The organism is Maribellus sp. YY47 (assembly GCF_023111095.1).
Classification (GTDB): domain Bacteria; phylum Bacteroidota; class Bacteroidia; order Bacteroidales; family Prolixibacteraceae; genus Draconibacterium.
Genome location: NZ_JALGYW010000011.1, coordinates 1 through 57,671, shown reverse-complemented (window position 1 = coordinate 57,671; position 57,671 = coordinate 1). Strand labels below are relative to the sequence as shown.

Genomic DNA, 57,671 nt, shown 5'->3' with positions numbered 1-57,671 from the left:
GCTTGCTGGGCTTAATCAACATGTTCTCGGGAGGTGCCTTTGCACAGGCTTCAGTTTTTGCTTTGGGTATTATGCCATATATTTCTGCCTCAATCGTTATCCAGTTACTGGGTATCGCCGTTCCCTATTTCCAGAGGTTGCAGAAAGAGGGAGAGTCAGGAAGGAGGAAAATCAATCAGATTACACGCTATTTAACCGTGTTGATTCTGATTCCTCAGGCATCGGCGTATCTTACCAATCTTCACATGCAGTTGCCCGACACGGCTTTCGCAATGAAAGGGCTTTGGTTTAATGCCCCATCCATTGTGATTCTTACAGCGGGTTCGATGTTTGTTCTTTGGTTAGGCGAACGCATTACCGATAAAGGTATTGGTAATGGTATTTCGCTGATCATTATGATTGGTATTATTGCGCGGTTGCCGATGGCCGTTGTGCAAGAATTTACACAACGTTTTACCGGTGGCGGTTTAGTAATGTTCCTGGTAGAGTTTGTTATCCTGTTTATTGTATTCATGGCATCTATCGCGCTGGTTCAGGGAACCCGCAGGATTCCGGTTCAATACGCTAAACGGATTGTAGGTAACAAACAATACGGTGGTGTACGTCAGTACATTCCATTAAAAGTTAATGCTGCAGGTGTTATGCCTATCATTTTTGCTCAGGCAATCATGATGGTGCCGATCACCATTGTTGGCGTTGCTAACTCTGAAAATCTGCGTGGTGTCGCGGCTGCGTTATCAAACATCACAGGGTTTTGGTACAATTTTATTCAATTTTTATTAGTGGTAGCTTTTACGTATTTTTACACCGCTATTACTATTAACCCTACCCAAATGGCCGAGGATATGAAGAAAAACGGCGGGTTTATTCCGGGTGTTAAACCAGGTAAGAAAACCGTTGAATTCTTGGATACAGTGATGAGTAGGATTACATTGCCGGGATCTATTTTCCTGGGATTTGTAACTATTCTTCCAGCTTTTGCCATGATGATGGGAATCAGCCAGCAGTTCGCCTATTTTTACGGCGGAACTTCGTTGTTGATTTTGGTAGGTGTTGTACTGGATACCTTACAGCAGATTGAAAGTCACCTGTTGATGCGTCACTACGACGGACTGATGAAATCAGGACGTATTAAGGGCCGTCCGGGGATGGGAATGTAAAAACAGTAATGAGAGTTAGAAAAGAACTTTAACCAAAAATTTGTAATTAGGATTTTTTATGGCAAAACAATCTTCCATAGAACAAGATGGAACAATTATAGAAGCATTGTCGAACGCGATGTTTCGCGTTGAACTTGAAAATGGCCACGTAATAACGGGGCATATTTCAGGAAAAATGAGAATGCATTATATTAAAATTTTGCCCGGGGATAAAGTGAAAGTCGAAATGTCTCCTTACGATCTGACAAAAGGCAGAATAACATTCAGATATAAAAATTAGAGTGTATATTAGTTGAAACGAGTCACGTCCGCGTAAAAACGGAGAGGTGAGTTATCCCGTCAGAAATGTGCGGGACATCAGATACCTAAAAATTTAAAACAACAATTAAAATGAAAACTCGTGTTTCAGTAAAAAAACGTAGCGACGACTGCAAAATTATCCGCAGGAAAGGACGTTTGTATGTGATTAATAAAAAGAACCCGAAGTTTAAACAACGTCAAGGGTAAATTAATCTGTAAAAATTAAATTTATGGCACGTATTGTAGGTGTTGATATTCCAAATAATAAAAGAGGTGAGGTTGCCCTTACCTATATTTATGGTATTGGCCGTAGCAGGGCAAGTCTGATTCTTGAAGAAGCCGGAGTGGATAAAGACATGAAGGTACAGGAATGGAACGATGATCAGCTGGCTGCTATTCGTACAGTTATTGGCAATAGCTTCAAAGTAGAGGGAGAATTGCGTTCTGAGATCCAGATGAACATCAAACGTTTGATGGACATCGGTTGTTACCGCGGTATTCGTCACCGTATCGGTTTACCGGTACGCGGACAGAGCACCAAGAACAACGCTCGTACCCGCAAAGGAAAGCGTAAAACTGTTGCGAACAAAAAAATGGCCACTAAATAAGGAATTTGAGTTATGGCAAAAAAAACAGGAACAAGTAGAAAGAGAACGGTGGTGGTTGAAGCCAATGGTATGGCTCATGTCCACTCGTCTTTCAACAATATCATTGTTACGCTGACTAATATGAACGGGGAAGTTATTTCCTGGTCGTCAGCTGGTAAAAAAGGATTCCGTGGTTCTAAAAAGAACACTCCCTATGCAGCTCAGGTTGCTTCTGAAGAGTGTGCAAAAACTGCTTATGACCTTGGACTTCGTAAAGTTAAGGTGTTCGTTAAAGGACCTGGTAACGGTCGTGAATCTGCTATCCGTGCACTGGCTACTATAGGTATCCAGGTAACCGAGATTGTAGATGTTACACCGCTTCCACACAATGGTTGCAGGCCTCCTAAAAGACGTAGAGTTTAATTTTAAAACGAAAAGGAAATGGCAAGATATAGAGGACCAAAATCTAAAATCGCCCGTAAATTCGGCGAACCAATCTTCGGACCGGATAAAGTTTTTGAGCACAAAAACTATCCTCCCGGAATGCATGGTTTGGCTGCAAAAAGAAGAAAAACTTCTGAATACGGCTTACAGTTAAAGGAAAAACAAAAAGCAAAATATACCTATGGTATACTGGAAAGACAGTTCCGCTCTTTGTTCAAAAAAGCACAAGCTTCTAAAGGTGTAACCGGTGAAGTATTGCTGCAGTTACTTGAATCAAGATTGGATAACGTTGTTTTCCGTATGGGTATTGCAAAAACAAGAGCTGCTGCTCGTCAGTTTGTTTCGCACCGACACATAACTGTAAACGGAAACGTAGTAAACATTCCATCTTATTTGGTTAAACCGGGCGACGTTATTGGTGTCCGTGAAAAATCAAAATCGTTGGAAGCAATTACTGACTCATTGCATTCGCGTAGAAGTTCACAATACGAATGGTTGGAGTGGGATGGAGAAAAATTGGCCGGTAAATTTCTGAACCGTCCGGAACGCGAAGAAATTCCAGAAAACATCAAAGAACAACTGATCGTAGAGTTGTATTCAAAATAATAAATTTTACTAAAGTTATTATGGCAATATTAGCATTCCAGAAGCCTGACAAGGTGATAATGTTAGAGTCCGACGACAAAGTCGGCAAATTCGAGTTTCGTCCCTTAGAACCTGGGTACGGTATTACGGTAGGTAATGCGCTGCGTCGAATCCTTTTATCGTCGTTGGAAGGCTATGCAATTACAACTGTTAAAATTGAAGGTGTTGACCATGAGTTTTCTACGATTAAAGGAGTTATTGAAGATGTAACTGAGATTATCCTTAATCTGAAACAGGTTCGTTTTAAAAACGAAGTAGAAGACTTTGACAGTGAAAAAGTTTCTATATCGGTTACCGGACAGGAACAACTTACTGCAGGCGACATCAACAAATTTATGACTGGTTTCCGTGTGTTAAACCCGGGACTTGTAATTTGCAGAATGGAACCTGATGTAAAAATCCAGATGGAGATAACCATTAACAAAGGTCGTGGTTATGTTCCCGGGGTGGAAAACAAACCGGTGGAAGAAGAATTTGGATTGATTCCGATCGATTCAATTTTCACACCGATTAAAAACGTGAAATACGCTGTTGAAAACTACCGTGTTGAACAAAAAACCGACTATGAAAAGCTGGTTTTAGACATCGCTACCGACGGTTCTATCCACCCAAAAGACGCATTAAAAGAAGCAGCTAAAATTCTGATTTATCACTTCATGCTTTTCTCAGACGAAAAGATCACTCTTGACACGGATGAGAAATTTGCAAACGAAGAGTTTGATGAAGAAGTACTGCACATGCGTCAGTTGCTGAAAACTAAACTTGTTGATATGGATCTTTCAGTTCGTGCATTGAACTGTTTGAAAGCTGCCGATGTTGATACATTAGGCGACCTGGTTACCTATAACCGCAACGACTTGTTGAAATTCAGAAACTTCGGAAAGAAATCGTTAACGGAATTGGATGACCTCCTGGATAACATGGGTCTGAACTTTGGAATGGATATTTCCAAGTATAAACTTGATAAGGAGTAACAAGCAATGAGACATAATAAGAAATTTAATCATTTAGGCCGTAAATCAGCACATCGTAAAGCGATGTTGGCAAACATGGCTAGTTCTCTTATCGAGCATAAGAGAATTACAACTACTGTTGCAAAAGCGAAAGCTTTGCGTATGTATGTTGAGCCATTGATTACCAAAGCAAAAGACGACACAACTCATTCTCGCAGGGTAGTATTTAGCTATCTGCAGAGTAAGGAAGCCGTTACTGAATTATTCAGAGAAGTAGCTGCTAAAGTTGCCGATCGTCCTGGAGGTTATACCCGAATCCTGAAAACAGGAAACCGCATAGGTGATAACGCTGAAATGTGTATCATGGAGTTGGTTGATTTCAACGAACTGATGATGGCTGGTAAAGAAGAAGCAGGAAAAGGTAAAAAACGTCGTTCGCGTCGGAGTGGAAGCAAAAAAGCGGAAACTACTGTTCCTGTAGCTGAAACTAAAGTTGAAACACCCAAAGCAAAGGTAGCTGAAACACCAGTTGTTGAGGAACCAAAAGCAGAGGAAAGCGCAGACTCAGCTGAAGAAAAGAAAGAAGAATAGAGTATTTCTTGAACAATACAGAAGACCGGTTTGTCGTTTGACAAGCCGGTTTTTTTTTGTTCTGGATGAACAAAGTCATCGTCATTTTCTTTATTTAACTAAAATGGAAATACAATATATCAACGCTCGTTATATCTTTACACTTAAGTTTTAATACCTCAAAATTGAAATACATATGAAAACAATGAATTATTTCCTGATTTTTTTATTGTGCGGCACGTTAATGTTCGCCGGCTGTTCAGGAACAAAATGGGCAGAGAGAAGTAACACCACAAAAGGCGGAGTTCTGGGCGGAACCGGAGGCGCTGCTTTGGGTGCTGCTATTGGAGCCATTGCCGGAAAAGGAAAGGGTGCTGCGATAGGTGCTGCCGTAGGCGGTGCAGTAGGTGCCGGTGCCGGTGTTCTTATCGGAAAAAAAATGGATAAGCAACAAGCCGAATTGGAAGCCATTGAAGGAGCACAGGTGGAATCAGTAACCGATGCAAATAACCTGCAAGCCATTAAAGTAACCTTTGATAGCGGTATTTTATTTGCAACCGGAAAAAGTTTGCTGAGCGAAACATCGAAACAAGCGCTTACTAAATTTGCCGCTTCTTTGGTGTCGAATCCGCAAACCGATGTAACCATTTACGGTCATACTGACAACACAGGTTCACGCGAGATTAATGAGAAACTATCGAATGAACGTGCAGAATCGGTATCGAAATTCCTGATTGGTAAAGGCGTAAGCGGAAGTCGTTTGACAACCGAAGGAAAAGCCTACGACGAACCCGTTGCCGACAACTCTACAGCAGCAGGCAGAGCCCAAAATCGTCGTGTTGAAATTTATATTACGGCCAACGAACAAATGATTCAGCAGGCAGAACAAGGAAATTTGAACTAGCAGATTGTTATATCAAATACACGAATCCCGGGTGAATCATCCGGGATTTTTTTGTTTCCATTTATTAGACACACGCATCGGGCATTTAAAACTGCATCGTGGGAATTAAGGATGTAAGGGGAGCTTTTCTTTTTGAGCTTTGGCGTAAGAGGATAAATTATTATTCAATGTGAAGGTAACAATGTTCGCGTTTCTCAATTCCAATTAATTCTGTTAATTTTAAATCACTTAAATCAAGTAAACCATAACGTATGACTCAGAAAAATCATTCCATTTCACGGAGGAATTTTATTCGGGCCACTGCTGCCGGAGCTACTGCCCTGGCCTTTGCTCCGCTGGCTGCATGCAGTCCTGTCGATTCGGGATCGACCTTTGGTGGTGTTCACATTGGAGTAATCACCTATAGTTGGCGAAGCATGCCAAGCACTGCGCAGGATATTATCAACTACTGTAAACAGGGCAATATTACTTCGCTGGAGTTAATGGGCCCTGTAGCGGAAGAATTTGCCGGCCTGCCTCCAGGTCCTCCAATCCCGCCGAGGAAAGATGGACAAACCGAAGAAGAAGAGGCCGCTGCTGCGGAAGCTTACCTGCTAGCTCGCCAGGAAGCTGCCGAAAAGCAAAAAGAATGGCGGACATCGTGTGACTTTGAAAAGTACAAAGAGTTGAAGAAGATGTTCGACGAGGCAGGTATTCATATCCATACCGTAAAATTCTCTCCTGCCAATTGGAGCGACGAAGAAACCGATTATGCGTTTAAAGCTGCTAAAGTATTGGGTGCCGGCGCTGTTACCAACGAGATTGGCGACCAAGCTTGCAGAAGATTAGGAAAGTTTGCCGAAAAACACGGTATGGTCGCTGCTTATCACAACCATTCTCAGCCGGGAGAACAACCCGGTTTTAACTTCGAAGATTTTCTGGCGCATTCACCGGCGAATAAATTGAATCTGGACGTGGGCCACTATTTCGGTTCAACCGGGAAACATCCTAACGAGCTTATCGAAAAATTGCACGACCGGATTTACAGCATTCATTTAAAAGATAAAACAGCTAAAAATGCGGAACCTTCGAACACCAATCGTCCGTGGGGAGAAGGCGATACGCCGCTGGCAGATATTCTGGGACTGATCAAAAAGAATAAATGGCCTATTTATGCCGATATTGAGCTGGAATATAAAATTCCGGAGGGCTCTGATGCACAGCAAGAAATTATAAAATGTGTTGAATATTGTAAGAATATTTTGGTTTAAAAGCCATCATCGGTCATTTGTCACTGGTCATTTGGAATTTTCAACTAATGATCAGTGACCGATGGCTAATGACAAAGGACTAAAACCGTTTTCCCCACCATTTTCTTAAACGCTCCAGGATTTTCACTTCCGAGGCATTTTGTTGCGGATGATAAAAACGTTCCGATTTAACTTCTTTGGGCAAAAAGTCCTGCTCTACAAAATTGCCATCGTAGGCATGAGCGTATTTGTAATCTTTCCCGTAACCAATTTCCTTCATCAACTTGGTTGGTGCGTTTCGAATATGTAGCGGCACCGCGAGGTTCCCTGTTCTTCTGACTGTCGCAATAGCCGCATCAATGGCTTCGTAGGCCGAATTGCTTTTGGGCGAAGTAGCCAGGTATATCACGCATTCCGAAAGGATAATCCGGGCCTCCGGATTCCCTATCTTGTGAACCGCATCAAAAGTGCTTTGTGCCAGCAACAGGGCATTGGGATTGGCAAGTCCTACATCTTCAGCTGAAAGTATCAGCAAACGACGGGCGATAAATTTTATGTCCTCGCCACCTTCGAGCATCCGGGCCAGCCAGTACACCGCGGCATCGGGATCGCCTCCCCTGATGCTTTTTATAAAGGCTGAAATAATGTCGTAATGCATTTCTCCCTGCTTGTCGTAAATCGCCAGGTTCTTTTGCAAACGGTCAGTTACTTTTTTATCGGTGATTGTAATATCGTTGCCTTCTTCTCCCATCACCACCAGTTCCAGAACATTCAACAGTTTCCGGGCATCTCCTCCCGAGAAACGCAACATCGCCTGATCTTCTTCCAGCGTGATCTTTTTTTCTTTCAGAACACTGTCTTTTTTTATTGCCTGCGCGATAATATTCAGAAGCGCTTCCTTATCAAGGTGATTCAGAATGTACACCTGACAACGCGAAAGCAGGGGAGAAATGACCTCGAACGAGGGATTTTCGGTGGTTGCACCCACCAGTGTAATGGTTCCGTCTTCAACTGCGCCTAAAAGTGAATCCTGCTGTGACTTGCTAAAACGGTGGATCTCGTCGATAAACAGGATCGGATTAGGGCGGCTAAAAAATTGTTGTTTTTTTGCTTTCTCAATCACCTCCCGAATGTCTTTTACGCCCGAGTTGATCGCACTTAAAGTGAAAAACGGACGATCGAGTGTATTGGCAATAATGCGTGCCAGGGTTGTTTTTCCAACTCCGGGAGGTCCCCACAAAATCAGTGAAGTAATGTTCCCGGATTCAATCATCTTTCGCAAAACCGCACCTTTCCCCACTAAATGCTCCTGCCCGATGTAATCGTCGAGCGTGCGCGGGCGAAGGCGTTCTGCAAGTGGTTGATTGCTCATTGTTCCGGATTTTTTACAGTCGGAAGACTTTGTTGAGGCACAAAAATAAGCAATTTATTCGACGATGATGTCGTACTTGTGTAAAAGCCCGATCACGTTTTGATGAGAGAAACGGGCATTGTAAATTTCATTTTTTTCGGGATCGATCGAAAACTGATAGGCAGTTGATAAATCGGCATATTCAAGATTGGTATTCTCAAAAATAGCACCGATCAGGTCGCAATCAGCAAAGACAGCTTCTGTAAGATCTGCTTCTGAAAAATCTGCTTCTTCGAGTTTACAGGCGGTAAACCTTGTTTTTTTCAGCTTCAGTTTATAAAAAATCGAAAAGCTGAGGTTGCAGTGATCGAATTTCATGTTAAGCAGGAAAGGATTACACTCGTCGAATGCCAGTCCGATCAGCTTGCAATTTTTAAACTCCACATTCTGAAAAGCAGTGTTTCGGATGGTAGCCATGCCCAGATCACAGGTGTCAAAAGTGCAATCCACGAACATTGTTCCTTCGAGGTTGACTTCGGCAAAATTACAATTGATGAATTGGCAGCCTTCAAATTCAGTCCCTTTAACATCCAGATCGCTGAATTTTTCATTTTTAAAGGTTTTTCCTTCGGTAAACTTTCCCATGCTTCATAATTTTCATACAAAATTAACCGAATAGATGAGAAAGCTACTGTACAAGTATTTTTATGGTTTGCTCGTTTTGTTGCGATTTTACCTGTACAAAATATATTCCCGAACGGATCGGCGCCATAAATGTGTTTTCCGGTGCCAAGTCCGGATTGGAATACATTTTTCGCCCGGTAATATCATAGAAGGAAATTTCAGTTGATCCAATGTAATTGTTTAACCTTACCGTCAGTTGTTCACCTCTCAGCACCGGATTGGGGTATACAGAAGCTTCAAATTTATTTTCAACAGGCGCAGGAATATCTGTAACCAGGCTCTTATCTGTTTTGTAGATCTTTTCGTCATATTTTTGGATCATAAAAATTCTTCCGTCTGGGGTTTCTACAAAAAACTGCTCCGTTCTTACGTTTAAAGTATCAGTGCCGAGTCCGTAGTCCAAAATTTTCCAATTTTTTCCATCATTTGAAAAGCAAGTGCCACCGTTAGAAATGTACCCGTTTATTGAACTGTACCAATCGCCATTTTGTGAGATATATCTGTTGTTAATCGGGTCATCTTCCCACCAATGAGCGTGTTCACCCATTTGCATTACGTTCCATGGACTAGTGTTTGAAACATCGTTAATACTTTTACTTAGATTTAAACCTATATAAAAGTTAGTTGAAACTCCATTAAAACTGAGGTAAATGCTGTCATTTTCAAGAACTGATAATCCGGTCGCCTTAACTATTTTGATTGGATTGGGTAGATTATCTACATTGATGGTTATTTTTTGCCACATCAAAGCACTGGTTTCAGAAATATATAGACCACCGGCACCGGTGCTGTTTATGTCTGAAATGATGAGATAAATCCGGTCATTTTTATCAACAGCGACCTTGGTACAACCAGGGTTGGAGTTAAGCCCGTTGTTACGTTTTCCCCAAGAGACTCCATTGTCGCCTGAGAAAAAGATTCCGTCTCCCTTTTCTTCTACTCCGGTAATCGCAAATAATTCTCCGTAACTATTCTCCGCAAATTGAGTTACCGGGTAAATAGAGTTGATCGCAATAGAATCCCAGGTGACTCCGGTGTCATCCGAAAAGAATATTTTACCTTTTCCTCCGGCAAATACTCTTCCGTTGTTTGAGGCGTAAACCGTGAATAGTTCCGAACAGTCCAATCCTTTTTCAAGGCTGTTGCATTCATCGGTACTTCGTAATACCGAATTACGGGTACTTACTATAATCACTGAATCGTTCGAAATGGTTATACCGGTTTTGGGGCCACCCCAAAATTCATTGGTGGTCAGCCAGAACTGTTGCCCTCTTCCTGAATAAAAGAAAATCAGGAGCAGTAGTAATAAAAAGAGTTTAATTGTTTTCATGTGGGTGCTTTGAATTAACGTTTAATGCTAGTGTAGATGCTGTTGAAAATTAAAAGGTTGCGTGCCTTGATAATAATTTTAGAGCGCCTAAAGATCATTTGCGAGAAGACGTTGAAAAGAGGTAAAAGTTACAACCCGTAATTTTTAAAAATCCACGATTCCGCCTGAGAGATTGTTTCACATAGGATAGTTGTGACCTTATTGTTGCTTCGCTTTTTTAATTCGACCGACGAAAATTTGGAAAACATATCGGGCGAAAGGATACTGATATTGTAACGTAATCCAAATTCATAATTAAGCGGGAAAAAGTAGTTGTTAATCCAATCTACCAACCCGGCCCAGGCGCCTTCCAGTTCCTTGGTATCGTGTACATGAAACTTGCAGTTTCTTTTCGAACCTTCTCTTTTTTGCCACTCATACATACGCATCGAAGCTGTTTTAACTTCTTCCTCGGTACATGGCCCCACCCATTTCATCAGCAGGTAGTTCTTTTGAGGCTCGTAACTTATTTTCGCGTACAACTCTCCTGAAGCATTTCTGATAAGGTCAACAACTATCATTTGAAATCATAAATATTTACTGAATAAAAAATACTTAATTTTCCATTACCTCTGGCAATACGAAGTGCACATTATGAGCACGAGCATGTTGAAATGCTTTTGAAACATCCATTTTTGTGAAATCTGGAACTTTGTTTAAGTCAGGAAGAGGAGTATTTTCCTCCACAGTTGTTCCGATTACCCTGAAATAATCCATCAGGTTCCCGGGGCTTAGAATTACAACCATCTTCCCCGGTGTTTGTCCCACATTTTTAAATGTATGAACGGCATTTGACGGAACATGGAGCACACTGCCCTGATGTGCTTTGAAAGGATTCTGAATATCGTTCAGAATAAATTCGAACGAGCCTTCCACAATGTAAAATATTTCTTCGTCGGGGTGGGTGTGTGGTGGTGGCCCTCCAAGCGGCGGAACGTTTTCTTCAAATACGGCATACTCGTTTCCAGTTTCATGGTTGCTCACTAAAACCTTGATAAGATCGGTCAGTACGATCATTTCTTCGTTCTTTTTTTCTGTTTTCATCGTTGTCATTTTTTTGTTTTCTGAATCTTTAGTTTAAATCCGAAGACACATGAATCTTTCGAAAACAAAGAAACGAGGGATAAAGCAGAATCAACTTGATTCAAATCAAGAACGTTAAACCAGGAAACGAGAGCGGTATCGACTGAGGGTTTCGGGAGTGATGTTTAAATAGCTCGCCACGTACTGAAGCGGGATGCGTTTAAAGATTTTCGGATGTTCTTCGAGCAGGTTTTTGAAGCGTAATTCGGGAGAAAATTTAAGGAGTGCTTCTTCGCGTTTCTCGGTTCGGATAAAGTGTTCCTGGATAATGAAATCGGAAAGCTGTTTCAACGACGGATGCTTTTCGATGAGATCATTTATATCTTTTTTACTGAACGCAATGACTTCACTGTTTTCGATAGCAACAATGTTTACAATCGACGGCATTTCAGAAAGAAAACTGGCAAACGATCCGACCACCGAATTTTCAAAGAAAAAATCGTTACAGGCTTCACGATCGGGAGAATTATAGAAAAGACGCATGCTTCCTTTTTCAATAAAACCGATGGAACTGCAAACTTCGCCTTCTGTCAGAAAGAATTCATTTTTCTGAAGATGGAGGATACGGGCACAATTTTTAAGCGCTTCGAATGTTTCCTCTGTCAAAGGAAATATTTTATGAATATTGTAGAAGATTCTTTTCATTCAAAGGTCTTCATTGTTCGCTTACGTTGTATCACGAGAAACTCACGTTTATTCCGGTCGTTAAACTTAATTACAGTAACGCTTAATGATATTGTAGGCGCCTTCAATTCCCAATTCACCTGCGCGACTTAAATCGATCGCTCCGCCTTCTACATCATCCAGGAAAATTTTGGTAAGCCCACGGTTAAAATAAGCTTCTGCAAATTTGGGTTCAAGTCTGATAGCCTGGTTGAGGTCTTCAACGGCACTTTTGTATTCTCCGAGCCGAAGTTTTATGTAAGCACGGTTGTAGTAACCAAAAAAGAACTGAGGTTTCAGGAACAGTGTGATTTCGTAATCATCCAGAATTTGCCGGTAATCCAGATTAACATCGTCGTCCTCTGCTTTGGTTCCGGATTTGTTTAACGACAGTGAAACATTTCCCTGGCCGTCGCCAACCAACTCCATTTGCTCGTGCATTTTGTAACGGCTGTTTGCCCTGCAGAAATACGACAGGGCCAGTTTATCATCAACCCGGATGGCTTTGTCGAGGTCTTCAATGGCTGTAGAATATTTTCCTGTCAGGCTGTAAAATATACCTCTGCTCAAATGGTTGCTGGCATTATCCTGAATGGCAATCTTTTCGTTAAAGTAAAGGATGAAGTTTTCGAAAATGGCTTTGTATGCATCAACCGGTTTATTGGTAATCGACAAAATCGGGTTGTAATTGTTGGTGACGTTCAAATCGTCGATGGCCACATTGTAGTACTGGAACCGCGCGTAATCCACTGCATTTTTCTCAAATGCCGAGATAATAAACAGCGGTTGAAGATCAATAACAATGTCTTTATCCTGTAGGCGAATGTCTTCATCTTCCTGCATTTGTTTGGCTCCTTCCGGGATTTCACGTGTCTCTTCCACAATCAAATCCATGCGTGAATGCCGGCGCTTCCGTTCTGCCTCTTTTTCTTCCTCTTCGCGGGCATCCTTTTGTTGTTGGGCAGCAGCGTAATCAACTGCCTGGTTGTTTTGAGAATTGGCCTGTGCCGTTTGATCGGCAGCACCTTTTTGCTGATCGTCCTGTTTGTCCTCTTTTTGATTATTTCCCTGCTGTTGCTGCGAATTCCCTTTTTGCTGTTGCTGCTGTTGCTGAGCCAGTTGTTCGGAATTGATCCGTCGGTTACTCAAGTCGAACTGCGGATTGAGCTGGCCTGCAATCTGGTAATCGGTGTTATATCCCGGGCGGCCCAGAATTTCCTTGGCCATCGCCCGGTTGAAATAGGCACTTGCCATTTCCGGATTAAGCTGAATCGCCATATCGTAGTCCATGATCGCACTGGCATAATCTTCCAGTTTGTGTTTTACAATACCGCGGTTGTTGAAAGCCAGAGCATTCGAAGCATCAAAGCGGATACTTTGATCGTAGTCGCGCAGTGCCGAGGCATAATCGTTCAGTTCGAAACGAGCCAATCCCCGGTTTAAATAGGCGGCTGCGTAGTGTGGCCGGATAATGATCACCTGGTTCAAATCTTTGATGGCGCCTGTAATATCACCACTTACAATTTTGGCATTACTTCGGGCCATCAGCGAGTGAGTCGATTTCGGATTGATCTCCAGGGCACGGTCATAATCGGCAATTGCGCCTTTCACGTCGCGCAGTGCCAGTTTGGCTATCCCCCGGTTGTTGTAAATGGCTTCGTCGTCGGGATCAAATTCCAGTGCCCGGTTATAATCTTCAATGGCTTTGTCGTAGCGCTGCAAATTGTGGTAAGCCATTCCCCGGTTGTTGTATGCCATCGGGTAATACGGCTTAATTTCTATCGCTTTGTTATAATCTTCAATGGCGCCCCGGTAGTCTTCCAGCGAGTGCTTGGCAATCCCACGGTACAAATAGGCTTCTGCCAGGTAGGGTTTGAATTCAATAACAATGTTGAAATATTCGATTGCCCCGGTGTAATTGCCGATCGAAATTCGGGTTTTTCCTACGCGGATAAAATGGTCGATATTGAGTTGTGCTCCAGCCAGAAAAGTAAAAGCTGTAAGCATAAAAAATAAGATCGTAAGTTTCTTCATCGCTTCAAAGTACAAGGTGTTGAGTAGTTAGTATTGAGATGGTAAAACTGAGTGTAAACGTCAAGATTTATCGTCCCTCTGTAGGTTGATTCTTTTATTCCTTTTTCGTTTCTCAATACTCATTTCTCAAGGTCTAACAGTCTATTTTATCTGAACAAACAAAAATAACATTTTAGCTGCATGCCCCTCGTTCTACTTAATTTTATTTAACTTATCGCGCTAAAAATGTGAAAAATGTGTAAGCGATGTGATTGGAGTACCTCGAATGAATTGATGATTCGCTACCACGACGAGGAGTGGGGAGTGCCTTTGCACGATGACCAAAAGCTGTTTGAGGTTTTTGTGCTGGAAGGATTTCAGGCCGGATTGAGTTGGCAGATTGTACTGAACAAACGGGAAAACTTCAGAAAGGCGTTTGATCTTTTTGATCCAAATATTGTGGCAAATTATGGAGAGAAGAAGCTGGAAGAACTGGGCAACGATGCTTCGATTATTCGAAACAAACAGAAAATAGCTGCCTGCGTTAACAATGCACAACGTTTTCTTGAAATTCAAAAAGAGTTTGGAAGCTTCGACAATTACATCTGGCGATTTGTAAATCACAAGCCGGTGGTTAATGCTTTTACCTCGCTGAAAGACTTGCCCGCCAAAACAGAACTTTCAGATAAAATTTCCGCCGATCTGAAGAAACGGGGATTTAAGTTTGTGGGATCAACCGTTGTTTATGCGCACATGCAGGCCACCGGTATGGTAAACGATCATCTTACAACATGCTTTCGATACAAAGAGGTTCAGGGGCTGTAATTTAGAAGAAGTTCAACTTAGGGGCAAGGAATGATTTATCACTTTCTTAGTTCAATTATTTTATTATTTTTGGTGCCATTCATTAAATGAAAGGATAATTAATTTTTATATGCAACGCTTGTAAAACGAAGTTTCAGGAGCTAAACTGTTGGGGCGGGTTTTACTTTTTTAAACGATTTACTTAAATGAAATTGCGCTATGTTTTAACCACACTATTGGCGGTGTTTGCTTTTAGTGTTTTTGCAGAGAATGATAAAGAGAAGAAAGAAGAGAATGTTGGGTATGTTTTTGAAGACGAGATTTCATTACCGGCAACATCTGTAAAAGACCAACACCGGACCGGTACCTGCTGGTCGTTTTCGGGGATTTCTTTTCTGGAGTCCGAAATGATACGTCTGGGAAAACCTGAAGTGGATCTTTCCGAAATGTTTATCGTTTGGCATACTTACTCCGAAAAGTCCAGGAAAGCGGTTCGTTTACACGGCGAAAACACTTTTTCGGCAGGCGGCGCATTTCACGATGTAACCAATATGATCAGAGAGTACGGAATCGTTCCTGAATCGGCGTACAACGGATTACAATATGGTGAGAAAAAGCATGTACACGGTGAAATGGATGAAGTGCTGAAACAAAATGTAGATGCCGTAATTGCGAACAAAAACCGCACTTTAAGCACCGTATGGCACGAGTCGGTAGAAGGTACGTTAAATACTTACCTGGGCAAAATTCCGGATAAATTTGAATACGAAGGCAAGCAATATACTCCGCAAAGTTTCGCCAGCGAATACGTTGGACTGAACATGGACGACTACGTGGAAATTTCGTCGTACACACACCATCCGTTTTATTCGAAATTTATTTTGGAAGTTCCGGATAACTGGTCGTGGGACGAAGTGTACAACGTTCCGGTAAACGAATTGGAAGAGATTATTGATTATTCGCTGAAAAATGGTTTCACCGTTGCATGGGCTGCCGATGTGAGCGAAAAAGGATTTCTGACAAGCAACAAAGGCGTAGCTGTTTTACCGGCTGCCCCGCAGGAAGACATGAGCGATGCTGAAATTGCACGCTGGGAAGCGCTTCCCGAAAGAGACAAGGATAAAGAATTGTATCAGCTCAATAATCCTGTTCCTGAAGAAAAAGTGTCACAGGAAATGCGTCAGGTTGCTTTTGACAATTACCAGACAACCGACGACCATGGAATGCACATTGTCGGAATTGCCAAAGATCAGGAAGGAGCCACTTTCTACAAAGTGAAGAATTCGTGGGGAGATTACAACAAGTACAACGGGTATTTTTATGCCTCTAAACCATATGTGACTTACAAAACGATGAGCATAATGGTTCACAAAGACGGCATACCTCAAAGTATTAGAGAAAAACTGGAACTTTAGTTCAATAAGGAGCCCTTCAGAATTTTCTGAAGGGTTTTTTTATCTTTGGTCATCAAATGTTTACGATGAGAAATGTTTTCCTTTTTCTTCTGTTTTCTGTGACAAGTCTTTCCGCGCTGGCTGAAGAGGACTGGAGTTGGTGGAACGATCTTCATGGCTGGGAAGAGGGTATGCCCGGCTGGCGAAACTGGCTTATTATTGCGCCGGCTTACCTGGGGCCAAACGCACTTCCGGTACCGGAGGTGAAAAAGGGATTTTTCGAAAACGAAAGTGAATTTGCATTGAGCGCTTCCAGCCATTTTCATGCGGGCGATCCCACGCAGGATTTATCCGGCAGGCTGTTTCTGCCGTTTGCAAAAGGGAAAATTGCCATTGAAATGTACGGGGTGCTTCTTGAACATTATGCGTATACCGAAGAAATCAGAAACGAACGCTTCTCGCGCGACAAGGATGGAAAGGGAGTTGCCATCGGAGATTTTTATTTTTCAACGTTGATTCAACTGTCACGTAACCGGAAATTCCCCAATACTTTGTTTCGGATGACACTTAAAACAGCATCAGGAACCAATCTGGAGGCTGCCCGCTATGCCGATTCGCCCGGTTATTTTTTTGATGTGAGTTCATCCAAAGATTTTGGAAGTGGCGAAAGTATTTTATTTCGCCCATACGGGATGATCGGTTTTTACAGCTGGCAGACCAATGATGAGCTAATGCTTCAGAACGATGCCTTGCTTTACGGATTGGGTACTGAATTTGAACATGGGGACTTGAGGTTTGGAGCCTCATGGTCAGGTTATTATGGCTATAAAAATATAGGCGACCGGCCTATGCAACTAAATTTTGACCTCCGGAAAGACTTTTCAAAAAGTGCGATCAGCTTTCAGTACCAGCATGGTTTGCACGACTGGGGGTATAAAACCCTGCGTTTTTCATATATATGGAAATTTAATGCTGTAAAATAAGTTCTGTTTTTCATGGAATATGTAAGTTTGTATCACTTTTTTTTACCACTAACTGAAACAACTGTAAAATGAAGAAGCTGTCGCTGGTGATTTGTGTATATAACGAAGAGCCTAATATTCAACCACTTTCTGCCGAAATAAAAGTCGCACTCAAAGATATCGAGTTCGAAGCTATTTTTGTGGACGATGGTTCAACCGATAAAACCAGGGAGGAGATCAGAAAGATCAACGACGAACGTTTTATTTTGGTGGAACTAAAGCGGAATTACGGCCAGAGTTCAGCATTACAGGCAGGTATCGATCAGGCAGAAGGGGAGTATGTTGCATTGATTGACGGCGATTTGCAAAACGATCCGGCTGATATTCCGATGATGCTGGATAAGATTGTAAACGAAGAGTGGGACATGGTTGCAGGGATTCGCGCTAACCGCAAAGATGGAATGTTCCTGCGCAAGGTTCCCTCCAAAATTGCCAATTATATGATCCGTCGGGCAACCGGAATTCATATGAAAGACCTGGGATGCACCTTGAAGGTTTTTACCAGCGAAACCATAAAAAGCATCCATATTTACGGAGAACTTCACCGTTATATTCCTGCACTGATCACATTGGAAGGTGCCACCCGCATTACCCAGGTCGATGTGAATCACCGCCCGCGTAAATTTGGGACTTCAAAATATAACCTTAGCCGAACGACTCGCGTAATGAGCGATTTGATCCTGATGGTTTTCTTTAAGAAATACATGCAACGGCCCATGCACTTTTTTGGCGGCATCGGAATTATCACCCTGGGCCTTGGCGTTTTGATCAATTTCTACCTGCTTATTCTGAAAATTTTCGGTAACAACATTTGGGGGAAACCACTTTTGTTGCTCGGAATTTTAATGGTGTTGGGCGGTATTCAGTTTATCACCACCGGTATTATTGCAGAGGTTCAGATGCGGACTTATTTTGAATCGCAACGGAAAAAGCCGTATCGCGTAAAAAAAGTCTCTCCCGCAGTTGAGAAATAATTTAGGGTTGCGATCGGGATTCGCAAAAAGTTGTTTAGATTTATACTGTTTAGTATTGAACAGCAGAGCGTAAGAACCCGGATATCAACATCGAAAAATTTCTTGTTAGAAGTCCTCCGGATTTTCTCTCGGATTTTAGGTTATGTTTTCCAGAGGTAAAAGTCGATCTGTTTGACTTTACTATAAAACAATTCGTTAACCTAAATGAATGATACCATGAATAAAATTCGAATTTCATCGGTTTTGACTGTCTTCTTCGTCCTGACTTTTTTTTCGGTAAGTGCCCAGGAAAGGTTTATTCAGGGAATGGTTACAACCTTCGACAGTATTCCGTTAAATGGCGCTGAAGTGGAGGTGGTGAGCACCAAAGCTGTGGCGAAAACCGATTCTCTTGGTAAATTTTCAGTTCAGGTAAATCGTGAGGATAAGCTGAAAGTCAGAGCGAAAGGCTTTTACACCCAAAAGGTGGAACTTGACGGAAAAATAAAAATGGTGTTAATCAACCTGAAGTTGAAACCCACCGACAGTGCCCGCGAATACGCCATTGGTTACGGCTATGTGAAAGATGCAGATAAGCTTAATGCCGTGGTACAAATGACAAATAAAGATGTCGATTTTTCGAAGTACACCAATATGTTAGAGTTAATGCGGGGACGGTTCGGAGGTGTACAGGTAAATCCCAACGGCGATATTATTATACGCGGTGTTAACTCGATAAATTCGAGTAGCGCAGCGCTGATTGTAGTCGACGGTGTGATGGTTGACGGAAGTATACTGAATAGCCTGGCTCCGTCGAACGTCAAAAGCATCAATATTATAAAAGACGGGAGTGCAGCGATTTATGGTGCACGTGGCGGGAATGGTGTAGTTGTTATTGAAACCAAAAGGGGAAATGACGACTAATGGCTATTTTGTTGTTCATTAGCGAAAAATGCTAAACGGAAGAAACGAATGTAAAACATTAATTATGAGTACACCGGTTACAGTTGCAACGTTTACCAGTAATTTCGATATGAAGTATATTCTGTTCAAAGAAATGCTGGAGGAAGCAGGAATTGAATACATGTTGGTGAATGAAATTACCAGCACAATTGATGGTATCTACACGGGGAGCCCATCCAATATTGGCATTGAACTTCGGGTAATGGAAGAAAATCTTCAGGAAGCATTGGAGATTCTGAATTCGATCAAATAAAGAAAGGATTCCATTCAGAATCCTTTTTCAATTGCAGATTATCCTTGTATTACTTTGTGAGTTCGTAGCCCATTTCTATTCCTTTTTTTGTGGCAGGAATTCCTTCTTTCATCCAAACGGGCATCGGCGCATTTTTAAGGTAATGATCAAAAAACTGCGCCATTCGAATCTGAAAATCATGCTTATCCCTGATTTTTAACGGCCAATGGTCAGCTTCGTTGTAATTTAACAGCCAGCTGGGTTTGCCCAGTCTTCTCAAGCCGACAAAAAACTCTATTCCCTGGTACCACGGCACAGCTCCGTCATCGTCGTTGTGCATAATCAGAATGGGTGTTTGTATTTTATCCAGGGTGAACAATGGCGAATTTTCCAGGTAGCGCAGTGGTGCTTCCCAAATCGATTTTCCGATGCGGCTTTGGGTATGTTCGTATTGGAAAGAGCGGTTCATTCCCGATCCCCAGCGGATGCCGCCATAAGCGCTAAACATGTTGACAACGGGTGCTCCCGATTCGATGGCTGAAAACATGTTGGTGCGGGTGGCCAGATATGCAACCTGGTAGCCGCCCCAGCTGTGCCCCTGTGCCCCGATCCGTTTCGGATCGACAAAGCCCATTTTAACGATATGGTTGACCCCTGGCATTACACAGTTAAAGGCTGATTCTCCCGGATAACCTTCTTTGTAATACACATCGGGATTAAAAACAACATAACCGTTGCTGGTGTAATAATGATAGTCGATCGTGGAACGATGGTTTTCAGGCATGTGGTAGCTCAACAGTTCATCCGAACTTTTCTCGTAGAAGTTTACGATCATCGGATATTTTTTATTCGAATCGAAATTTTCCGGTTTGTGCAATGTTCCTTCCAGTACAAGTCCGTCGAGCGAACGCCACGAAACCAATTCGGCTGTTCCCCAAATAAAGTCTTTTTGTTGAGGAGCTGCATCCGAAAGCTGTACCTGTTTTTTGAAACTCAGGTCGGTAGCCAGCAGGTTGGGGTAGGTCTGAAAATTTTGTTTCGTAAATACAAGCAGTTCCGCATCCTCGGCTTTATCCGGTATGCTGAGCATAAAATTTCCTTTGAGCAGTGTTTTCTTGTTTCCCGGTTTTTCCAAATCGAACGAATAATAGCTGTCGGCTTTACTCTTTTCATCAAAAGCCTTAAGCAGCACTTTTTCTGAAGGATCAACAGCTTCACCCCGTTTGGCATTGAACCTTACCAGACGATAGCTGATTTTCTCTGCTCTGCCATTTTGTGTGAGGTTGATGGGTTTTGATTTGTTTTCCGGATCGATCTGCCATAAATCGTAACGGTCGTAAATCAATAAGGCTTTGTCATCTTTTAGCCAACCGGCGCTTCCGTAAGCTGAAGGAGGATTGGGAATATCGTTCAATTCATCAGCCACCTGAATCTGTTGGGGCAATGTAATTACAAATTCTTGTCCACTCGTAATATTGTAGGAATTCCAGGTGGTATCTATGGCATTGTACCAGTACAGGTAATTTCCATCAGGAGAAGACATAGGCCGGGCACGGCAATCTTTTTTGATCATTTTGTATGCGCCGGTATTGATGTCGACCAGGTAAAAATCGAGATGGTAAGGTTGGCCTTCCCACATGGTTTGTACCGCGTAAGGATGATTGGAATAGGCCAGTAACTGATCGGCATTGCCTTTATTGATCGGATCGATGCCCGAAAAAAGTTCGGTTTCCAGTTGTATCGCTTTGTTGTTGGCCAGATGAACTACAGCCAGGTAAGTTTTTTTCTCATCCTGCGGTTTGTTGTATAGTTGGACAGTTTGCAGTTGTTCTTCCTTCCAATTCCAGATATCGAGCACCGGGATTTCTTCCTCCAGAATCGTTGAGTCTTTTTCAGGTTGTTGTGGCGCAGTGCCAAAAAACAGTCGTTCATTGTTTTCTGAAAACGAGAGCTGCCCGTTGGGACTAATTTCCCAGCCTTCGGGAATTGCGTTGTTTTGGTTGTCGACAATTATTGCTGCCGGTTCATTTCCTTCCCAATAGTAAAGTGCATATTTTTTCTTCTTTGAATCGGTTGTATCGGCAAGAAAAGCCAGTTTGTCATCAGATTTGCTTAAGGTTAACTGCTTAACCTCTCCTTTGCCATCCAAAATCTTTAGTGCGCTTTCATTTTCAAAATTAAAAACGTAAACACCGGCGTCAAAAACACTATCGCCTTCAGAAACAAAAGCAAGTAACTCGTTCTCTTCGGCAAATTCGTAACTGTTTACCGCCGGGAATTCTTTTTCGGCACCATTCAGTAGGTTTTTGATAACAAGCGGCAGCGCTTCATCTTTGTCGTTTTTCTTTTCTTTTTTTTCAGAAGTTGAAGCAGTATCTGCTTGTTCTGCCTGGTAAGCGATCCAACCCGACCATTCTTCCGGCACTTTGTACGATTTTATCTGATCAATCACTACCTGAGAATCGTTGGTCAGATCGTAAATTGCCAGCTTATCCTTTGGTAAATCTTCTTTCTTCGTTTTTTTCAGTTTTAGCAAGCGAACAGAATCTTCCGGGGCTTTTAAGGTAAACACCAGGAATCTGGAGTCCGCAGTAATTTCGGCACCGGTTCCACAAGGAATTGAAGCTTTTTCTTCGCCTGCAGGAGTGGTTATTTTTAGTACAGGATCTCCCTTCCATGGTTCCTCTTTGTATACGATGTACTTGCCATTGTGTGAAATGTGGGTTTCCGTAATACGGTTCCATTTTAAGATGTCGTCAAACGTTAGCGGGCGCTTTTCTTCCTGGGCAAATGCCAGAGTCGCAAGAAGAGAAAAGGTAAAAATGAACAAGAGTTTTTTCATGCCTTATGCTTATTTGGATTTAAGTTTAATGCCGTTTTTGAGAGAGAACACTTAATTGGGCTCATTCCTTTTTTGTCAGGATTTTGATTAAAAATTGGTCGTTTAAGTTAGTTTAGTTACCGAAAACAAAGACATTTTTTGAGCAGAAAGGTTTAAAAGTGCCAATTACGAGCGTCGGTAGATCACCTTTCTTTCTTCCAGGTACTTCAGAATGTAGCCCAGGTTTCCAATTCCTGCGCCAACTGCTTCAGGAGCATGCACTCCGTGCGCAGAAAATCCGCCGTCGAGCAATAAACTGGCAACTGCTGTGCAGGTATAGCCCGTAGTTCGGGCCATTGATATGGTTTTACTTTCGCGGTCGTACTTATCCAGCAGATTGTAGGTAACCGTTTTTTCGACTCCATTCTCAATTCCTTTGATGGTAATCCGCATAATGGTAAAATCTTCCTCGCCCTCTTTGAGTTTCCATTTGGGGAAAAGCAATTTGGCCGTAATATCAATCGGACGGATCTTTACTCCATTCACGTCAAGCTCCTCGTAGGAGAAAAAACCGGATTCACGCAGGACCTTCAAATATTCAATACATCCCGGATAACGAAGTGTCTTTTCGATCATATGGGGGATGTTTTTCATGGTAAACATGAGCGAACGCAAACCGTCAGAATTCCAGGATTCCAGTGTTCCCACGTTATCAAAATGGATGAGCTCCGGATCAGAAAGCGCTTCTTTGGTTATCCTCTCATAGTTTTGAATGTAACGGGCAGGCCGGGTGTACTCTTCAATTACATCGATGGGAGAGAAGACGGCTTTGTATTCGTAGGGCCATTCGCGTATTACCGGGAGGCCGCCAACCAGGCATTCGTATAACTGTACATTCATTTCCCGGTTGTGATGTCCCAAAATTATATTACCCATTCCCGGGGCTACTCCGCAATCGGCTATTACAGTTACTTTATGCTTTTGCGCGAGGCCATTTAAGCTCAGAAAGTCTTCGGACATAAACGAGATGTCGACCATGTTGCGCCCTGCTTCAATCACCGCTTTCATAGTTTGGTAGCCCATAAATCCGGGAACGGCACCTATAACCAGATCAAATCTACTGACAATTTCCTTTATTTTTCCAGGATCGGAGAGATCGGCCTGGATTGTTTGGATTGACGGGAATTCCAAAAATTTACCTGCAGTGTCAGGGTTTACATCAACACTGGTAACCACATGGTTTTTCGACAAGTCTTTGGCGATAACGCTACCTACTAATCCGGCGCCAAGTACAACGATCTTTTTCATACCATCTTTATCTTTTGTTTTGCAGTAACAGCTCTGCAAAAACTGTTTAGCGTAATTCATGCGAGTCAGCTTCCATTTTGGTTGTCGCGAACGTGAACAGAAAAAAGAAGCCTGCTATGAATCTACAAAAAGATTTTCGGAATCGATCGTTTTCACCCGGGAGTATGATCGGGAAAATCGGTAAAAAGTATTGCCGGTCTTTTATTACAGGTGAATCAATCCCTTTTTTAGGGCAAACTTTACCACATCCGAATTATTTTTCAGGTCAAGTTTATCGAGTATGTTTTGTTTGTGAGTCCCCACTGTTTTCACACTGATAAATAATTTTTCTCCTATTTCACGGGTGGAAACACCTTCGGCCAGTAACAGAAAAATCTCTTTTTCCCGCTCCGACAACTGGTTGTAGCTGTCGTCTTTTATGTTGGCGGAGTCGAGATATCCGTTAATCACCAGCTCGGTAATGTCTTCACTCAGAAATTTCTTTCCGTTAAAAACAGAATGAACCGCGTCGATTAGTTGACGGTGCGTGGAATTTTTCAGCAGGTAGGCATCGGCGCCTGCTTCCAGCATTCCTTTTACGTATTGCTTGTCAGAATGCATTGATACTGCAACTACCTTTACATCCGGTAATTTTTCTTTGATCAGCCGGGTAGCTTCAATTCCGTTCATTTCGGGCATCGCGATGTCGGTTAAAAGTACATCCGGTTTTAGGCGTTGTGCCAGCTCAATGGCGGCTATCCCATTTTCCGATTGGGCAATTACTTCAATCGTTTGGTCGGTTTCCAACAGGTTCTTTAGGCCTTCTCTGAATAGTTGGTGGTCGTCGGCAACAATAACTTTAATTTTCATTGTTCTATACTTGGGTTGTTAATTCTGTCAATTTATTAACGGCTTATCGGTAATATTATTTCAGCTCGTGTTCCCTTTGTGGTTGAATGTATTTTAAAGGATCCGTTAATACTGTCGATGCGTTCCGAAATGCTTAATAAACCAAATCCTCCTCCCGAACTGGGTGTCTTTATTTTTTCGGGATTAATTCCAATGCCATTGTCTTCAACCACGATAATATCAGCATGGTTGTTGGTCTCTACCGAAACTTCTACTTTAGAAGCTTTTGCATGTTTGTTGATGTTGGTAAGTAGTTCACCAATAGTTCGATAGAGAAAAATTTCATTTTCTTTGGTCTGTCCGTTTTGGTAATTTTTAACGTTGAAAACGGTTTTAATCTGGTGATTTTTTTCAAATTGATCCAACTTCCACCTCACTGCCGGAATAAACCCGAGTTCATAGAGGATGGGTGGACTCAGGTCGTATGTCAGTTCCCGTGATTCTTTAATCGCTTTATTGAGCAATTCAGAAGTAAATTCAACGGTCTTTTTTACTTGCGGAGAGCAGTTCTCGAGGTCAATCGACGACAGGTTCATAAACGCGAGTGAAAGAGTTTGCCCTAAACTGTCGTGCAGGTTTTCTGCAATCCGGCGACGTTCGCGTTCTTCAACCAGTGTTAGCTCCGAATTTAGTTTCCGGAGACGTTCCTGGTAGTCTTTAATGCGCAGCGCTACATTGATTTGTGCCGATAATTCGGACTGGTCGTAGGGTTTCGAAAGAAAGGAATCAGCGCCTGCATTCAGCCCTTTTGAACGTTCTGTACTGTCGTGTCCAAGGGCCGAAACCATGATAATAGGAATCTGTTTGGTCTTTACATTTTCTTTTAAAATACGACAGGTTTCATAACCATCGAGTCCGGGCATCATAATATCGAGCAACACAAGATCGGGTAACTCTTTTGTCGCCTTCTGAATTCCCTCTTCACCACTTAGTGCCGAAATAAACTGAAAGTCTGGATAGTACTTTCGGATAATGTGGGCAAGAAGCTCGAGGTTTATCAAATTGTCATCCACTGCAAGAATCTTCCGCATGGCTTTTTTCTGTTCTTTCTTGGTTTTATGTTGGTACAGGATAAGCGTCATCTGTATCAGGGTTAAAAATAGTAAAAATGCATGAAGGTAGTTAAGGTGTTTTTTTAAATATTAAAAAGGTTGGGGATGAACCCGGAGGATTTACCTGGGCCCGTTTTTAGCATCGCTCTTGAACTTCAGCGCGAAAAATGGTAAAGTCCAAGAAATTGGCGCATAATGACATTTCTTTCTTTATCCTTTTATTTTCTGATTATCTTTGTTGCTCACATATAAAATGTATGTCAGATAAGCCATTAATATTAGTAACCAACGACGACGGAATTCATGCCAAAGGGCTGAAGGAGTTGGTTGAAGTGATGCAGTTTTTCGGAGACGTAATCGTAATTTCTTCCGAAGTTTCCATGTCGGGCAAGGCCTGCGGAATAACGGTAGATCAGCCTTTGCGGGCAACTCCGGTCGACCAGATTCACGGGGTTCCCACCTACAAAAGCAACGGCACTCCGGTCGATAGCGTAAAATTAAGTTTTAATAACCTGTTGCCGCGAACACCCGATTATGTGGTTTCCGGAATCAATCACGGTTTAAATTCTTCCATCAGTGTAATTTACAGTGGAACGATGGGGGCTGCCATCGAAGGCGGACTTCATGGAGTGCCTTCGATTGGATTTTCGTTGGATGATTACAGTGCCGATGCTGATTTCTCAAAGGCCAAGATGATTGTCGCACGCGTTTTTCAAAGTGTTTTGGAAAATGGGCTGCCACCCTATATTTGTCTGAATGTGAACATTCCAAAAGGAAAGCCAAATGGAATAAAAATATGCCGGCAGGCACATGGCAAATGGGTCGAAGAGTTCGAAAAAAGAACAGATCCGCATGGGCGCGAGTATCACTGGTTGGCAGGATATTTCAAAAATTTTGAGGAAGATGCACCCGAAACCGATATGCACGCAATCAAAAATAACTTTGTATCGGTAGTTCCGGTAACCGTCGACATGACCTGTTACAAAACCATGGAGCAACTAAAAGACTGGGAATTCTGATATGCCTAAAAACCGCAAACATAAACTCGATACTGTTGGAACAGGGCTATTGGCAGGATTAGCTTTGCCCCTGGTAATTTTTCTGATGGTATACCTGGTGCGCCAACCCGGAATTTCTTTTTCCGAATATCTGACCGGATTATGGCGCATTCACGCGTTAATCAAAATTGGAAGCTTGTGTGTTTTTGCCAACCTGGCGGTATTTTGGGGTTTTCTGAGAATAAAGTACGAACGTGCAGCACGCGGAGTGCTGGGGGCTACCTTGCTTTATGCCTTTGTGGTGTTAATTTCTAAAGCCGCATAAATGAGGTATTATCTGATTGCAGGCGAGGCTTCAGGCGATTTGCACGGATCGAACCTGATGAAAGAGTTGAAAGCAGCCGATCAGGACGCTGTATTCCGCTTTTTTGGGGGAGACCTGATGCAGGCTGTGGGAGGAGAGTTGGTAAAGCATTATCGCGAAATGGCTTTTATGGGTTTTCTGAATGTTATCCTGAATTTAAAAACCATTGGTCGGAACCTCGAATTCTGTAAAAAAGATCTCCTGCAATTTAAACCCGATGTGCTGATCCTGATCGATTATCCAGGTTTCAACTTGCGGATTGCCGAGTTTGCGAAACAACATAACATCAAGGTTTACTATTACATTTCTCCCAAGGTTTGGGCCTGGAAAGAATACCGGGTAAAAAAGATCAAAGCTTGTGTCGACGAAATGTTTACCATTTTCCCTTTCGAAACTGCCTTTTACCGGAAACACGGCATGGAAGTTCATTATGTGGGAAACCCACTGATGGATTCGTTTTCGTCGTTTCAGAAAACGGCTTTAACGAAGTCGGAGTTTGCTGCTAATAATCAGCTGGATGAAAGACCGGTTGTTGCTTTACTGGCCGGAAGCCGGGTGCAGGAAATTAAGCGAACGCTTCCGATTATGGTGGCGATTTCCAGGATCTTTCCTGATTTTCAGTTTGTACTGGCCGGTGTAAAAAGTATCGACGATGCTTTGTATCAGTCCTACCTAAACGGAAAGGGCATAAAACTCATTTACGATCAAACCTACGATTTGCTGAATAACGCACACACAGCGCTTGTTGCTTCGGGTACTGCGGCCCTGGAGACGGCTTTGTTTCGGGTGCCGCAAACTGTAGTTTACAAAGTGGAAGGAGGTTGGCTGACCGATTTTATTTTTCGGCATTTCATCTTTAAAATGGTGGGCGTATCGCTTCCGAATATCATCATGGAGCGTGAAATTGTGCGGGAACTCGTGCAGGCAAAAATGACTTTGAAAAACGTAAAGGAAGAAATGCAAAAACTACTTTACGACAATGAATATCGGGCCAAGATTCATACTGATTATCAGCTATTGTGGGAAATGATGGGCGATCCCGGCTGTTCAAAGCGGGCGGCTGATGAAATGATTGCATTGCTGAAAGAATGAAGTAGTTTTACCACAAATAACAATATGTGTGGAGATATTTGTGTTTGTTGTGTAGTTATGACAGTTTTAGCCTGACGATTCCTTTTTTGGAAAAAAAGCACAGTTTTTCGCGATATATGCATTGAAGTTTTTATTTTGAGATGAGTATGAGGTAGACGATAGGTACGAAATCGATAGTGTATTTCATAATTTCGCAATATGGACAAAATAAAGGTGTCAGAAAATAACCCGTTGTTTGGTAGAATTGCAGACTTACTTAATGAGGCAAGAAGGTCGATTGTCAAAAATGTAAACCAAACAATTGTTATTACATATTTTGAAGTTGGAAAATTGATCGTGGAAGAAGAACAGCAAGGTAAAGAGCGTGCCGGATATGGGAAATCGGTATTAAAGGAACTTTCACAGAGACTTACCGATGAATTCGGGAAAGGATATTCAGTTTATAACCTGGAAAGAATGCGCAACTTTTACCTTGTTTTTAAAAGCCGCATTAACGAATCTGAAAAATCCGCATCACTGATGCGGAAATCTGAATCACCTTTTCATTTAAGCTGGACACATTATCTTCATCTTATAAAAATTGAGAATGAAGAAGAACGAAATTTCTATGAAATTGAAGCAGAGAACAACAGTTGGTCCGTTCGGGAATTGGAAAGGCAATACGATTCTTCGCTTTTCGAGCGATTGGCTTTAAGCAGAAATAAGGAAGAGGTTAAAGAACTGAGTAGAAAGGGTCTGATTGTAACAAAACCAGTTGATACAATTAAAGAACCTTATGTCCTGGATTTTCTTGGACTGGAAGAAAAGGATAAATACACTGAATCAGACCTCGAAACAGCCATAATAAACAAACTGGAACATTTCTTAACCGAATTAGGGAAGGGCTTTTTATTTGTTGGCAGGCAACAACGAATTACAATTGAAGATGAGCATTTTTATGTGGATTTGGTTTTCTATAATCGGTTGCTGCAGTGTTTTGTGCTTATTGATTTGAAAATTGGAAAACTAAGGCACCAGGATTTGGGGCAGATGCAAATGTATGTCAATTACTACGATGAGTTTAAAAAGACTAACGAAGAAAATCTTACAATCGGGATAGTGCTGTGTAAACAGAAAAATGAAACTTTGGTAAAAATAACTTTGCCAAAGGAAAATCAACAAATTTTCGCGAGCAAGTATCAGACCGTTCTGCCAAGTAAAGAGGAACTGAAACAAATAATTGAAAATAAGGAATAGAAATGCGACTTCAGTCCCTGATCGATTTCGTAGCGAATTTTTAATAAACAGAGTAGTTTCAAATTTAAATAGAAGAAACAATAGAGATTGGGCAAACTATGTACAGCTTATTTAAAAAAGAAATAAAAACATTTCTGGGGTCGCTGATCGGTTACCTGGCAGTATTGGTTTTTCTTTTGGTGAGTGGATTGTTTTTGTGGGTGTTTCCCGGTGATTTTAATATCATCGAAAGCGGATATTCCACACTCGATCCGTTTTTCTCGCTGGCACCCTGGCTGTATTTATTTCTGATTCCGGCCATAACGATGCGTTTTTTTGCCGATGAAAAACGAAGCGGAACCATCGAGGTATTGCTCACCCGTCCGGTGTCTGCTTTTCATCTGGTTTTTGCGAAATTTCTGGCGGGGATGGTGCTGGTTTTTATTTCGCTGCTGCCCACTTTGTTGTACTTCCTGTCGGTTTATCTGCTTGGAAATCCTGTCGGCAGTATTGATACGGGCGCAACCTGGGGATCGTTTTTCGGGCTGTTCTTCCTTGCAACCATTTATGTGGCGATCGGGGTTTTTACGTCGTCGTTAACCGACAACCAGATTGTCAGTTTCATCTTTTCGATGGTGTTGTCGTTTGTTTTTTATCTGGGTTTCGAATTTGTGGCGTCGTCCGGAATTCCTTACTGGGTAGAACAGATGTTGACCTGGTTTAGCATCAACGAACATTTCATGTCAGCTTCGCGCGGAGTGATCGATCTCGAAGATGTGATCTACTTCATCGGGATGACGTTTCTTTTTCTGTTTTTTACGGCAGTATTTCTTCGCAAGGGCAATTTTAAAAGGAAGGTGGTACGCATCCGGCTGGCGCTGGTGACTTTGGCTACACTTGTGGCCTTTTTTGCCTCTTCCAGTTTTTTGTTTCGCATCGATTTAACGGTGGATAAGCGCTACTCACTTTCTGTAATCAGCAAACAAATCGCTGCCGAGATTCAGGAGCCGGTTTCTGTCGAATTGTTTTTGAAAGGCGAACTGGAGCCCGGATTAAAAAAGTTACAACGCGAGGTTTTCGAAAAGATAGCCGTGCTAAATGCCTATTCAGCAAAACCGATTCGCATAAAAGTTACCGATGTTTACCGGATTATAAATTCAGAAAAGCGGGAAGAAAAAATACAGGAACTTTACGAAAAAGGAATTAAACCAACCAGTTTTAGGCACAAGACTGAAACAGGGGTTGCGACAACCTTGATCTTTCCGGGAGCGTTGATTCGTAAGGGAGATAAAGAAGTGGCGGTTAATTTTCTGAAATCGAACCAGGACTTTTCGGGCGAATACAACATCAATCACTCGGTGGAAAGTGTCGAATTTGAATTGGTAAATGCTTTTCAGAAACTGATGCGGAGCAAAAAATCGACCGTTGCCTTTTTGGAGGGACATGGCGAATTTGACCGGTACAGGGTGATGGATTTTGCCAATGCACTTTCGGGTGATTTCGAGGTGACACGGATAAACACTGATTTGCTGGGGAAATATGCCGACAACTTTGATATTTTGGTGGTTGCAGGTCCTGATCAGCCGTTTGGCGAACCCGACAAGTTTGTCATCGATCAGTACGTCATGAACGGAGGAAAGGTGGTTTGGCTGATCGATCCGGTAAAAGTAGATGTCGACAGTTTGTCGCGCGGATTTCGGACTTTTGCTTTTCCGCATGATATTAACCTGGGCGACCAGCTCTTTAAATACGGAGTCCGTTTGAATTACGAATTGCTTCAGGATGTAAATTGTGCACAACTGGCTGTGAATACAGCACCTGCCGGAACGCAGCCAAAATATACATTGCACCCCTGGTACTATTCCCCCATGCTGACGCCTAACGACAGTCATCCGTTAAGTCGAAACCTGAACCGTGTTTTTTCCGAATATGTTTCATCGGTCGATACCATTTCGGGAACACCGGGACTTACCAAGTCAGTGATACTTTCCACTTCGCCCTATGCCCGAAGAGTGAAATCGCCCTCATCGGTGAGTTTGCAAAATATAGATAATCCGCCTGCCCGCGAATTGTTTAATACGTCTTTTATTCCCGTCGGAGTATTGATGGAAGGAACATTTACGTCGCTTTATAAAAACCGGATGGTGGAACAGTGGGGGTTTTCTTCGTCTTCAGTTTTAAGCGAAAGTAAGCCCACAAAAATGGTGGTGTTTGCTGATGCAGGCATGGTTACAAATCTCGTAAATTATTCAGGCGAGCATCCGCAATTCAGCGAAATGGGATACGATAAAGTAGCGCGTCGTGCCTGGGGAAACAAGGAGTTTTTGATGAATACCATATTCTACCTGAACGACGACCGCGGAGTGATGCAGCTTCGGAACCGGACCATTAAACTGCGGTTGCTAGATCAGGTGAAATTACGCGAACAAAAAACATTCTGGCAAGTATTGAATGTTTTAATACCTTCACTGGTGATGGTACTTTTCGGTCTGGTATACAACCTTGTTCGTAAATATCGTTATACCCGTTCATAAATCATGGGTATTTTCGCGAAAAGCCAGGTAGGTTAATATTATTAAAGTTTGTATATTCGTGTACTTGGAGAACTAGAAATCTCGTACTGAAATTAAAAATCAAAAAACATAATAAGCACATGAAGTTTGTTGTTTCAAGCACTGATTTACTGAGTCACCTTGCTGCTATCAGTAAGGTAATCAGCAGTAAAAGTACTATGCCGATACTGGATAACTTTTTATTTCAGTTAAGCGATTCGGGCCTGACCATAACGGCATCGGATCTGGAATCGACACTGATTACCCGTATTGAGCTCGACAATATTGATGGAACTGGTGCTGTTGCCGTTCCGGCCAAATTGATCACTGATACCTTAAAAGAGTTTCCGGAGCAGCCCTTAACTTTCCAGATTGAAAAGGATACATTTCATGTTGAAATCTTTTCCGACAACGGTAAATTCAGCATTATGGGACAGGATCCGGAAGACTTCCCGGAGCAGCCTGACCTGAATGAAGAAGGTGCATCGTCGATCAATGTAAGTCATGTGGCCTTGCAAAAAGGAATTGAAAAAACCCTGTTTGCTACCGCCGACGACGAACTTCGCCCGGTTATGAATGGTGTTTATGTGGAACTTTCTCCCGATTTCATGAGCTTTGTTGCATCGGATGCACACAAACTGGTTCGTTACCGCAGAATCGATGCAAAAGCCGAATTCGAATCATCTTTCATTTTGCCCAAAAAACCGGCCAGTTTGTTGAAAAACCTGCTGCCGAAAGAGGAGTTTGATGTAAAAGTGGAGTTCGACGATAAAAATGCATTCTTCACCCTTAGCAATTACAAGTTAATTTGCCGTTTGGTGGAAGGAAATTATCCAAGCTACAATTCGGTAATTCCAACCAATAATCCCAATAAAATGGTGATCGACCGCCTGAATTTTTACAATACAGTAAGAAGGGTGTCGGTATTCTCGAACCAGGCGAGTAACCTTATTAAATTGAACATCAACGATAACAAACTGGTGGTTTCGGCACAGGACATCGATTTTTCGATTTCGGCTGTTGAACGCCTGGCTTGTGAATACGAAGGAGACGAAATCGAAATCGGTTTCAAATCAACCTTCCTGCTTGAGATCCTGTCTAACATATCGGCAGGCGATGTGCGGCTTGAATTAAGTGACCCGACCCGTGCAGGTTTGTTACTGCCGGCCGAGAATGCTCACGAAGATGAAGATATGTTGATGCTTTTGATGCCAATGATGATCAATGCCTGATCAAATTAAATAATCAGTGAAAAGGTATCCTGGGATCAGAAGATTGTAGGGTACCTTTTTTAATTCATACGGGTATGCAATTACACTTAAAAAATCCCCTGGTATTTTTAGATCTTGAAACAACAGGGATCAATATTGTTACCGACCGCATTGTGGAAATCGCGTTGGTAAAAGTAAACGTTGATGGCAGCGAAGACGAGAGGCTGTTGCGAATTAATCCCGAAATGCCGATTCCGCTTGAAGCATCGGTAATTCACGGGATCTACGACGAGGATGTAAAAGACGCTCCTACGTTTAAAGAAGTAGCCAAAACACTGGCAAAATTTATGGAAGGCTGCGACCTTGGCGGGTTCAACTCGAATCGTTTTGATATTCCGCTGTTGGCCGAAGAATTTATTCGGGCCGATGTGGATATTGATTTGAAAAAGAGAAAATTTATCGACGTACAGGCGATCTTTCACAAAATGGAAAAACGAACGCTGGCAGCTGCTTACAAGTTTTACTGCAATAAGGAGCTGGTTGATGCACACAGTGCCATGGCCGATACCAAGGCAACCTACGAAGTGTTGAAGGCTCAGCTGGATGTTTATAAGGGAGTTGAATACGAAGACGGAAAGGGCAATAAATCGTTGCCGATCGTAAACGATGTGGAAAAGCTGAGCGAGTTTTCGGCGTACGACCGAAATGTTGATTTTGTTGGCCGTATTGTTTATGATGATAACAACGTGCCGGTTTTCAACTTTGGAAAAAATAAGGGAATTCCGGTGGAGCAGGTACTGGAAGAACAGCCCGGGTATTTTGGCTGGATCTTAAACAGCGAGTTTCCGCTGTACACCAAAAAAGTATTGACGCAGCTAAAGCTGAAAATGATGAGTAAGTAGAAGTTGCATTCGAAAACGAAATTGAGATGAAGATTATTTGCATAGGACGAAATTATGTGGCGCATGCTGCAGAATTGGGAAACGAAGTTCCCGAAGAACCTGTGTTTTTTATGAAACCGGATTCGGCGCTGCTTCGTAACAACGACCCGTTTTATATTCCTGACTGGACCAACGAAGTACACCACGAAATAGAGTTGGTTATCAAGATCAACCGTATTGGGAAAAATATTGAAAAGCGTTTTGCCGATCGGTATTACGATGAGATTGGACTGGGCATCGACTTCACTGCGCGTGATGTGCAGGCGCAACTAAAAGCCAAAGGACTGCCATGGGAAAAGGCCAAAGCTTTTGATCAGTCGGCAGTAATCAGCAGTACCTTTTTCCCAAAAAGCATTTTTCCCGATATAGAGTCCTTGTTTTTTAAGCTCGATATCAATGGGAAGACAGTACAGGAAGGTGACTCGGGGCTCATGATTTTTGGTTTTGATGAGATCATCTCACATGTTTCAAAATATGTAACCTTGAAAATAGGCGATCTTATTTACACCGGCACGCCTGCCAATGTAGGCCCGGTTCAAATTGGTGATCACCTTGAAGGTTATCTCGAAGGAAAGAAACTGCTCGATTTTAATGTGAAGTAAGAGAAAGTAATTTATTGTAACGGATTGTAATTTATTGTCCCCGGTAGCTGCTGCCAGGTACAATGAGTTACAATTTGTTTGAGAAACAGATAATCCAACAACATGCAAGATTATCATTTTGAACTGGAACTTGAAGTTCGCGATTACGAATGCGATATTCAGGGAATTGTAAATAACTCGGTTTATCAGAATTATCTGGAACACTGTCGCCATAAATTTCTGCACGCTGCCGAACTCGATTTTGCTGAATTACATAATGAAGGGATCGACGCTGTAGTAATTCGTGCTGAATTGGATTACAAGTTTCCGTTGCGGCCGGCCGATGTTTTTCTGATTCGTCTGAGAATGGGGAAGCAGGGACGTTTGAGGGTGATTTTTGATCAGCAGATTATTCGCAAAGCAGACGAAAAGCTGATGGTAAATGCCCGTATAACCACCGTTCTTACCAAAAATGGCCGACCGATAGCTCCCGATATTCTTGAAGGTAAATTTGAAGTCATTGGCGTAAAAATGGTTGAGGTATAGAATTCGGAGCAGGTCGTATTGGGGAGGAAAAGATTTTTATTATTTCGAATCACTTGTTTTGTGTTCGAGCTTAAAGCTGCTGCCGCAATCAAAACAATGGTAATTTTTCCTTATTAGCGGGAATGGAGTTGTCACCAGGAAGGAGAAAATGAGGTACAAAACATCCCATTTGTCATCGGTGGCATAGCCAAAACTAACGTTGTTAGATTGGCAATGCGGGCAAGTCACCCTCAGTACATCGTCCTTCGAAGAGATTCCAAATTTCTCCACCAATTCTTTCTCCTGGTAGTATTCAATGGGTTTCTGCCGAAGGTATCCAAAAACATTTCCATCAAAGTCCAAAAGCTCGGCCCAGAAATCTTTCCATGAAAAACTAAACTCTTTTTTATCCAGTTTTTTGAACTCGGCTTCTTCTGCAAGTATCTTTTCTATTTCCTGTTTTGCTAATATTTCCGATTTAATCTCATCAGCATTTTTCGGAATTTCTGCTTGTTTACGAATCAGAGATTTGATCCTGAAAATTTCATCCTGCTTTTTTACTGCTTTTTCAAGGGCTTCTTCAATGTTGTACGAACCGCTGCTGTCAACCAGTTCGTGTTTTGATATGGAATCAAGCACTTGTTTGGCTTTCTCCGCCTGTTCTTCCGATACTTTTAGTTTAACTCCGCCAATGGCAACAGCATCAAACGGACTCACCCAAACCATGTTTTCGTCGTAAATGAAAGCCTGAATTCCTTCGCTTTCCAAACGGCCTTTCAGAATGTGACATTCGACCGGGATATTCGATGTGTAGATGGTTGTTAGTGTCATTTTGGAATGTTTACAATGTTGGTTCTTTCAATGCGGGTTGTTTAAAATAAAAAATCTACCTGCAACTTTCTGTAAATATACTAATTGCAGGTAGATTTCCTATGTTACGGAAGAGATAATTCCGATTACAGAATTACTCCCACTTCGGCGGCCGAGCTGTAAAAACTGTTGTCAACTTCGCGCAGGGTAGTAACTTTAAAGTACCTTGCTTTTTCAGGTTGATCAAACATTTTTTCCTGGCGGCGGTTGGTATTCCAGCAACGAGCGTGATCAATCACTGTTTTCCATGTTTTGCCATCCACACTTATTTCCAGGTTGTATTCAGCCATTCGGCCGTTGCTTTGTTCCTGGCGCGGCAAATAGTCAAAACCTCTTATGGTAAAAACTTCGCCCATGTCTACCTGAAGAAAATGTGGTTGTCCCAGCTTTTCATCTCTCCAGTCCGAATGCCAGATCGTTTCCGGATTGTTGTCGATCGCTTTTTCAGGGCCTTGTCCCGGGTAGCTGCAATCTGCCGTAGCTTTCCATTTCGATTTATTGATCTCGTATACTTTTACAGCTTTGTTGCTTCTCATTTTACCCGGAGCTTCAGCATAAACCGAAATCTTTCCACCGTTCTTCAGATCAAATAGTTTTTTATAACGAATGAACTTACCATCGTTTACCGAGTAATAAATGGTTGAGTTTTTATCTCCCGACAAAGTAACCATGCCGTTTTCGTTACGATCCATTTCCGGCGCTTTTGCCAGTAATAATTCTACTGAATTATATTTTTCAGCAGCATAATCGAAAATCTCTTTCTGCTGGAACTGAACCGGTTTGTAAGTCACTTCGAAACGGTAAATACCATTGGTGGCTACATATTGTGGTAAAACACCCGGACCACAGGTCGCTGTTCCCAGCCCGGTTACAAGATCATCGTAGTTAACGGTTACGAAACCCGCATCTTCCAGCTCATTCATGTGGCGGGCTTTGGTGATGTCAGCGTCATCGTATGGATAAGCACTGAAATTCATCGCCTTTGGCGCACTCATCATAAAACCGATTCCTTCCATATTGGTAACTGCAGCCCAGCGCACATCAGCCTGGTTGCTGTTATCTTGAGGAACAACCATATTGTGATCATATAGTTCTTCGGCAGTTGATGAATAGAAGCCAAATTTACCTCCGCTTTTGCGGTCGGGATAAGTTGAAACTCCACCTAGTCCATACCAATTCAGCTCGTTAAACGAACGTGGCATTTTCATTTGAAGGCCTACTTTTGCAACTGCCCTGATAGTGGCTGGAAGATTTACTTCGCTTGAAACGGAAAATGTTCCGTCTCCAAAAACCTGGTATTGGATGGCTGCGTCAAATTCGGTAGTACGGGTTTTTATGGTTACCGGGAAAACGACCAATAGCGACCCGTCGTCCTGTTTCTGAATTTTTGCGTTATCGGCAACCTGCTCTGTCTCATCGAGTCCTGCAGCAGACCAGGCACGCATTCCGTTACCATCACGAATATCGTTTTCTGTTGGCGGACGGAAGAAATTAAGTTTAGGACCGGCTGTCATCAGTTCGGTTCCGTTTAACAGGTACGATGAAATAATTCCGGAGGCCGATTCAATCGTCAAACGGAAGTTGTCACCACTGATTACTTGGGTTGTTCCGTTTTGCTGAACGGCAACTTCACCTTTGTTTGCAACAGCAGTAAACGGTGCCGCCTGAACCGGTAATTCAAATTCTTCCCAGGCTTGTTCGTGGCCTTTTTTCACCAGACCTTTTTGTTTCTTCGTAACAGCCGAGAAGCTTAATGTGTAAGACTGACCTGCTTTCGGTTGTTGTAAGTCGGGAATTGAGATGCTAAACGTTTTTGATTCCTGTGGAGCCACATTCAATTCAGGCAGCATGCCGTGAGCAACAATTCCTTCTGCATTTTTTATCGTCCAAACAAAAGTAAATTCGTTTAGGTTGGTAAAGAAATACTTGTTTTTCACCATGAATTTTCCGGCGGCAAGATCATCAGCAGTGATGGTGATATTCTGATAGACTTTTTTCGCCTCCCACAATTGCGGGTTCGGGATTCGGTCGGGATTGATCAAACCGTTTATACAAAAACTATTGTCGCTGGGTTTGTTGGTTCCGTAGTCGCCACCATAGGTGAAATACATTCTTCCTTTTTCGTCTACTTCGCGTAAGCCCTGGTCCACCCAGTCCCAGATACAGCCGCCCTGCAAAGCAGGATAAGCTTCAATGGCATCCCAGTAATCCTGCAAACTTCCGCAACTGTTTCCCATGGCGTGCGAGTATTCGCAAAGGATCAGCGGGCGGTCAGGATTGTTTTGGGCATATCTTGTAATACCGTCGATTCCCATGTACATGGGGCAGAAAATATCAGTATGCGCCTCCAAGCCGGCACGTTCGTACTGAACCGGACGGCTTTGGTCACGCTCTTTTATCCAGTTGTAGCCGGCAACAAAGTTAACGCCGTCGCCGGCTTCGTTACCCAGCGACCAAGTGATAATACAAGCGTGGTTTTTGTCGCGTTCGATCATACGCTCGATGCGGTCGAGGTGCATCGGACCCCATTCAGGCTGTTTTGCCAGACTGGCATCACCGTAACCCATTCCGTGCGATTCAATATTGGCTTCGTCAATCACGTACAAACCATATAAATCGCAAAGTGCATAAAACTCCGGATCATCGGGGTAGTGGCAAGTGCGTACGGTGTTGATATTGAATTCCTTCATCAGCTGAATGTCTTTCAATGTCATTTCGCGGCTGATTACGTGCCCATTGTCAGGATCGTGCTCGTGGCGGTTCACTCCTTTTACATACACTGCTTTTCCGTTCACCAAGAACTGGCCGTTTTTAATTTCTGAGGTGCGGAAACCAATATTTTGCGAAATGGCCTGAACGGTTTTTCCTTCGGCATCTTTCAGTACAATCAGCAATTTGTACAGATTTGGTTGCTCTGCCGACCATTTCAGAGGATTATTCACCGTAGCTTCAAAAGTAAAATGTGTTGGATCGGTTCCAATACCCAGGCTCTTGGTTAAATCGATTAGTTTCTCACTTTTATCGAAGCTGGAAACGGAGGCCTCAACCGTGTATTCTCCTTTGGCGGCACCGGTCAGGTTCTGAACTTCCACATCAAGCGAGAAAGTTCCGTTGGTATAGGTATTATCCAAACCGGCCAATACAAAGTAATCGCGGATATTCACCTTGGGAGTTGCCAACAGGTAAACGTCGCGTTCAATTCCACTGATCCGCCAGAAATCCTGGCATTCGAGGTAACTTCCGGTACTCCAGCGATAAACTTCGAGCGCCAGTGTGTTTTCACCGGTCCGGATGTATTTTGTGATATCAAATTCGGCCGGAGTTTTGGCCCCTTCGCTGTAACCCACTTTTTCGCCGTTCACCCAAATGTAGAAAGCCGATTTCACGGCCCCAAAATGAATTGAAATCTGTCTTCCGTCCCAGTCTGCAGGGATGGTAAAAGATCGACGGTAACTGCCCACCGGGTTGTAGTCGTGCGGAATGTGTGGCGGATTGGGGCGTTCTTTTACGATTTGCCAAAAGGGATACGTGGTGTTGACATAAATCGCGGTATCAAAACCTTGGCGTTCCCAGTTAGCCGGAACTTTAATGTCGGCCCAATTACTGACATCAAAATCCTCCTTGTAAAAATCAAGTGGTCGGCCGGCCGGATTGGTGGCAATATTGAACTTCCAGATACCATTCAACGATTCATAATAGGCAGATTCGTTTCGGTTATTATCCCAGGCCTGTTGTTCGTTTTCGAACGGAACAAAGAAGGCATGAGGCGCAGAGCGGTTGATGTTAAATACAGCAGGATTTTCCCAGTCGTTTATTTCCTGAGCAAAACCAAGTGTGCTGCAAAGAATGGAGATTAAAATAAGGTAGATTGTTTTCAACATAGTTATTTTGGTTTTCTAAATGATTATTGAGTCGCTCAAAATTAAAATATTTTGAGTAGACACAGTAGAATTTAAAAAACGGCAATATAAGGTTTTCCCGGGAATTCGCATTTTAAATGTGATCGAACGACAGCAACACGAGGATCAGACCTTCTCATTTCGAATACGGAAATTCTTTTAGAAGTGGAAAATGAATTCAAAACCTGTTTTACGCTCAAAAACCAAATCTTTTTGTTCAATGGAAGATTGTCAAATACTTAAACGGCTAAACGCACGTTATCCTAACAGCTGTTTAAAAAAAACATTTACTTTTACTTCCCGAAATAGAACTGGGCATGAAGCAAATTCGATTAGCAGTACTTTCTCTGGTAATACTTATTGTAAGCGGATGCGGGTCGGCACGGTATGGCCGTGATGCCCTGTTGTCGCAGGATATAGGCGAATATTACAAAGCCATTGAACTGTATAAAAAGGCACGGAAAAAGGAAAAAAGCCGGGCCAAACGTATAGAGTATGCTTATAATATTGCAGAAAGTTACCGGGCAATCGGTCAGTACGAATATGCTGCTCAGAACTACAAATTTGCGATCCGGTTAGGGTACCCCGATAACGAAGCGTTGTTACGTTATGCCGAAATGCTGCGGATAACTCAAGATTTTGAGGAAGCGACCGAAACCTATCGTACCTATCTTGATTCGGTTCCGGGAGACAGGCGTGCACTCGATGGATTGGAAGCAATGCGGAAAACCCAGGAATGGGTGGCCTATCCAACGCGCCATATCATTAATCCGATCAAGGAAATTAATTCGCCTGAAAGCGATTTCGCTCCCGTGTTTGTTGGCGGGCGCGATAACGAAGTGATTTTTACTTCTACACGTAAAGCAGCTACCGGAAAGAAGGAGAGCATGATTCACGGTCAAAAATATGCCGATTTGTTTCGGGCAAATTTTAGCGTGCAACGGCAAAAATGGCAACAGCCCAAATTGCTCGATGAAACACTGGCGATTAATACCGGCGATGAAGAAGGCGCTGCAACCCTGAATTCGTCGGGAGAACAAATGATATTTACGCGCTGTCGCTACGACAAATCGCAGGCAATGGGAACCGAATTGTATTCCACTTCGCAGTCAAGAGGATCGTGGTCGGAACCCATTAAACTAGATGTGGTTGGTGATAGTATCATCGCAGCACATCCTTCCTTAAGCGCCGATGGATCGGTGCTGTATTTTGTTTCTGATATGCCCGGCGGACAAGGCGGAAAAGACATTTGGATGGCCAAAGCAGAAGGCGGTTCATACGGAAAACCTGTTAACATGGGATCGGTGATCAATACTGCCGGCGACGAAATGTTTCCGTTTATACGCGACAACGGAGAATTGTATTTTGCTTCGAATGGTCATATTGGCATGGGGGGGCTCGATTTGTATGTAGCCTCCAAAAACGAAGATGACATTTGGATTGTCGATAATATGGGATCACCTATGAACTCGAGCGGTGATGACTTTGGAATTTCGTTTGTAACGGGCGAAAACAAGGGAATGTTTACCTCGAACCGTAAAGGTTCGCGCGGCGACGATATTTATTCGTTTATGGTGCCGCCGAAAATCTACGAAGTAGAAGCCGATATTTTTGATAAGGAAACAAAGGCACGGCTTGACGGGGCTACCGTTCGTGTGATCGGTACCGATGGAACCAACCTGAAAGTACGGGCGCGTAACGGTAATTTCAAAATGAAACTGAAACCCGATACCGAATATATTTTTGCTGCTTTTAAAGACGGTTATTTACGTGACAAAGCTGCCGCCAATACGGTGGGCCTGGAAGAAAGTAAGGATTTCAGGTTTGAAATGTATTTGACTGCCACCGACTCTCCGATTAAAATTGACAACATCAATTACGAATTTGGAAGCTGGGAACTGATGGAAAACTCCAAAGTAGCGTTGGACAGCCTGGTCGAAATTCTGGTGTTCAACCCAACGATTACCATTGAGTTGATGGCACATACCGACCATGTGGGCAGCGATCAGTTTAACTTCGATCTGTCGCAGAAACGTGCACAAAGTGTGGTCGATTACCTGATTGAAAAGGGAATCAATCCGCAGCGTTTGGTGGCAAAAGGTTATGGCGAGACCTGGCCGAAAACGATTACCCGTAAAATTGCAGATCAATATGATTTTCTGAAAAGAGGCGATGAGCTGACAGAAGCATTTATCAATCAGCTGACTTCGCAGCAACAGGAAATTGCAAAGGCACTCAACCGTCGTACTGAATTCAGGGTATTATCGACTGATTTTATCGAGAAATTTGATGCAGAACCGGAACGTTAGAGGGTTTATTTTGTCTTATTTTCTTCGGGGTGCTTCACTTTTCGGGTATAATCATAATCACTTGCCCGTTTGTTTTTGGAGCGAAGAATCATTTTTCCCATAACGTCGGATGGTGAAAACCGAAAGAGACTAACCGAAGCTGCCTCAACACGCAGTGTTTGGTTGTTTTGAGTCATTATGATGGTCACCGGATTGTTTTCGTCGGGCCTGATTTTCTCGAAGGGTGGAACTTCATATTCATTTAAAAACGACATATTTTCCTTTGCCCGGTCCATATCTGTTTTTCGGTTTGGGCTCACCACAATTTCTTTCATCCCGATCTGCTCTGATTCCATTTTTACGATCGGATTGATCATAATTGAAGACACTTTCAGCACCTTTCGGTAAAATGAAATGTGGGAAAACAACAATGAATCGGAAGGGGAGACCCACAGGGCAAAAATTCCGTTATCGCGGCTGATGTCCCTTTCATGGGTACTTAAGTTGATGATGTACACATCGGGCAGCGATTCTCCGGTTTCGTCTACTATTTTCCCTTGTACGAGGAACTTTTCATGCTGCGCTGCCAATGTCAGGCAATTGAAAAGCAATAGTATGGTAAAAAGTTTCTTCATAGCCTGAACTGATTACAACAAAGTTCGGGAATATGAATGTTAAATCCCAGAGCTTCCTGTTAAATCATGTTCATTCTAAGTGCCTGAAAGGGAGTGTGCCTGCGGGTAATTCAGCTTTGGTTAGAGCGAAATAAGTTGATTTTTAAACGCATAAATAACGAGGTTAACGGTGTTAAAGGTCTCTGTTTTTTGGAATAAGTTGCTTTTATGTTTCTCCACCGTTTTCGGACTTAAGTGGATTAATTCGGCAATTTGCTCGTTGTTTAGCCCATTACAAATCAGGTTTAAAATTTCTTTTTCGCGAGAGGTAAACCTGGCAAGTATTTGCTCTCCGGTTTTACGCTCTTTGTCTTTATTCAGATTGCGGGAGATCACTTTTATAATTTCGGCAGAAAAGAAACTTCCACCTGCTGCCACTTTTTTTATCGCCTTTTCAAAGTCTTCAATGTCAGAGCGTTTTAGCATGTAACCTTCCACCCCGGCCGATAGCATTTGTTCGATGTATTCGTCGTCGGCAAAAGAAGTTAGCGCAATTATTTTTAGATCAGGATACTTTTTCAATGCCTGTTTGGTGGCTTCAATGCCGTTCATTTTGGGCATATTAATGTCCATCAAAACAATATCGGGCGCTTCTTTGTCAATCAGTTCCAAAAACTCCTCTCCATTCGATGCTTCTCCCATTACGGATACAAAATCGAAATTGCTTAACAGCATCATTAACCCAACCCGGAATATTTTATGGTCGTCAACAATAATTATGGTTGTTTTTTTCATGGTAGTGCCTTAAATATTGAAACTTAGAATAATCTCAACACCCTTGCCTTCTCCGCTGTTGATCTCGTATTTGCCGCCAAACGACTCTATACGATTGATAATATTGCGTAGTCCCATTTTCTCTTCGTCGGATGTATAAATAAGATCAGGATTAAATCCTTTCCCGTTATCCCGATAGAGAATGGTTACTGTCTTTTTAATTTGTTGAATGTCGAGGTATAACTTAGATGCGTCGGCGTGTTTCAGCGTGTTGTTAATTAATTCATTACAAATGCGGTAAATGTTTAGTTCCATATTGGGATCCAGTTTCATCTCCGAATTTGCAGAGTTTACCGTACAGGTAACTTTTCCAATATCATTTATTTTATCGCATATTATTTCCAGCGATTTTATTAAGCCGTATTTATTTAAAATGGATGGATTTAGGTTGTTGATAGTAGCTTCAAGGTTTTCTAAAGCGATTCCCGATAGCTCTTTCACCTGAAGCAGGCTTTTGTTTTCGGCTTTATCGCTGCAATCTTTTTCGATTAATTTGATAAAAAGAGCAATGCTCGACAAAATCGATCCCAGTCCATCATGTAAATCGGCTGCTATTCGTTTACGTTCTTTGTATTCCACTTCAAGAACCCGGAGAGCCTGTAGCTTTTCGATGGCATTATATGAATTTATTATCCGATATATCAGTAGTATACAAAATAAAAGCAGGAAAAAAGTTAGAAGCACAAGCGCAGCCACCCGTTGTTTAAATTTAATATTTTCGTGCAGGATGTATTGGGCAATTTTTTTGTCTAATTCTTGATAAGCCACCTGAAACTGCCGGTAATGTGTTAAAACGGCAACGTCGTAAAGGCTGGTATTTTTCTGAAACACTGCTATAATCTTCCGCTGTAACGCATTTACCTGGCTGGCAACCTGCTCAAGCGATTTCTGAAGATCAAATTCGGAATTGCCTTGATATTTTGTTTCGAGAAGCGAATCGAGCGAGGCAATCGACTGATTGGTGTTTGTAAAGAATGGTAAGACTGTTGTGTTTTTTGAAGAATCGTTAAACAGAAAGTAATCGTTTAAAGCGATTCGGCTATGCGATATTTCGAGGTCGATGTTTTTAGAAAGTTGCAGAAGCAAAATGTGTTCACGGTCGAGTTTTAAACTTTTTATGGAGGTGTAAATAATACCGGTACAGGTAACTGTAGTAAAAATTACGATTGCCAATAATACTTTCCCTCTGAAAACAATTTTTAGACTCATTTTGTAATTCCACTGATTTCTTTTGCTAAAGATATTCAATTGTAATTAGATACAAGCTGTGCTCGGTTTTAAACGATTTCGAAGAAAGTAAAATGGTCAGCCAAAATTAAAAATCCCCCGCCGAAAACCAGCGGGGGAGTATTTTTTTAGTTCAACGCGGCTTATGAAGCGCTCGGAATGCCTCCCATCCCAAATACCATGGCAAGAAGTGCAACCGTTTCGATGATACCCATAGCGGCGATGTACATACCCGAGCCTTGTTTGTCGTCAACCGCAAGGTTGGCACAAGCAGCGGCACCCACTTTTCCCTGCATAATGGCAGAGGCTGCTATGGCGATGCCCACAAAAAACGCCCAGATCATTTGGTTGGGATAACTGTCGGGGCTAAGGTTAGCGCCAATCATCGAATTCATAAAAATCATCCCGTAAATTACCTGGCTTAAAGGCATACCTACCATTGCCAGTGCCAGCGAAGGAAGTTTTTTCTTGTCTCTGATTGATTGTTTCCAAAGCCCCAGAGCTCCCATGCCTGCAATACCGGTTCCAATTGCCGAACCTACACCTGCGATTCCGAGTGCAATGGCATGTCCGCCAAAGCCTGTAACTGTTGTTGCTAAAATTGTTGTCAAAGTCATTTTTATACTGTTTTAAAAATTTTTATTGTTTATTTTCCTTCAAATCGAAGGGTTTGTATTCATTTCCCGAAAATTCAACATTGGCATGTCCGGCGTATTCAAGCATATTTAAACGCACGCCATGAACCAGCACGGCCATTGCCGCCAGAATCATATTTAGTCCGTGTCCTAAAATTAACACCAGCACGGCGCCAATTCCGGAAACTACCGTGGTAATCCCATCGCCAATGGCCATTTGGTTAAAACTTGCTGCCATTAATACGGTTGACAAACCAACCGCGTAAAGCCGGATGTACGAAATAATGTCGGAAAAACCGTTGATGATGCTTAGCGGCAAATTTCCGATAGACGAAAGCATGCCTTTAAACAAGCTTGTTCCCGGTTTGGAGAACAAGGCAACAAACGCGGCGCCTCCAACAAACAGCCAGGGCATTAACTGCGGGGCTTCAATTCCCAGCACCATTTGGGTTACAATAAGGAACAATCCCCAGATAATGGCGACCCAACCCAATTGGGCCAGAGCTCTTACACTGTTACTAAATTTCCATGCCACTTGTAGATGGCCAACGGTAAGGTGTACCGCTCCAATTAAAAACATGAGTTTTTGTACCATCAGACTGTCGCCGCCAAAACTGGCCAGCGCTTCAATTTTTAAACTACGCAGTACCGGCAATTCGGCAATGGCTTCGGAGCCAAAATAGGTTCCGGTGAGCACACCCCAAAACATAATGGAAACCGAGAGGGTATAAATCAAGCCAAACTCAATGTGTTTGGCGAATTTTTTCTTCCGGTGCACCAAAAAGGTCAGCAGTAAAAACACGAGTCCGTAGCCGGCATCGCCCACAAGAATCCCTGTAAAAAAGGTAAAAAATACCATGAATACGCGGGAAACATCCATTTCCTGGTAGCCCGGAACAAGGCCCATAAAATCCATTACCGGCTGAATACGTTGTGCCCATTTGGGCGTACGCACCAGGGTCGGGACCTCTTCCATTTCTTCGGGCAGCGGATCTTCAATAATGTAACCCCAGTGGCGTTTGTCAGCCGTTTCGATAAACTTGTCGACATAGTCGAGCGGAATAAAACCTTTCCAGAAACGCACGTGCTTATCCACCGACAACCCGCCAAACTGCACATTCCGCACATTAAAACGACGCAGGCGTTCTTTCAATCCTTCGTGCAAAACAGCTTTTTGCTCGTGTAAACGGATTAAAAACTGCTGGTTCGTCTCCAGGTTGGAGTTGGTTGCCGCCAATAAATCCCTGGCGTTTTCCAGCTCATTCTGCGGAAAGGAAAGCTCCTGAAAATCCAGCAGTCTTTCGTCGGCAGCCTTTGCCAGGAAAATTACCTGGTTCAATTCGTTTAATTTCCCGACATGCTGAACGTCGTCACGATTGGCAATTTGTTTTAACGACTTGTCGTCGAGTAAGTAAGGTTTTAGCCATATTCCTTTTTGGTTGAGTGTTTTAATATCGTGCAAGGAGATATTTCCCCATTGTTCGTACCATTGGATATCGCCGGCCAGGTTGAGTTTTATGTTTTCCAGTTCCTGGCGATGGTGTTCGGCATCGAGTACCTTTTCCATCAGAAAAACCGCCCCGCGTTCGAGTGTGGAGTAATCCGGAATTTCGTCATCGCCGGCACCGGTGTACTTTTCGCCATCGTAGCGATCGAGCACGGCAACGGCTTGTTGCAGCTGCTTTATGCGCGCATCAACCCGTTCAATCGATTCGTGTTTCGCGGCCTGAAGCGGAGCAATATGGATCACGCCAAGTTCACCCAAAGCAGTTAGCTCGGCATCGATATCCGAAGCCGAGTCGGGCATAAACAGCATCAGCTTTTTCATTTCTGCTATCATAGTTTGCCCTCCTTTTGTTTGCTTGTTTTTACCACCTTTGCGGTTGCAATGGTCAGGCGTTCGTCGTCCTGTAACTTTTGTCCAATCTTACGAATAGCCAGTTTTGCATTCGGAATCCGCCGGTTTTCAAACAGTTTTACACGCGCCCGCACATCCAGTAATTCTTCTTCCAAAAGATTGATTTGCTCTTTCAGACAGTCGATTTCGGCGAGCAATTGCAGCTGTTCCTGCATCAGTTCAATGGCATCGTCAACCCACAAAGGAGTGTCTTCGTGAATGGGCATCACGTTAAAATCAACATTTACGTATTGCTGAACGCGAACACCGGCCACATCAACCGTTTTGGTAATAATCTTATTCACCGAAATAAATTCACCGATGTTTATCCACGAGTCGCTCATTACGGCGGTCCATGGTTCTGCTGCCAAGCGGTTTTTTTCAATCTCTTCACGAATCTGTTCAATCCGTTCGGCGATGGTGTTTATGGTTGCCATTAACGACTTTTCCATCGCTTCAAACAAGGGCAGCATCCTTTCCGACACCTTCAGAATTTTTTTCTGACGGGCTCGTTCGGTTTTTGTATATTTTATTTTTATACCTGCCATTAATTGTCCTCCTTGTTTTTTGCCGGATTTACCATCGATGCCAGCACTTTGGCGCCTTCTTTCTGGTTAAACGAATGCAGCCTGCTTACAATTTGTAGTTTTAGTTTGTACACCAAAACTTCGGTGAGCGTAAATGTTTTTCCTGCCTCCATGTCGAGAAGTTCCTGCCACTGCCACTGCAAAATTTTAATTTCGCGTTCGAGCGGGTTTCCCACAAGTGCCGATTTGGGCAAACGCACAGGTTGCGCCTGACGGTTTTGCACTTTGGCTTTCCGAACTTCAGCCAAATCTTCTTTTATGGTTTGTAAGAAAGAGGCAATACTTTTTTTCCCAACTTCGGTATTCAATTGCTGAATATCAACCGACTCCAGCAGCCTGAAATGTCGCGCAGACAGCTGGCTTTTGGCTTCATCGTTAAATTCATCAATTGTAATCGGCGGTACCTGATCAAAGGACAACGATGGCAAACTGGTCATAAGATAAACCATGTTTGACATATTTAATCCTCCCGATTTTTAGTGATACGATCCACCAAATCTTTATTCAGCAACGAAAACAGGCCGGTCTCAATTTCTTTTGAGCTCACCACAAAGCTGATCCCGTCTTTATCGGTCGATTTTACTTTTATTTTTGCTTTGCTTGCCGAAAGCGGTTGCAAGGTTACTTCTTCCTGAAGGGCTTCTTGTATCAAAAAGGCTTCCATTTCCTTTTGTAACTCCGGCGGTACTTTAATCGATTTTTTCCCAGAAATCGATTCAATCACCACTTTCAACAGTTCTTTCAGGTATTCTTCCTGGCGGAATAAGGTTTTGCATTCTTTCCCAAACACCTTTTTCAGGTGGTTTAAAAGCGAAATTTTTGTGGCTTCCACCATGTCGCGCGATGCCTGTGCAATAGCTTTCTGTGCATTTTTTTCAGTTTGAGCAGCTTTTGCTTCGGCCTCTTCAACTATCGATTTGCTGGTAGCTTTTGCCTCGGCAATCAGTTTTTCGGCTTCCTGCTTTGCGCTTTCAATGATGCGTTGTTTTTCCTGTTCTCCGGCATTTATTCCCTGTTCTTTTAGTTTGGAAACAATTCCTTCCAGATTTTCTCTATTTTGATTCATCTCTTTTTCAGATTAGTGGTTAATTCCAATATTGCCCGATCAGTTTTTTACTCAACCCCGTTTCGGTTGGCTCAAAATGACGCTTTAAAATATCCCAGCATTTGTCCAATGCAGCTTCCAGCTCAATAGGTTCTCCAAACGGTTCCTCCATGTTAGCAATGAAATCTTCGCGGTACCGCAGCAGTTTTTGCGAGAATGTATCGTTTGCGGCACCAACTTCAGCTGCCTCGTAAGCTTTTTCAGCATCGGCCAGCAACGAGGCCATGGCAGTCATAATCGGGCGGTGATCGTTGCGGGTATCGCCGTTTACCTGTTGTTTTAAGCGCGATAACGAACGGGCCAGTTTCAGCTTGCCATTATCGAGGAAAAACTGTCCTTCGGTAATGTAACCGGTATTGTCGGGCACCGGATCTTCCAGCGATTCCAGCGTGGTTGCCCCGATAATCGTAATTGAACCGGCGCCTTCAATGTCGGCAGCCACCTCGTAACGTTTGGCCAGCTCGGAATACAAGGAGCCGGGATAGCCCTGCAACGAAGGAATCTGGTCCTGGTAGTTGGCTACGTTACGCAAAATATTCGACCAGTTGGTCATGTCGGTCAGCAGCACCAGCACATCTTTTCCCTGATCGGCAAATTCGCGCGAAACACTTAAAGCCACATCGGGCAACATTAAACCTTTAATCTGAGAGTCGCCGGCAAGGTGGGTAAACATGATCGTTTTATCGATATTTCCCGATTGCGACAACTGCTCTTTAAAGTAATGGTACTCGTCGAATTTCAGCCCGATACCTGCGAAAATAATCACGTCGGCCTGTGCGCCCTGTGCAATCTGCGAAAGCAGACGATTGTAAGGCTCGGTAGGACCGGCAAAAATTGGAATCTTTTGCGATTTTACCAGTGTATTAAACACATCGATCATCGGAATACCTGTCCATAGCGGTTGCTTGGGAACCAAACGCACCGTTGGATTTAAGGTATCCAATCGTGTTGAAATTTGTTTCTCGAAAATAATTTCAGGGCCACCGTCGGCAACGTTGCCAATTCCATCGAAACTGCGACCCAGCATGTTGTACGAAAATCCTGCAGTAAGCGGAACCTCGTGCATGCGTATTTTGGTTTGCGTACTCAAACCCTGTGTTCCGTTAAACACCTGGAAACGTGTGGAGTCTTCGGTAATATTAATCGCTTTGGCAAACGAAAGGCTTTGGTTGGTTCCGGCCTCCAGCAGCTCTACCACGTGGTTGAGCGCCACGCCGGGATTTCCTTCAACCGAAATCAGTGCCTTACCAACTTCGCTTATTCTGTTTATTTCTTTTCGTATCATAGTGCGTACTCTTCTTGTAAAATAAATTGTTCTATTTTTTGTGGAAGAACGGCCATTTCATCCAAGCTCTGGGCGCTGGTGTTCCAGTCTTTCCACCACTGGCGCAGTTCATCGAATCTGGCTTTTACCAGTTCTTTTACCTCTTCATCTTCCATATCTTCTCCGGCAAAATTGATTGTACTGTCAATCAGTTTTTGCACGGCCTCGTTAATCACAATCAGGCGCTCGGGGCGGGTACAGGCATCCAGTTTGTGGAAAGCGTTTTGCTGCATCACACAGAAATCGATGGTCAAGCCTTTTTGGTACAAAACATACTTTTCAACCGGAACTTTTTTCAACCCAATGGTGCTGATGGTTTGATCGATACCGTTTGCGTCGTTAAGCGTTTGCAGCATTTTATTGCGGTCGGTCCACGAAATAAAGCTGTCGTAAACCGACGACGTGTACACCAGCGGATCGATGGCCGGGTATTTTTTTGCATCGGCACGGTCTTGCGACAGGCCCCAGAAACCACCGGTGGCATCCATGGTTGCCTGCGTTACCGGCTCCTGGAAGTTACCACCTGCCGGCGATACCGTTCCTATAAAAGTTAAGGAACCGCCTGTTCCGTGGTCGGCACCGGCGCGTTGGTACATCCCTTTAATCTGATCGGGAATATCCATTGGGAAAGCCTCGGGTCCGGGAATATCGCCCTGGCGACCACTACGCTCGCGCAGCGCCTGTGCCCAGCGCGAAGTGGAGTCGGCCAAAAGCACCACGTTGTAGCCCTGGTAGCGGTAATATTCGCCAACCGTTAGTGCAATAAACACACTTGCTTCGCGCGCAGCAACTGGCATCGAACTGGTATTTCCGAAAATACACATCCGGTTCATCAGCGAATCGCCGGTTGACGGATCTTCCAATTCGGCAAAATCCTTAAACACTTCCACCGCCTCGCCGGCACGTTCGCCGCAGGCTGCCATAATAATAATATCGGCTAAAGCATATTTACACAGCGAGTGCTGCAAAACTGTTTTTCCGGCGCCAAAAGGACCGGGGTTTCCAACCGTTCCGCCATAACTAACAGGTGCCAGCAAGTCGATTACGCGCACGCCGGTTGAAATGGTTTGGCTCGGGATGGCGCGTTCTTTAAACGGAATCGGCGATTTCACCGCCCAGCGGAAAGCCAGTTTCAGCTCGTGTTTTATGTTTTGACTGTCGACAATAACAGCAACCTTTTCGGTAATATTTACAGCGCTTTTTTCGATGATGCTTTCAATTTTGCATGGGCCAAAATTGAACGGAACCAAAATTCGGTGCTTCAATCTTCCTTCCGGAACCGTACCGATGGTATCGCCACCAGTTACGCTGTCGCCAACGGCCACCGACGGGGTAAAATCCCACAATTTTTGATCGTCAAGTGCGGGCGCTTTCATCCCGGGCACCAGGTAAGCATTTTGTTCGGCTAACTTGTACAAGGGATTTTGCAGTCCATCCCAAATGCTGGTTAATAATCCGGGCCCCAGAAGCACGGATAGGGGTTTTCCTGTAAACTCAACCAGATCGCCAATCATGGCGCTGGTTAAATCTTCAAACACCTGCATTTCAACAATCCCCGCATCCGCATTTTTGGGATCAGGAATAATCTGTAACACTTCGGCTTGCAACGATTTTCCATCCACAATTACATTGGCCGTTTCACCCATTATTACGTTACCGTAAAACCGGGCTTTTACCAACGAATCCTGGATGGATATAAGCTTGCCTGTTCTTGTTGTATTATTATTCATGTTGTTCTGTATTGAAAGTCTAAAATTTCTTAGATTGAAATATTTATTAAAAATGGAGTAATCGTTAACAGTTGTGGATAACTATTTTAATAAAGCATAGTGTAATGAAAGGTGCTTCCATCGAATACATTGAGCCATGTAAATGAAATGTGAGATACACATTGGAACGCTCATTTTCTTGGACACAAATGAAACAGGACTGATCCCTTTTATTAATCTGGAAACTATAATTGTTGTTTTCATGAGCTATTAACGGATTACGTTGTAAGGATCAAAGAAAAAGTGAGTCAATGGGATTTGGGGTGTAGTTCACTGCAAACACGGGTAGCTTACTGCCATGTACAATCTCTGAAGCAAATTTTCCGATGTTGGTATTCGAAAAAATAGATTCCTGATGTGTACGGATGATTATTAACTCCGGCTTTTCTTCCTTTATGTATTTTAGAATTACCTCGTGTGCATCCTGGTCGTAGACTTTGAGTATTTTGATATCACATTCAATATCATGATCCCACAACAGATGTTTAATTTTTTGTGCGTTTTTTAAAGCCAGGCTTTTCTTTTCGTTGATGTTGGCTTTTAGCGCCGATAAAATTGTAATTTTTGCCTTGTGCTTTTTGGCCAGAAAAGTGGCCCACAACAATCGTTTTTTTGTTGATTGGGTAATGTCGATCGGAATGGCGATATTTTTTATGGCAGGTACACCAAAATCTTTGTTTACGGTTAAGACCGGACACGTCGACAGGCTAATCAGTCTGTCAATTTCATCTTTTGTCAAAGCTCCCGGATAATCACTGTCGCTTTTGTCGATCAATATAAATTCAAGACTGTCGCTTTTCGATTTTTCCAGCAGAACATCCACCGGATTCCCGGCCCGCGCTGAAATAACAATATCGTCGGGTAGTTGATTTCCAAGTACATTTTCAACAAAACTTGTCAGCTCTTTTTTTGCCTTTTCTTCGGCTGCTTCTATTTCCTGTGCCTGAAAATTCCTTTCAAAAAAACCAGGCTCTTTTAAAACATTCAAAATAACAAGCTTTACCTCGAGTGTGCTTTGCAAATACAGCGCTTCTTTTAATACTGTTTCGCCTTCTTTATTGGGGGAAATAAGTGCCAAAATACTATATGCTTTCTGTTCCATGCCTTGTCTGTTTAATCGTTATTTATACTTTTTGTAAGAATCGTTACCCCCCACATTAATCGTTTTCAATCACAATTAAATCTCTGTTCGAATTGTCCAGGTAGGCGTTAATCCCTTTACATTTTGTTTTATGCTGAATGGTACTGATGGAAACATCAATTCCTTCGTAGTATTTGCGGTAGTAAGTTTGTAGTTCCTCGCTTACTTTTTGTTCCTGAGATTTAACAACAAAGAGTATCTCCAGATTCGATTGTGTTTTTTCGCATATTTCACGAACCTCATTGCTTAGTTGCTCCGACGGTTTTTTGGAGGGATTTCCTACAAACAGTATCTTTTTCGATGTTTCACCTTCAAACGTTTGGGGCAGAATAAACAAAGGATTTTGGGCTGTATCGATGATTTTCTCCAAACATCCGTTTTGTCTTTTGCACGAATCATCAAACGAATTGTGGGTAGACAAAACCAGGTTGTGCCTCCCGTTAATAATGGGTTTGAAATTGAGAACAGAATTCAGCTCCCCTTCAATCGAGAGCGTATTTACTTTTTGTCTTTCAATTCTGAAATATTTTAACAGTCTGGTTTTTAGCGCACTGAGTTCGTTTTTGGTGATTTTCTTTAAGTGAGGGCTAAGTTTTCGCATCATTAAATGTCCCCAGCCCGGATTTTGATAGGTTTGTAAAAGGGTAACCGGAGCATTTTCTTTGTAGAGAAACCGCATTGCAAAAGAAGTAGCGTGCCAACTCCCATCCGAAAAATCGGCCAGTATTAATATCGAAGATTGATTGTTTCTATACCTTGCACTCATTCTTATTCCTATTTTGTTCGTGAACAAAATTAGGTTTCGAAAAAGAGGAGTGCTACAGGCGAAAACCTACTTCGGGGTAGGAGAAACCCTATAAAAAGGTAGGATTATTCCTAATTTATTGCACATTTGTTTGAAAACAGTGGCGATCCGCTTCGTCAGTAGAGGCCTATCTATTATCAATTCATATTATTTTGCTATAGGATGGATAAATTCGTTTTCTAATTGTTGTGGTACTTGGTAGATTAGTTGTGTATTGATGATTTGCCTGTCAAGATTATAGGTGTACTCTATATCATAAGGCATGTAGATTATGCCGTCTCTTAAGAAGCGAGGATAAAAACTTTTTGCCGGGAAGAGATTTACAAAATTCATTTTAGCGATAAGACCAATTGCTTCCAATGTCTTGTCACGAATGAACCCACCTAACTCGATTCTTGACTGACTATTCCGAAGCGCTAGGTATGAGACTCCTACCATTGAGGAATAAATATTTATCGTACCGTGAAATCGACTTGTATCATTTTGGGTGGCGTAGCCGGTAATTAGTGAATCGATCCTAGAAAGCAAGGTGGAGAGTAATGTCTCGCTGTTTTTCTTAAAAAAAAGACTCAGTTTTTGGTTATTTTCAAGTGCTCCATAAGGAATTCGCCTAATTGCCTCAGATGTTTTAGACCCTGAAGAAAATGTGAAGATAAATTCATTTTTGAAAGCATATCCATAATTCGTTTTAACGGCATCTGACCCTCCTCTAATATCGCCATTTACCCAATCGGCCAGGAGGTTTTTATGACGAGGTAGTTTTATCTGTTCTTTTATTTGTTTTTCAACATCAGAAGAAAGAAACTGTATTCCGGTTAGGTACAGCTTTTCGTCGATTATTACCCATTTTGCAATAAATCCACGCGAGCAATTGTAAATATTTTTCCTGTTTAAGTAAGCATCGGTGTTTGTTTTAGTGAGCTGTATTTTTTGCATCAATGGCGACTCGTCAAGTAAAATGGTGTCCGAACCAGCTATAAGCGTATCACAGATGGTGTTGGAATAATCGAGTTCTTTTGAAAGATTATCATATCTGATAAGTTTTATTTGACGTTTCTCCTCAGGTTCGTTGCCCTGAACGGTAAATAAACTCAATGATAAGAGGACAATTGATACTATTTTTTTCATTTTTTTGTGTTTAAGTTCAAGTTTCAGTTCGTGTTTAAAAAGATTTTGAAGACAATGGATTTACAACTATATCCTTTGTTACTTTCTTTGGGGTATTCTGACCGTATGGCTTTGTGCCAGAGAATGGGCTATGAACACTGTGGCTGCAAGGTGGTTTGATTGTTCCAAAAACTGAGTATATTTATTTTAGTATTGAATTTTAATAGTATGATAAATATGTTAAGTAATAAATGATTAATTTCATATTGAAAACTGTTTTTCAATAAAACTGCTTTTTGTGAGAATAGGTTCCTAATAAGATTATTGCAAGATCCAGCAATGTCAAGGTTAAATCACAGCCCTAGTGGTTAAATCATTTTCATTCAGGAGCTTATGAAGGAGCTTCTCTCAGGCCGATCCATCCTGTGTTGTTATACATACTCGATCTTTACTTTCTTAAAGAATTTGTGGATAAGGATTTTTGCAATCCGTTTAATAACAAACTTGCGTAACTCCAGTTCAATGGGTTGCTCCGGGTCCTGGTGGGCCCAGTTAATACGGGTCCCGACAATAATATCGATACTATCGTGCTGGAGCAGCAGTTTTACCACTTCCTCGGGCGGGGTGTCTTCCAGCCGGGTATCGCTGTTGTAATTTTCGAGTATCTCTTCCACTTTGCCCAGAGTGAGAATTCCCTCGGTCACCATTTCAAAACCTTCCATGGTGGCGCTGGGAGGCAGCGTGTCAATGTTTTTATTCCCATGCTGAATTTCCACCGAAAGGTTGAGTTCGCGGGCAATGATTTCTGCGGTGGTGCCGCCACATATAATTTTTTTGCCTGCAAAACCCCGGATTCTTCCCACAAAATCGTAGTCTTTGATTTTATAAAAAGGCGGACCGGTGATCAGCATAAATTTTCGGGGTTCGCGAAAATACATCACGCCGCAGGTTGTGTCATCTTTTACCGAGAAATTGTCGTTTACACTGGCCTGGTTCACGATTTTTCGTGCCAGTTTGGTCGCCGAAATACCGGACATCCGGCTTATCTGTTTGAGAACAAAATCTTCCACCAGCTCCATTCCCCAGCCCATGGGATAACGCTCGCCACCGAGCCCCGACTGCGGAACTCCATCCGACATAAACAGGATGCGGTCTTCTTTTCGGGCAATAAACTCACGACAAATCAAACGTTTCCCAGTGTTTTCGGCTCCGCGGATATCAAGTTCATATTCGCGTGGCTGCATCGGGTTGCCGTTTCGGATGATCAAAACCGGCGGATTATCGTAATTTACGATCCTCACTTTTCCATCATCTTCCAGTTCAATAATGGTAAAGGTGGCATAACTTTCTTTTTCCGTGCCCTTTGGAAGGGTTTCCATAATAATGCGTGCAGCAATTTCAGGCTTGGTGTGAAGCTGGGCGTATTTGAGCGCCATGGTAGCGGTAAGCGTGGCAAGTACGCTCGCTTTGATCCCGTGGCCTATTCCATCGCTCAAAACCAGGATCGTTCGTCCTTCTTCGCGAATAATACTCGACTGGAAAACATCGCCGCAAGCCGTTTCTCCACGCGGGCGTAGTTGCTGTACATCTATTTCAACATGGAAATCAGGCATTGTCCTCGTCTCCATAGCGGTAAGTTTCAATAATCGAATTCAATAATTCTTCGGTCTCGGCAGCATTCTCTCCCAACAGAAAAGCGACTTTTTGCACGGTTTCTATGCTTTTTTTATTGATGCGGCGGGCGCGGTTGATGATTTCGTCCTGCACCAGCATGGGTGCCGACATGTCGCGGAAAACAGCCCCCACCACATGATTTTTATACAAGGTAAGTACAGAAACATGCAGCAGTTTGTTGTGAAATTTCAAGTCGCGCTCCACCTTTTCTTCCCCCGACGACAGCATGTTGGTAATCATTTTATACACTACCTCAGGTATCAGCCCATGTACCTTGGCGCCCTTTAGCCCGGGGATGGTTTCGTATAGTTCTGTGGTTTCTGAGCCCATCAACCTGGCAAAACTTTCGTTGGAATCCACAATTTTCAGGTCGCGGTCGACCATTACAATTCCGGCCGAAATTTTATGGATCATTTGAGACGATACTTCCATCGATTCCTGGGCTTTTTCCAGGCGTTGCTGCGTTTTTTTCAATTCGGTGACATCGTTGATTGATCCGACAATGCCAACAATTTTTCCGTCGTTGTCCCGAATAACAGCTTTATTGATAATCACATGATGTTTGCTTCCGTCGCTTTGTTTTACCTCGGCGTTGTAAATCTGTACGTCGGGATTGTTGATCAGTTCATTATCCTGGTGCGAATACATATCGGCCATGTCTTTCGAATGAACTTCATACACCGATTTCCCGATTATATCGACTTTCATTTTACCCGTGAAGCTTTCGTGCGCCGCATTGCACATCTGGTAAACACCGTTGGTGTCGCGGTAAAAGATGGGCACGGGAAGCGCATCGATAATTTTTTGATGAATCTCCGGATTTTCAATGTTTCCGGCGAGGAAGGATTTTTTATCGTAAATCATGGTCGTTGTCTGTCTGATTTTTTCTCCGTTGAAAATTTGACTAGTCCTAAATAAGCGTTACAGATTATTGGACTAAGTTAATAGATTCACAGACCGTTTCAAAGCTAGCTTTGAAACGGTCTGTTCTTTTATAGCTTTTAATTTTAATGGTATCTTGTTT

The 57,671-nt window shown here is 42.7% G+C and carries 53 protein-coding genes and 1 pseudogene (1 of these 54 running past the window's edge); 26 read left to right on the top strand and 28 right to left on the bottom strand.

All coding sequences use genetic code 11. The features are described from left to right. The 10 genes and pseudogenes from secY to MR764_RS10650 form a co-directional block, all read left to right on the top strand. Positions 1 to 1,160 carry the 3' portion of a preprotein translocase subunit SecY gene (gene secY, locus MR764_RS10695; protein WP_247979408.1) on the top strand. 169 nt of this gene lie to the left of the window's left edge, so the window shows 1,160 of its 1,329 coding nt (coding positions 170-1,329); the start codon falls outside the window, past its left edge; the stop codon is at positions 1,158 to 1,160. Positions 1,161 to 1,218: 58 nt separating this feature from the next. Continuing rightward, on the top strand, positions 1,219 to 1,440 hold the full coding sequence (infA, locus tag MR764_RS10690; protein WP_247979407.1) for a translation initiation factor IF-1: 222 nt from the start codon (positions 1,219 to 1,221) through the stop codon (positions 1,438 to 1,440). Positions 1,441 to 1,544: 104 nt separating this feature from the next. Continuing rightward, the gene (rpmJ, locus tag MR764_RS10685; RefSeq protein ID WP_247979512.1) at positions 1,545 to 1,667 is read left to right on the top strand and encodes a 50S ribosomal protein L36; all 123 of its coding nucleotides are present in this window, start codon (positions 1,545 to 1,547) and stop codon (positions 1,665 to 1,667) included. Positions 1,668 to 1,690: 23 nt separating this feature from the next. Then, positions 1,691 to 2,068, top strand: coding sequence for a 30S ribosomal protein S13 (gene rpsM / locus MR764_RS10680; RefSeq protein WP_247979406.1), 378 nt, complete (start codon positions 1,691 to 1,693; stop codon positions 2,066 to 2,068). A 12-nt stretch (positions 2,069 to 2,080) separates the two neighbouring features. Continuing rightward, positions 2,081 to 2,470, top strand: a complete 390-nt coding sequence (rpsK, locus tag MR764_RS10675) for a 30S ribosomal protein S11 (RefSeq protein WP_247979405.1) — start codon at positions 2,081 to 2,083, stop codon at positions 2,468 to 2,470. An 18-nt stretch (positions 2,471 to 2,488) separates the two neighbouring features. After that, on the top strand, positions 2,489 to 3,097 hold the full coding sequence (gene rpsD, locus MR764_RS10670) for a 30S ribosomal protein S4 (RefSeq protein WP_247979404.1): 609 nt from the start codon (positions 2,489 to 2,491) through the stop codon (positions 3,095 to 3,097). Positions 3,098 to 3,117: 20 nt separating this feature from the next. Next, entirely contained in the window at positions 3,118 to 4,110 is a 993-nt protein-coding gene (locus MR764_RS10665) for a DNA-directed RNA polymerase subunit alpha (protein WP_247979403.1), read from the top strand. Positions 4,111 to 4,116: 6 nt separating this feature from the next. Continuing rightward, positions 4,117 to 4,467 (top strand): annotated as a pseudogene (gene rplQ / locus MR764_RS10660) (50S ribosomal protein L17); the annotation flags it as partial. 388 nt (positions 4,468 to 4,855) lie between these two features. Beyond that, on the top strand, positions 4,856 to 5,563 hold the full coding sequence (locus tag MR764_RS10655; protein ID WP_247979402.1) for an OmpA family protein: 708 nt from the start codon (positions 4,856 to 4,858) through the stop codon (positions 5,561 to 5,563). A 251-nt stretch (positions 5,564 to 5,814) separates the two neighbouring features. Beyond that, positions 5,815 to 6,813, top strand: a complete 999-nt coding sequence (locus tag MR764_RS10650) for a TIM barrel protein (protein ID WP_247979401.1) — start codon at positions 5,815 to 5,817, stop codon at positions 6,811 to 6,813. 79 nt (positions 6,814 to 6,892) lie between these two features. On the opposite strand, the gene MR764_RS10645 is transcribed toward MR764_RS10650, so the two are convergent. The 7 genes from MR764_RS10645 to MR764_RS10615 form a co-directional block, all read right to left on the bottom strand. Continuing rightward, positions 6,893 to 8,164: a replication-associated recombination protein A gene (locus MR764_RS10645; protein ID WP_247979400.1), complete on the bottom strand. Its 1,272-nt coding sequence runs from the start codon at positions 8,162 to 8,164 to the stop codon at positions 6,893 to 6,895. Between the two features lie 54 nt (positions 8,165 to 8,218). Further along, on the bottom strand, positions 8,219 to 8,788 hold the full coding sequence (locus MR764_RS10640) for a pentapeptide repeat-containing protein (protein ID WP_247979399.1): 570 nt from the start codon (positions 8,786 to 8,788) through the stop codon (positions 8,219 to 8,221). A gap of 43 nt (positions 8,789 to 8,831) precedes the next feature. Further along, a complete protein-coding gene (locus tag MR764_RS10635) occupies positions 8,832 to 10,157 on the bottom strand; it encodes a T9SS type A sorting domain-containing protein (protein ID WP_247979398.1) in 1,326 nt (441 codons plus the stop codon). A gap of 128 nt (positions 10,158 to 10,285) precedes the next feature. After that, positions 10,286 to 10,717, bottom strand: coding sequence for a hypothetical protein (locus MR764_RS10630; protein WP_247979397.1), 432 nt, complete (start codon positions 10,715 to 10,717; stop codon positions 10,286 to 10,288). Between the two features lie 34 nt (positions 10,718 to 10,751). Further along, on the bottom strand, positions 10,752 to 11,240 hold the full coding sequence (locus MR764_RS10625) for a cupin domain-containing protein (RefSeq protein WP_247979396.1): 489 nt from the start codon (positions 11,238 to 11,240) through the stop codon (positions 10,752 to 10,754). Positions 11,241 to 11,354: 114 nt separating this feature from the next. Further along, the gene (locus MR764_RS10620; RefSeq protein ID WP_247979395.1) at positions 11,355 to 11,924 is read right to left on the bottom strand and encodes a Crp/Fnr family transcriptional regulator; all 570 of its coding nucleotides are present in this window, start codon (positions 11,922 to 11,924) and stop codon (positions 11,355 to 11,357) included. A 66-nt stretch (positions 11,925 to 11,990) separates the two neighbouring features. After that, positions 11,991 to 13,976: a tetratricopeptide repeat protein gene (locus MR764_RS10615; RefSeq protein WP_247979394.1), complete on the bottom strand. Its 1,986-nt coding sequence runs from the start codon at positions 13,974 to 13,976 to the stop codon at positions 11,991 to 11,993. Positions 13,977 to 14,210: 234 nt separating this feature from the next. Between MR764_RS10615 and MR764_RS10610 the strand changes: the two genes are divergently transcribed. The 6 genes from MR764_RS10610 to MR764_RS10585 all read left to right on the top strand — a co-directional run bounded on the left by MR764_RS10610 (position 14,211) and on the right by MR764_RS10585 (position 19,344). After that, entirely contained in the window at positions 14,211 to 14,780 is a 570-nt protein-coding gene (locus MR764_RS10610) for a DNA-3-methyladenine glycosylase I (protein ID WP_247979393.1), read from the top strand. Positions 14,781 to 14,965: 185 nt separating this feature from the next. Continuing rightward, on the top strand, positions 14,966 to 16,174 hold the full coding sequence (locus MR764_RS10605) for a C1 family peptidase (RefSeq protein ID WP_247979392.1): 1,209 nt from the start codon (positions 14,966 to 14,968) through the stop codon (positions 16,172 to 16,174). 65 nt (positions 16,175 to 16,239) lie between these two features. Then, positions 16,240 to 17,136 (top strand): hypothetical protein, encoded by an 897-nt coding sequence (locus tag MR764_RS10600; protein WP_247979391.1) that lies wholly within the window; start codon positions 16,240 to 16,242, stop codon positions 17,134 to 17,136. A 68-nt stretch (positions 17,137 to 17,204) separates the two neighbouring features. After that, the gene (locus MR764_RS10595; protein ID WP_247979390.1) at positions 17,205 to 18,149 is read left to right on the top strand and encodes a glycosyltransferase family 2 protein; all 945 of its coding nucleotides are present in this window, start codon (positions 17,205 to 17,207) and stop codon (positions 18,147 to 18,149) included. A gap of 216 nt (positions 18,150 to 18,365) precedes the next feature. Next, entirely contained in the window at positions 18,366 to 19,052 is a 687-nt protein-coding gene (locus tag MR764_RS10590) for a TonB-dependent receptor plug domain-containing protein (protein ID WP_247979389.1), read from the top strand. Between the two features lie 64 nt (positions 19,053 to 19,116). After that, positions 19,117 to 19,344: a DUF2007 domain-containing protein gene (locus MR764_RS10585; RefSeq protein WP_247979388.1), complete on the top strand. Its 228-nt coding sequence runs from the start codon at positions 19,117 to 19,119 to the stop codon at positions 19,342 to 19,344. Between the two features lie 49 nt (positions 19,345 to 19,393). Here the strand turns inward: MR764_RS10585 and MR764_RS10580 are convergent, their stop codons facing one another. From MR764_RS10580 to MR764_RS10565, 4 genes are all read right to left on the bottom strand, one after another. Continuing rightward, entirely contained in the window at positions 19,394 to 22,165 is a 2,772-nt protein-coding gene (locus MR764_RS10580) for a prolyl oligopeptidase family serine peptidase (RefSeq protein ID WP_247979387.1), read from the bottom strand. A gap of 165 nt (positions 22,166 to 22,330) precedes the next feature. Beyond that, positions 22,331 to 23,452, bottom strand: a complete 1,122-nt coding sequence (locus MR764_RS10575) for a saccharopine dehydrogenase C-terminal domain-containing protein (RefSeq protein WP_247979386.1) — start codon at positions 23,450 to 23,452, stop codon at positions 22,331 to 22,333. Positions 23,453 to 23,656: 204 nt separating this feature from the next. Beyond that, positions 23,657 to 24,301 carry a response regulator transcription factor gene (locus tag MR764_RS10570; RefSeq protein ID WP_247979385.1) on the bottom strand — a complete coding sequence of 215 codons (645 nt, stop codon included), beginning with the start codon at positions 24,299 to 24,301 and terminating at the stop codon, positions 23,657 to 23,659. A 35-nt stretch (positions 24,302 to 24,336) separates the two neighbouring features. Beyond that, positions 24,337 to 25,422, bottom strand: a complete 1,086-nt coding sequence (locus MR764_RS10565) for a response regulator (protein WP_247979384.1) — start codon at positions 25,420 to 25,422, stop codon at positions 24,337 to 24,339. A 227-nt stretch (positions 25,423 to 25,649) separates the two neighbouring features. Here MR764_RS10565 and surE point away from each other — a divergent pair, with 227 nt between their 5' ends. From surE to MR764_RS10520, 9 genes are all read left to right on the top strand, one after another. Next, positions 25,650 to 26,411: a 5'/3'-nucleotidase SurE gene (surE, locus tag MR764_RS10560; protein WP_247979383.1), complete on the top strand. Its 762-nt coding sequence runs from the start codon at positions 25,650 to 25,652 to the stop codon at positions 26,409 to 26,411. Between the two features lies 1 nt (position 26,412). Next, entirely contained in the window at positions 26,413 to 26,715 is a 303-nt protein-coding gene (locus MR764_RS10555; protein ID WP_247979382.1) for a hypothetical protein, read from the top strand. Next, entirely contained in the window at positions 26,716 to 27,846 is a 1,131-nt protein-coding gene (gene lpxB, locus MR764_RS10550; protein WP_247979381.1) for a lipid-A-disaccharide synthase, read from the top strand. A gap of 198 nt (positions 27,847 to 28,044) precedes the next feature. After that, positions 28,045 to 29,082, top strand: a complete 1,038-nt coding sequence (locus MR764_RS10545) for a PDDEXK nuclease domain-containing protein (RefSeq protein WP_247979380.1) — start codon at positions 28,045 to 28,047, stop codon at positions 29,080 to 29,082. Positions 29,083 to 29,180: 98 nt separating this feature from the next. After that, positions 29,181 to 31,595: a gliding motility-associated ABC transporter substrate-binding protein GldG gene (gldG, locus tag MR764_RS10540; protein WP_247979379.1), complete on the top strand. Its 2,415-nt coding sequence runs from the start codon at positions 29,181 to 29,183 to the stop codon at positions 31,593 to 31,595. A gap of 119 nt (positions 31,596 to 31,714) precedes the next feature. Then, positions 31,715 to 32,845, top strand: coding sequence for a DNA polymerase III subunit beta (gene dnaN, locus MR764_RS10535; protein ID WP_247979378.1), 1,131 nt, complete (start codon positions 31,715 to 31,717; stop codon positions 32,843 to 32,845). 74 nt (positions 32,846 to 32,919) lie between these two features. Beyond that, a complete protein-coding gene (locus MR764_RS10530; RefSeq protein ID WP_247979377.1) occupies positions 32,920 to 33,726 on the top strand; it encodes a 3'-5' exonuclease in 807 nt (268 codons plus the stop codon). Between the two features lie 26 nt (positions 33,727 to 33,752). Next, the gene (locus MR764_RS10525) at positions 33,753 to 34,367 is read left to right on the top strand and encodes a fumarylacetoacetate hydrolase family protein (RefSeq protein ID WP_247979376.1); all 615 of its coding nucleotides are present in this window, start codon (positions 33,753 to 33,755) and stop codon (positions 34,365 to 34,367) included. A gap of 102 nt (positions 34,368 to 34,469) precedes the next feature. Continuing rightward, positions 34,470 to 34,892: an acyl-CoA thioesterase gene (locus MR764_RS10520; RefSeq protein ID WP_247979375.1), complete on the top strand. Its 423-nt coding sequence runs from the start codon at positions 34,470 to 34,472 to the stop codon at positions 34,890 to 34,892. A gap of 39 nt (positions 34,893 to 34,931) precedes the next feature. Here MR764_RS10520 and MR764_RS10515 read toward each other — a convergent pair whose 3' ends face one another. After that, positions 34,932 to 35,702, bottom strand: a complete 771-nt coding sequence (locus MR764_RS10515; RefSeq protein ID WP_247979374.1) for a DUF2007 domain-containing protein — start codon at positions 35,700 to 35,702, stop codon at positions 34,932 to 34,934. 125 nt (positions 35,703 to 35,827) lie between these two features. Next, complete coding sequence (locus MR764_RS10510) at positions 35,828 to 39,622, bottom strand: glycoside hydrolase family 2 TIM barrel-domain containing protein (protein WP_247979373.1); 3,795 nt, start codon at positions 39,620 to 39,622, stop codon at positions 35,828 to 35,830. Positions 39,623 to 39,957: 335 nt separating this feature from the next. Here MR764_RS10510 and MR764_RS10505 point away from each other — a divergent pair, with 335 nt between their 5' ends. Further along, complete coding sequence (locus tag MR764_RS10505) at positions 39,958 to 41,949, top strand: OmpA family protein (protein WP_247979372.1); 1,992 nt, start codon at positions 39,958 to 39,960, stop codon at positions 41,947 to 41,949. A 5-nt stretch (positions 41,950 to 41,954) separates the two neighbouring features. Here the strand turns inward: MR764_RS10505 and MR764_RS10500 are convergent, their stop codons facing one another. From MR764_RS10500 to MR764_RS10430, 15 genes are all read right to left on the bottom strand, one after another. Beyond that, positions 41,955 to 42,563 carry a hypothetical protein gene (locus tag MR764_RS10500; RefSeq protein ID WP_247979371.1) on the bottom strand — a complete coding sequence of 203 codons (609 nt, stop codon included), beginning with the start codon at positions 42,561 to 42,563 and terminating at the stop codon, positions 41,955 to 41,957. Positions 42,564 to 42,683: 120 nt separating this feature from the next. After that, positions 42,684 to 43,337 (bottom strand): response regulator transcription factor, encoded by a 654-nt coding sequence (locus tag MR764_RS10495; RefSeq protein WP_247979370.1) that lies wholly within the window; start codon positions 43,335 to 43,337, stop codon positions 42,684 to 42,686. Positions 43,338 to 43,346: 9 nt separating this feature from the next. After that, entirely contained in the window at positions 43,347 to 44,585 is a 1,239-nt protein-coding gene (locus MR764_RS10490) for a histidine kinase (protein WP_247979369.1), read from the bottom strand. A gap of 161 nt (positions 44,586 to 44,746) precedes the next feature. After that, positions 44,747 to 45,220, bottom strand: a complete 474-nt coding sequence (locus MR764_RS10485; protein ID WP_247979368.1) for a hypothetical protein — start codon at positions 45,218 to 45,220, stop codon at positions 44,747 to 44,749. A 22-nt stretch (positions 45,221 to 45,242) separates the two neighbouring features. Then, positions 45,243 to 47,078, bottom strand: coding sequence for a V-type ATPase 116kDa subunit family protein (locus MR764_RS10480; RefSeq protein ID WP_247979367.1), 1,836 nt, complete (start codon positions 47,076 to 47,078; stop codon positions 45,243 to 45,245). Beyond that, positions 47,075 to 47,683 (bottom strand): V-type ATP synthase subunit D, encoded by a 609-nt coding sequence (locus MR764_RS10475; RefSeq protein ID WP_247979366.1) that lies wholly within the window; start codon positions 47,681 to 47,683, stop codon positions 47,075 to 47,077. The genes MR764_RS10480 and MR764_RS10475 overlap by 4 nt, the downstream gene beginning before the upstream one ends. Then, the gene (locus MR764_RS10470) at positions 47,683 to 48,171 is read right to left on the bottom strand and encodes a DUF2764 family protein (protein WP_247979365.1); all 489 of its coding nucleotides are present in this window, start codon (positions 48,169 to 48,171) and stop codon (positions 47,683 to 47,685) included. Before MR764_RS10470 ends, MR764_RS10475 begins: the two co-directional genes overlap by 1 nt. Positions 48,172 to 48,182: 11 nt before the next feature. Further along, the gene (locus tag MR764_RS10465; protein WP_247979364.1) at positions 48,183 to 48,788 is read right to left on the bottom strand and encodes a hypothetical protein; all 606 of its coding nucleotides are present in this window, start codon (positions 48,786 to 48,788) and stop codon (positions 48,183 to 48,185) included. A gap of 19 nt (positions 48,789 to 48,807) precedes the next feature. Beyond that, the gene (locus tag MR764_RS10460; RefSeq protein ID WP_247979363.1) at positions 48,808 to 50,112 is read right to left on the bottom strand and encodes a V-type ATP synthase subunit B; all 1,305 of its coding nucleotides are present in this window, start codon (positions 50,110 to 50,112) and stop codon (positions 48,808 to 48,810) included. Further along, on the bottom strand, positions 50,109 to 51,881 hold the full coding sequence (locus tag MR764_RS10455; RefSeq protein WP_247979362.1) for a V-type ATP synthase subunit A: 1,773 nt from the start codon (positions 51,879 to 51,881) through the stop codon (positions 50,109 to 50,111). The genes MR764_RS10460 and MR764_RS10455 overlap by 4 nt, the downstream gene beginning before the upstream one ends. Positions 51,882 to 52,152: 271 nt before the next feature. Then, positions 52,153 to 53,022 carry a universal stress protein gene (locus tag MR764_RS10450; protein ID WP_247979361.1) on the bottom strand — a complete coding sequence of 290 codons (870 nt, stop codon included), beginning with the start codon at positions 53,020 to 53,022 and terminating at the stop codon, positions 52,153 to 52,155. Positions 53,023 to 53,077: 55 nt separating this feature from the next. Continuing rightward, positions 53,078 to 53,827 (bottom strand): hypothetical protein, encoded by a 750-nt coding sequence (locus tag MR764_RS10445; protein ID WP_247979360.1) that lies wholly within the window; start codon positions 53,825 to 53,827, stop codon positions 53,078 to 53,080. A gap of 186 nt (positions 53,828 to 54,013) precedes the next feature. Next, positions 54,014 to 54,994: a hypothetical protein gene (locus MR764_RS10440; RefSeq protein WP_247979359.1), complete on the bottom strand. Its 981-nt coding sequence runs from the start codon at positions 54,992 to 54,994 to the stop codon at positions 54,014 to 54,016. Positions 54,995 to 55,404: 410 nt separating this feature from the next. After that, positions 55,405 to 56,601, bottom strand: a complete 1,197-nt coding sequence (locus tag MR764_RS10435) for a SpoIIE family protein phosphatase (RefSeq protein WP_247979358.1) — start codon at positions 56,599 to 56,601, stop codon at positions 55,405 to 55,407. Then, positions 56,579 to 57,511, bottom strand: a complete 933-nt coding sequence (locus MR764_RS10430) for a PAS domain S-box protein (protein WP_247979357.1) — start codon at positions 57,509 to 57,511, stop codon at positions 56,579 to 56,581. Before MR764_RS10430 ends, MR764_RS10435 begins: the two co-directional genes overlap by 23 nt. Positions 57,512 to 57,671: the final 160 nt, after the last annotated feature.

Coding starts and splice junctions, on each gene's coding strand:
- infA (WP_247979407.1), top strand. CDS start 1,219: ATGGCAAAACAATCTTCCATAGAACAAGATGGAACAATTATAGAAGCA.
- rpsM (WP_247979406.1), top strand. CDS start 1,691: ATGGCACGTATTGTAGGTGTTGATATTCCAAATAATAAAAGAGGTGAG.
- rpsK (WP_247979405.1), top strand. CDS start 2,081: ATGGCAAAAAAAACAGGAACAAGTAGAAAGAGAACGGTGGTGGTTGAA.
- rpsD (WP_247979404.1), top strand. CDS start 2,489: ATGGCAAGATATAGAGGACCAAAATCTAAAATCGCCCGTAAATTCGGC.
- MR764_RS10665 (WP_247979403.1), top strand. CDS start 3,118: ATGGCAATATTAGCATTCCAGAAGCCTGACAAGGTGATAATGTTAGAG.
- MR764_RS10655 (WP_247979402.1), top strand. CDS start 4,856: ATGAAAACAATGAATTATTTCCTGATTTTTTTATTGTGCGGCACGTTA.
- MR764_RS10650 (WP_247979401.1), top strand. CDS start 5,815: ATGACTCAGAAAAATCATTCCATTTCACGGAGGAATTTTATTCGGGCC.
- MR764_RS10645 (WP_247979400.1), bottom strand. CDS start 8,164: ATGAGCAATCAACCACTTGCAGAACGCCTTCGCCCGCGCACGCTCGAC.
- MR764_RS10640 (WP_247979399.1), bottom strand. CDS start 8,788: ATGGGAAAGTTTACCGAAGGAAAAACCTTTAAAAATGAAAAATTCAGC.
- MR764_RS10635 (WP_247979398.1), bottom strand. CDS start 10,157: ATGAAAACAATTAAACTCTTTTTATTACTACTGCTCCTGATTTTCTTT.
- MR764_RS10630 (WP_247979397.1), bottom strand. CDS start 10,717: ATGATAGTTGTTGACCTTATCAGAAATGCTTCAGGAGAGTTGTACGCG.
- MR764_RS10625 (WP_247979396.1), bottom strand. CDS start 11,240: ATGAAAACAGAAAAAAAGAACGAAGAAATGATCGTACTGACCGATCTT.
- MR764_RS10620 (WP_247979395.1), bottom strand. CDS start 11,924: ATGAAAAGAATCTTCTACAATATTCATAAAATATTTCCTTTGACAGAG.
- MR764_RS10615 (WP_247979394.1), bottom strand. CDS start 13,976: ATGAAGAAACTTACGATCTTATTTTTTATGCTTACAGCTTTTACTTTT.
- MR764_RS10610 (WP_247979393.1), top strand. CDS start 14,211: ATGTGTAAGCGATGTGATTGGAGTACCTCGAATGAATTGATGATTCGC.
- MR764_RS10605 (WP_247979392.1), top strand. CDS start 14,966: ATGAAATTGCGCTATGTTTTAACCACACTATTGGCGGTGTTTGCTTTT.
- MR764_RS10600 (WP_247979391.1), top strand. CDS start 16,240: ATGAGAAATGTTTTCCTTTTTCTTCTGTTTTCTGTGACAAGTCTTTCC.
- MR764_RS10595 (WP_247979390.1), top strand. CDS start 17,205: ATGAAGAAGCTGTCGCTGGTGATTTGTGTATATAACGAAGAGCCTAAT.
- MR764_RS10590 (WP_247979389.1), top strand. CDS start 18,366: ATGAATAAAATTCGAATTTCATCGGTTTTGACTGTCTTCTTCGTCCTG.
- MR764_RS10585 (WP_247979388.1), top strand. CDS start 19,117: ATGAGTACACCGGTTACAGTTGCAACGTTTACCAGTAATTTCGATATG.
- MR764_RS10580 (WP_247979387.1), bottom strand. CDS start 22,165: ATGAAAAAACTCTTGTTCATTTTTACCTTTTCTCTTCTTGCGACTCTG.
- MR764_RS10575 (WP_247979386.1), bottom strand. CDS start 23,452: ATGAAAAAGATCGTTGTACTTGGCGCCGGATTAGTAGGTAGCGTTATC.
- MR764_RS10570 (WP_247979385.1), bottom strand. CDS start 24,301: ATGAAAATTAAAGTTATTGTTGCCGACGACCACCAACTATTCAGAGAA.
- MR764_RS10565 (WP_247979384.1), bottom strand. CDS start 25,422: ATGACGCTTATCCTGTACCAACATAAAACCAAGAAAGAACAGAAAAAA.
- surE (WP_247979383.1), top strand. CDS start 25,650: ATGTCAGATAAGCCATTAATATTAGTAACCAACGACGACGGAATTCAT.
- MR764_RS10555 (WP_247979382.1), top strand. CDS start 26,413: ATGCCTAAAAACCGCAAACATAAACTCGATACTGTTGGAACAGGGCTA.
- lpxB (WP_247979381.1), top strand. CDS start 26,716: ATGAGGTATTATCTGATTGCAGGCGAGGCTTCAGGCGATTTGCACGGA.
- MR764_RS10545 (WP_247979380.1), top strand. CDS start 28,045: ATGGACAAAATAAAGGTGTCAGAAAATAACCCGTTGTTTGGTAGAATT.
- gldG (WP_247979379.1), top strand. CDS start 29,181: ATGTACAGCTTATTTAAAAAAGAAATAAAAACATTTCTGGGGTCGCTG.
- dnaN (WP_247979378.1), top strand. CDS start 31,715: ATGAAGTTTGTTGTTTCAAGCACTGATTTACTGAGTCACCTTGCTGCT.
- MR764_RS10530 (WP_247979377.1), top strand. CDS start 32,920: ATGCAATTACACTTAAAAAATCCCCTGGTATTTTTAGATCTTGAAACA.
- MR764_RS10525 (WP_247979376.1), top strand. CDS start 33,753: ATGAAGATTATTTGCATAGGACGAAATTATGTGGCGCATGCTGCAGAA.
- MR764_RS10520 (WP_247979375.1), top strand. CDS start 34,470: ATGCAAGATTATCATTTTGAACTGGAACTTGAAGTTCGCGATTACGAA.
- MR764_RS10515 (WP_247979374.1), bottom strand. CDS start 35,702: ATGACACTAACAACCATCTACACATCGAATATCCCGGTCGAATGTCAC.
- MR764_RS10510 (WP_247979373.1), bottom strand. CDS start 39,622: ATGTTGAAAACAATCTACCTTATTTTAATCTCCATTCTTTGCAGCACA.
- MR764_RS10505 (WP_247979372.1), top strand. CDS start 39,958: ATGAAGCAAATTCGATTAGCAGTACTTTCTCTGGTAATACTTATTGTA.
- MR764_RS10500 (WP_247979371.1), bottom strand. CDS start 42,563: ATGAAGAAACTTTTTACCATACTATTGCTTTTCAATTGCCTGACATTG.
- MR764_RS10495 (WP_247979370.1), bottom strand. CDS start 43,337: ATGAAAAAAACAACCATAATTATTGTTGACGACCATAAAATATTCCGG.
- MR764_RS10490 (WP_247979369.1), bottom strand. CDS start 44,585: ATGAGTCTAAAAATTGTTTTCAGAGGGAAAGTATTATTGGCAATCGTA.
- MR764_RS10485 (WP_247979368.1), bottom strand. CDS start 45,220: ATGACTTTGACAACAATTTTAGCAACAACAGTTACAGGCTTTGGCGGA.
- MR764_RS10480 (WP_247979367.1), bottom strand. CDS start 47,078: ATGATAGCAGAAATGAAAAAGCTGATGCTGTTTATGCCCGACTCGGCT.
- MR764_RS10475 (WP_247979366.1), bottom strand. CDS start 47,683: ATGGCAGGTATAAAAATAAAATATACAAAAACCGAACGAGCCCGTCAG.
- MR764_RS10470 (WP_247979365.1), bottom strand. CDS start 48,171: ATGGTTTATCTTATGACCAGTTTGCCATCGTTGTCCTTTGATCAGGTA.
- MR764_RS10465 (WP_247979364.1), bottom strand. CDS start 48,788: ATGAATCAAAATAGAGAAAATCTGGAAGGAATTGTTTCCAAACTAAAA.
- MR764_RS10460 (WP_247979363.1), bottom strand. CDS start 50,112: ATGATACGAAAAGAAATAAACAGAATAAGCGAAGTTGGTAAGGCACTG.
- MR764_RS10455 (WP_247979362.1), bottom strand. CDS start 51,881: ATGAATAATAATACAACAAGAACAGGCAAGCTTATATCCATCCAGGAT.
- MR764_RS10450 (WP_247979361.1), bottom strand. CDS start 53,022: ATGGAACAGAAAGCATATAGTATTTTGGCACTTATTTCCCCCAATAAA.
- MR764_RS10445 (WP_247979360.1), bottom strand. CDS start 53,827: ATGAGTGCAAGGTATAGAAACAATCAATCTTCGATATTAATACTGGCC.
- MR764_RS10440 (WP_247979359.1), bottom strand. CDS start 54,994: ATGAAAAAAATAGTATCAATTGTCCTCTTATCATTGAGTTTATTTACC.
- MR764_RS10435 (WP_247979358.1), bottom strand. CDS start 56,601: ATGGAGACGAGGACAATGCCTGATTTCCATGTTGAAATAGATGTACAG.
- MR764_RS10430 (WP_247979357.1), bottom strand. CDS start 57,511: ATGATTTACGATAAAAAATCCTTCCTCGCCGGAAACATTGAAAATCCG.